Below are 57,671 nucleotides of genomic sequence, written 5' to 3'. Positions count from 1 at the left end.
TAGCGACCCCTCGATAATAAAAGTCTTAGGAATGATGGATGATTGTATTAAATATGTGCTTAACGCTGAATATCCTGCCCAGATAATTGATGTTAATGATTATGTGGCAACTCTAGCTGAACAAAACTATGATCGAAATGTAGTTGCAATTGAAAGTGCGTTAGGCGACTTGCCTGAAATTTACAAAAATGAGTTGGCCAATAGACTTTACTCATCATACATACACCCTCAATCTACAAGCATTTTACGTTCTAACATTGAATTTGTTGCTCCAATTCTTTGGCGTGTTCTTCCTAAGCCGATGAAAGTTCAGATAACTCGTAGAGTGGATCAAGAAGTGCAGAAAGGAAATGCTGATATAACAAAATCGGCTTTTGGTTTTATAGAGCTAGTAAAAAGTCAAAGTTACTTGTCAGTTGTAGCACGTCGTTATCAAATTACTCCTTTGGTTAATGCATTACAGCAATCCTTTGATGACTTCCCAAAAGAAAATGAGGCAGTAAAAGCTTTAGTACCTTATGCTAGCCTTATACCAGATGAACTATTATCAGAATATGTTCTATGCTTAACTCGTACGTATGTTGGCAGAATGGGATCTAGTGCTAGATGGAACCGAACTGATTTTTATGCTGACGGTGCTGCTGTATATATCCCTGATATGTTTAAGTCTTTTGATGACCATGCTGCTAGTTACTTCGTTGACAGCATAAAAGAAAACGAATTATTGAAACGTCGGATAGAAGCTCCGGCTAAACTGAGACGTTTAAGGATTTTAGGAAATATAGTTTTGGAGAAAATATCAGACACATTCCAAGAGAAGAAATTTATCGAGGCATTGTGTGATGAAAGTCGTGAAGATGAGTTTTTCTCTCTTTTGCGCCAATAGTCATCGTGATAGAAGCGCTGTTTAAACAAGAATATTTTACAGCGCCTGCATTTAAATGGGTGTTATATTACTTGGAAGCTATGATATGGTCACTTGTAAATTCTTAGCTACCATTCCTAAAGCTTCCCTTCTCTCATCCAAATAATCATATCTATCATAGATGCCTTCAACGCCTTTTAGCTTATGATTTAAGCATCGCTCGGCTATATGACCAGCTACACCATTGCTTGCAAGTAGGCTTCGACAGGTGCGGCGCAGGTCGTGAACGGTAAAGTGGGGCACGGGCATTTTGTCTTCACGGAATAGCTTTTGAATGGCGGCATTGAGTGTGTCGGGGCTGATATGCCCAAAACGTTTGCTGGCTCTGCGGTTTGGAAAAACATAGTCAGAGCCAAAGGCGCGTATTTGCAGCTCTTTGAGCCATTCAATGACGATGGGGCTTAATGGCACGGTTATGCCTCGGCCAGTTTTGCTGCGCTCCTGTGGGATATGCTTTTAATCAGATACATATTACATCACTTGTTAAAACCAGCAGAAGAAAACAATCTGAACAGCTTGGTTTAAGAATTACAGCATTTGAGTTTTTTATTTTGTACGCAACAACATATTTTGAAATACCGAGGCGTGGAGTATGTGTAGGATATACACACTGTCTTTTGACGTATCATATTGATAGTACAAGTTGTAGTCTCGGTAAACAAAGCGCCTGATGTTCTTTTCTTTGCTGTAGAGCGGGTGGGAACAGGGGAATGTAGCTAAGTTTTCAACTGCTCTGTGCAAGAACTCTTCACAAAAACTTCTGGCTCTGGTTGGGTTGTCTTCAGCTATAAACCATTCGATCGATTCAAGGTCGGTTTTGGCTTTGCGGGTTAATAGTACTTTTACCATTGAGAGGCAGGTTTAGACAGTACCTGTGAGATATTGCTAGCGTCAAGTTCAACCATATCACCATTCGCCACATCTTGAAGACCTTGTTCAATACCCGAATCAATGCGCTTTTTTACGTACTCTGAAACTGCCTCGAAGATAAGATCTTCAGGCGACTGGAACCCTGAGTTGTTAGCTTCAGTTTGTACAAGCTCGGCAACGTTACCGTGGAGAGTAATAGTCATACTGTCTACTCTTAAAAATAAGTCTACTTTTATTGTATCAGAAATTGGTCAAAGTCAAATGCTCAGAGAGTAAACAGCTCAAGATCAGATAGCGGTTGTTTACGGGCTCAGCATTTAGAAAAACATTGTTAGAACCAAAATTGTGTATTTGTAACGCGTTTAGTTATTTTGGTAATAAAACAAAACCCCGCTATAAAGCGAGGTTTTTTATGTGTTTATGTGAGCACTAGTGAGCTTTATTCAATATTTTGAATTTGCTCACGCATTTGCTCAATTAACACCTTTAACTCTACCGCTGCGTTGGTGATCTCGGTGTTGATTGATTTAGAAGCCAGGGTGTTCGACTCGCGGTTGAACTCTTGCATCATAAAGTCTAAACGACGGCCGCAGGCACCGCCTTTTTTCAATATTTTGTGGGTCTCTTTTACGTGCGATTTTAAACGGTCGAGTTCTTCAGCCACGTCTTGTTTTTGCGCAAGGTAAATCAGTTCTTGTTCAAGGCGCGTTTCGTCAATTTCCGCTTTTAACTCTTCTAGTTTCGCGGTGAGCTTTTCGCGCTGCCATTTGTTCACTTCTGGCATATGGCCTTCAACGATGGCCACTTGCTCTAAAATTGCATCTAGGCGGGTGGTGATCATGGTTTCTAGGTTTTCACCTTCGCTCGCACGTGCAGCTTTAAAGTCTTCAACAAGTTCGTCAAAACCTTTTAAAAGTTGGCTGTTAACGGTATCAAAGTCAACTTCTTGGGCTTCCATGACACCTGGCCAACGTAAAATATCAACAGGGTTGATGTCGCCTTGGCTGTGTTGCTGCACCCATTTGGCGCTTTTGATTAGTTGCTCTGCGAGTGTTTCGTTAATAGATAATTCGCCAACATGGGCTGGGTTGGCGGTAAACTTTAAATACACCTCTACTTTACCGCGCTGTAAATGCTTGCGCAGGCGCTCACGTACAACTGGCTCCATAGCACGAAATTGCTCAGGTGCGCGGATAAAGGTCTCAAGGTAACGCTGGTTAACCGAGCGAATTTCCCAAACCCCAGTGCCCCAATCACCTTTTACTTCTCGGCGTGCGTAGGCGGTCATACTATGGATCATGTAAAGTTCCTAATCTATTAACAAAATTTGCTGGCGCCATTATAGCTTATAAAGCGCGCAGGGCGACAGCCTAAATATTTATCAAATTTACAACGTGATACAGCAACTATTTATCGTGTAACACATGGCATCGTATCCATTGAGCCTTTATAATAGGCAAAACTTTGACTTTAGGGGAACGTGGATGCGTCCAAGCGAAAGAACAGCAAACCAAATTAGACCTGTAACATTTACTCGTAACTACACAATGCATGCCGAAGGTTCGGTGTTAGTGGAGTTTGGTAACACCAAAGTACTGTGTACTGCGACTGTTGAAGCGGGTGTACCGCGTTTTATGAAAGGTCAAGGTAAAGGCTGGATCACCGCTGAGTATGGCATGTTACCGCGTTCTACCCACACTCGTAATAACCGCGAGGCTGCAAAAGGCAAGCAAGGCGGTCGTACCATGGAAATTCAACGTTTGATCGCGCGCGCACTACGTGCAGCGGTTGATTTAAAAGCACTTGGCGAAAACACCATTACAATCGATTGTGATGTACTGCAAGCAGATGGTGGTACACGTACGGCGTCTATCAGTGGTGCTTGTGTGGCGTTGGTTGATGCACTTACGCACATGCGCGCTAAAGGGATGATCAACACGAACCCGCTTAAATTTATGATTGCTGCTATTTCTGTTGGTGTATACAACGGTGAAGCCATCACTGACCTTGAATACTTAGAAGACTCAGAAGCCGAAACCGACATGAACGTGATCATGACTGAAACGGGCAAATTGATTGAAGTGCAAGGTACCGCAGAAGGCGAACCGTTCTCATTTGACGAACTTGATGAGTTGTTAGCGCTCGCTAAACACTCAATTCGAGAGATTATCGACTTGCAAAAGAAAGCACTTGCATAAGATTAGCTCGTAAAAGTTTAAGTAGGTAACACATGAAAGCATATCAAAAAGAGTTTATTGAATTTGCCCTTGAAAAGCAGGTGCTTAAGTTTGGCGAATTTACTTTAAAATCAGGCCGTACAAGCCCTTACTTTTTCAATGCAGGTTTGTTTAATACCGGCCGCGATTTAGCGCGTTTAGGCCGTTTTTACGCCGCTGCGTTAGAAGATGCGGGCATTGAGTACGATGTACTGTTTGGCCCTGCATATAAAGGGATTCCAATTGCGACGACCACAGCCGTTGCGTTAGCTGACCACTATAATAAAGACGTGCCTTATTGCTTTAACCGTAAAGAGAAAAAGCAACACGGTGAAGGCGGCTCTTTGGTGGGCTCGGCACTGGAAGGTCGTATTATGCTGGTGGATGATGTGATCACCGCAGGTACTGCGATTCGCGAGTCAATGGAGATCATTGCTGAAGCGGGTGCTGACTTGTCGGGTGTATTGATTGCGCTTGATCGTCAAGAAAAAGGCAAAGCAGAGCTTTCAGCGATTCAAGAAGTTGAGCGTGACTTTAATACCCAAGTAGTGTCAATTGTGAAGTTAGCTGACTTAATTACTTACCTTGAGCAGCAAGGTGGTATGAGCGAGCACCTTGAAGCGGTGAAAGCATACCGTGACCAGTACGGTGTAGCGTAATAACAATTCATGAATGAAAAAATGCCAGTCTGAGACTGGCATTTTTTTTTAGGTAATGAGTTCGCTCAATGACTCATAATAAGTTCATTAAAACCTGGGCATTATTGCTAATTCAGCATGGCTGTTTTGCCTAGGTAAGGTTGGTTAATTGCCTATAAATTTGGCATAGTAGACAGCCTGCCACGGCAGTATTGATTTTTACAAGGCACATTAATTTCATGGTCAATCAGCAAAAAGAACAAAAACATATACATATTTTAGGGATCTGCGGCACTTTTATGGGTGGTATTGCTGCTATCGCTCAGTCTTTGGGTTACCGAGTAACCGGCTCTGATCAAAATGTGTATCCGCCAATGAGCACCCAGTTAGAATCTTTGGGTATTGAGCTTACCTCAGGGTATGATCCAAAGCAGTTAGATCCCGCGCCAGATATGGTGATTATCGGCAATGCCATGAGTCGTGGCAATTCTTGCGTTGAGTATGTGCTTGAAAAGGGGTTGCCTTACACCTCGGGGCCTGAGTGGTTAAAGCATAACCTGTTGCAAGATGCGTGGGTGCTAGCTGTGGCTGGTACCCACGGAAAAACCACCACGGCCAGTATGCTCGCTTGGGTGTTGGAATATGCAGGCTTGCGCCCTGGGTTTTTAATTGGCGGTATCGTACAAAACTTTGGGGTATCGGCTCGCGTGAGTGATACACCGTTTTTTGTGATTGAAGCGGATGAGTATGATACGGCGTTTTTTGATAAACGCAGTAAGTTTGTGCATTACTTACCACGTACCTTAGTAATGAATAACCTAGAGTTTGATCATGCGGACATTTTTAAAGATCTCGATGCTATTCAAACTCAGTTCAATCACTTGCTACGTACCTTACCAAGCCAAGGTAAAGCGATTTATCCAGCCGACGATACGGCATTGGTTGAGGTTGTTCAACGCGGCTTTTGGAGCCAGCAAGAAACCTTAAATGGCGATTGGACGTATAAGTTACTTGAGCGCGATGGCTCACAATTTGAGGTGTATTTAGCCGGTCAACTTGAAGGCATTGTGACCTGGTCAGCGATTGGCGAACACAACGTAAAAAATGCCGTGATGGCGATTGCTGCAGCGCGTCATGTGGGTATTCCTGTGTCTGTTAGCATTGATGCATTACGCGAATTTAAATCGCCAAAGCGTCGTATGGAATTACTCGGTGAAGCAAATGGCGTGTTTGTGTATGACGATTTTGCCCACCATCCTACGGCGATTAAAACCACCCTTGCGGGCTTAAAAGCCAAAGTGGGCGATGAACCCGTTATTGCGATTTTAGAGCCCCGTTCAAATACCATGAAAATGGGCGTGCATCAGCATACCTTGCTGGAGTCTTTGAGCGAAGCTGACGAAGTGTATTTGTTTGAACCACAAGGGCTTGATTGGTCATTAAAAGAGCAAGCAAACAAAGCGGGCAGACAGTGCTTTGATAGCACCGATGAGATCATTGCAACGGTCTGTGCAAAAGCGCAACCAGGGCAACACATCCTTATTATGAGCAATGGCGGTTTTGAAGGATTACACCAAAAATTGTTAAGTGCGCTTAAGGCTAACGCATAAATATTGAACTTAATTCAAAGGCAAACGAGTGAACAACTTTAAACCAGCAATTACTTTGGCATTCAGTGGCGCATCAGGCGCGCCATATGGGTTGCGCCTTTTAGAGGTTTTGGTAGCAATGAACTACCAAGTGTTTGTATTGATCTCAAGTGCTGCAAGAGTCGTACTTGATACCGAATCAAATATTAAGCTCTCGGGCAACGAGCAAAAAGCCACAGAGCAGCTCAGCGAGCTGTTTAATGCGCAGCCTAAACAAATCCAAGTATTTGGCAAAGACAATTGGTTTAGCCCTGTCGCGTCGGGCTCGGCTGCCCCTAAAAAAATGGTGGTATGCCCGTGTAGTGCAGGGAGCGTATCTGCCATTGCCACAGGTGCCTCAGATAACCTGCTTGAGCGTGCGGCTGATGTGGTGATCAAAGAACGTGGGCAACTTATTTTAGTACCCAGAGAAACCCCGTTTAGCTCGATCCACCTAGAAAATATGCTCAAACTGAGCCAACTCGGTGTCACCATTATGCCAGCGGCGCCGGGGTTTTATCATCAACCTCAATCAATTGAAGATTTGGTCGACTTTATGGTGGCCAGAATTTTAGATCATTTACATATCGAACATACCCTAACTAAGCGTTGGGGTTATGGAGAACAACACTAACATGACGATTGCATTGAATATTCAAGGCTTAAAAAAAGTCTACAAAAACGGTGTTGAAGCCGTAAAAGGAATTGACTTGCAAGTAGAGCAGGGCGATTTTTTTGCATTACTGGGCCCAAACGGTGCGGGTAAATCAACGACTATCGGTGTTATCGCCTCTTTGGTTAATAAAACACAAGGTACAGTTGAAGTATTTGGTCACAGCATAGATACCGCATTGGAAGATGCTAAATCTGAGTTGGGCTTGGTGCCACAAGAGTTTAACTTTGGTCAGTTTGAAACCTTAAATCAGATCCTGGTTAACCAAGCGGGTTACTACGGGGTACCCAGAAATGTGGCTCATGAGCGAGCAGAAAAATATCTTAAGCAGCTTGGTTTATTTGATAAAAAAGACAAACAAGCACGTACCCTGTCTGGTGGTATGAAGCGCCGCTTAATGATTGCCCGTGCGTTAATGCACGAGCCTAAATTACTTATTTTGGATGAGCCAACCGCTGGCGTTGATATTGAATTGCGCCGCTCTATGTGGGACTTCTTAAGAGAGATCAATCAGCAAGGCGTAACCATTATTTTGACCACGCACTACCTTGAAGAAGCTGAATTACTCTGTAAAAACATCGCCATTATCGATAAAGGCACCATCGTAGAAAACACCACCATCAAAGCGTTACTAGCTAAGTTGGATAAAGAAACCTTTGTACTGGATTTAAAAGCGCCCATTCAACCTGTGGCACTCAATGGCTATCAATTTAAGATGGTGGACGATCACACCGTTGAAGTGGAAGTAGCAAAATCGCAAGGACTCAATGAAGTGTTCACGCAATTAACAGAGCAAGGCAATACGGTGCTAAGTATGCGTAACAAAGCTAACCGTTTAGAGGAGCTGTTTGTGGGACTATTAAAGCAGGGGCGAGCATCATGAGTTTAAGTCGTTATAGCGTTGCGCTAAAAAGTATATGGATCAAAGAGTGTATTCGTTTTTTACGTATCTGGGTGCAAACACTGGTGCCGCCAGCGATCACCATGACCCTTTATTTTGTGATTTTTGGTAGTTTGATAGGCTCACGCATTGGCGATATGGGTGGCTTTAGTTACATGGAGTTTATTGTGCCGGGTCTGATTATGATGTCGGTGATCACCAACTCCTATGCTAACGTGGCATCGAGCTTCTATTCAACCAAATTTCAAAAGAGCATTGAAGAGTTGTTAGTCGCACCCGTGCCAAACTATATCATCGTATTGGGTTACATGGGCGGTGGTATGGCTAGAGGTATGTTGGTCGGACTTATTGTGACCTTGGTATCGTTGTTTTTTGTTGATATTCAAATTCATAACCTTGGCGTGATCATCGCAACGGTCATTTTAACCTCTGCGGTGTTCGCGTTGGGCGGTCTAATTAACGCGGTGTTTGCCAATAGTTTTGATGACATCAGTATTATTCCTACGTTTGTGTTGACCCCGCTGACTTATTTAGGCGGCGTATTTTACTCCATCACGTTACTGCCTGAGTTTTGGCAAGGGGTGTCACAAATCAATCCCATCATCTATATGGTGAATGCATTTAGATTTGGCTTTTTAGGTGTGTCAGATATCAACATTTATGTGGCATTTGCGGTATTATTGGCGTTTATTTTCGTGTTATTTGCCTTGGCGCTGAATTTGATCCGTCGAGGTGTAGGGTTACGTCATTAATGAGTGAAGCAAATTCAAGAAGCATTGTTTCAAACCAAACGAGCTTGCACGACAAGCTCGATGAGGTGGTGAATAAACATTTGCAAGCCGAGTTTAAAAAACCGATTGCCCAGCACACACAAGCCGCATTCGATGAAGTGAATGCTCGTGTGCAAGCGTTTAACGGACCAATTATTCTCGACTCCTGTTGTGGTGTGGGTGAAAGTACCGCGAACTTAGCGAAGTTGCATCCCGATGCGTTGATCATTGGGATTGATAAGTCGTCACATCGTTTAGATAAACACGATGTGGAGTATAAGCAAACAGAGGCAGGTCAATATATTTTGGTGCAGGCCGATTTAAACGACTTTTGGCGTTTGGCTGTTGAGGCCAAGTGGCAACCAACGCACCACTATCTGCTTTATCCAAATCCGTGGCCCAAGTCAAAGCATTTACAACGTCGTTGGCATGGCGCAGCGGTTTTTCCATTTATCGTTAAGTTAGGTGGTCAATTGGAAGTGCGCAGCAATTGGGATATTTACGTCAAAGAGTTTGCAAGAGCCTTACAACTAGCGGGTTTTCCAACCCCAGTATCACCGTACCATAGCGATACGGCGATAACACCTTTTGAGCGGAAATATTGGGCCAGCGGGCAATCAAGCACGCGTTTGGTCGTTCAATTGGGGTAAATGCGTACAAAGGTGTGGGGTGGCTTTTGCAATATAGTTGCCTTGCACCAAATCGACCCCAGCGTCGGCTAATTTGATAAACTGCTCTTGCGATTCAACCCCTTCAACCAGCAGCAATATACGCTTGTTAGCGCATAGTTTGGCTATGTGCTGTATAAACTCAAAAACTTGTTGATCTTCAGCGATATGATAGACAATGGTTTTGTCTAGCAAGATCATGTCAATGTTAAGTTTCATCACTCGGCTAACGGTTAGCAAACCACTACTCACTGCATTGATCAATACCTTCACGCCTTTACTCTTGAGTACATTGATACACACCGCCATCGCATTGAAGTTATCGAGTACATCTTTTTCGTCTAATTCAAAGGTGATCAGCTGCGGTTGCGGGTAGCGTCTGAGTTCTTGATCAATAAAGTCCAAAAGGTGTGGATCGGTTGCGTCTTGATAGCTCAGCTTAACACTCCACGGCGTGCTGCTTTTTCTAAACCGATTAATACATTGGGTGAGGATATTACGAGTCAATTGCCCTTGTAGGCGCGATTGCCTTACTACTTCACTAAAGCTTTCAGCTTTTAAAATAGCCCCGTGTTCGGTGATCACCCTAGGACTACAGGTATGTTGCATGACCTGCTTTGTTTTCGGGTTTACGCGCGGAGTGAAGTAGGTGAGCACACGATTACTGGCAAATGCATCTTGCAAAATATTGGCGATCGCGAGGTGATTTTTTTGTTTTAGCCTTGCATCTTGACTATCTACGTTGAACAAGCAAATCAGTTGTTGATTTTGCATTGCTTGTCGGCTGGCGATTGAAGCGTTCTCCAGTAGCAAAGACTTGTTGCCTGTAGCGATACCTGCGTGTAACTGAATGTACAAGTGTGGCTTAGTTAAAATTGGTGTAGTGGTCGGAAACTCTGAGATTATTTTACTTAAGTAAGCTTCACCTTCTTTTGCATCGCTCATGATCACCAGTTTTGAGGTGGCGAGGCGATATACCTGATAAGGGAAGGTAAGCTGTTTGAAGTGCGCCATGACTTTCTGTAAAACAAGATCGCCGACATGAGTGCCATAGAAGCTGATAATATCTTCCAGTTCATTCACCCAAATAATAGCAAGGCTTAGGTGTTGGTCTTGTTTTTCATTGAGATCACGTTCTAATGCTACTCGGTTGGCAAACCCCGTTCGCGAATCTGTACTCATCGACTTTCTGTAGAGTTGCAAATACAGTGCGGCAACCAACACGGCAATGAAAAAGAAAAAGCTCGCGGTCAGCGTTGCTCTGGTCACACTTTCTTGCAGGAGTGAATCCACTTTGTCGATGGTGATATCTGCACCGCTGATATAAACAGTACCATCAGAGGACATGTAGGGGACAAAGATGGTTTTGAATAGGCCCCATTTATCTTTAGAGATCTCAAATACGGGCTCTGTGGAGCTAAATGCGGCTTTATTAATCACCGTTGCTTCTAAATAAGGGTCAAACAGCTGAGTGATACGACCTTGCTTTAAATCGATTTTTGTATAACTGGAAGCGGTAAAGCGCACATAGGGGGGATCGTAAATCATGGTATAGACATATTCTACACCCAGCGCTTGTGCCAATGCCGTCAGTTGTTCGCTGTTTTTTAAATACGTTTCTTCACTGATGGTGGCGAGATCATCATGGTAGTGCTCACCTAAAATGAGTTGCGCACTTTTTGCTGCGTGTAGCAATTGTTTATCAATGTCTTCCATGATTGCATTACGCGTATACTTGTATGTATATGCGACGTAGCCTACTAAGCTTGCAAAAAAAAGGGCAAACCCAATTAAAGACCATGTTGTTGCTGAGGTCTTTCTATACATAACCATCCTTATATTCATTTGTTCCTGAATTTTAAACTTAGTTTAAGTCGTTGCAAAGCGCATACATGTACAAAAGTGTAACTGAGTTTAGCGACTTTTAAATACCTAGGTATATTTAAAGTAAATTTAGCAAGTTATACATTAAAGTGTCATACCTAAGTGGTGCAAATCTTTATTTTTCAGTGAACAATAGAAGACATTCCCGTGAACTTGCAGTAAAGTTAGCCATTTCGAAATAACAAGCTCGGGGCGGGTATTTAGCCGTCCGTTAAAACATTGGGTAATGTAATGGGTCCAAAGCGTTGTGCTGTCGCTTCTGAAGAAAGTTTAATGCGTATTTTTACGGTGCCAGAAGCGCCTGACTCGACTCTAAGTAAAATAGAGTTGGAGATTTCAAATAACCTAGCGGGGTTCTTGAATGAAAACATAGCCGCTGTTGAAAAGCCTTTACATGAAATTGAGAAGGACTTTCAATCGGCTGTGATCCCAGAAGAGCCGATGTTTGTGTCTGATTATGCCCAAGATATTATGGAGCAGTTGGTTGCGCACTCTGTGCATACGGCTGCGCCGAGTTTTATTGGTCACATGACTTCAGCGCTACCACATTTCGTGCTACCGCTTTCTAAGCTTATGGTGGGGTTAAACCAGAACCTCGTAAAAATAGAGACTTCTAAAGCATTTACCCCCTTAGAAAGACAAGTATTGGGGATGATGCATCATCTCGCTTATGGCGCGTCAGAACCGTTTTATGATAAATGGATGCATAGTGCGAGTACGTCACTGGGTGCGTTCTGCTCGGGTGGCACGATAGCCAATATTACGGCGCTGTGGATTGCGCGAAATCGCCTTTTAAAAGCCGATGGTCAATTTAAAGGCATTGCTGCACAAGGGGTTGTGGCTGCGATGTTGCACTACGGTTATAAAGGGTTAGCAGTGTTGGTGTCAGAGCGTGGTCACTATTCATTGGGCAAAGCCGCCGATGTATTGGGGCTGGGTCGCGATAATTTTGTGGCTGTAGAAACCGACGAAAACAACAAAGTGAATGTACAAAAAATGCGTGAACAAGCCAAAGAGCTTGAATCACAAGGCATAAAAGTCATGGCTTTGGTTGGTGTAGCAGGCACGACAGAAACCGGTAATATCGACCCACTACACGAAATGGCAGATCTCAGCGAAGAATTGGGTTGTCACTTCCATGTTGATGCTGCTTGGGGCGGGGCAACGTTACTGTCAGGTAATCACAGACATTTACTTGATGGCATTGAACGTGCTGACTCCATCACCATAGATGCACATAAACAAATGTATGTGCCCATGGGCGCGGGACTGGTTCTGTTTAAAGACCCTGCTGCTTCAGACGCCATTGAACATCACGCTGAGTATATTTTACGTAAAGGGTCGAAAGATTTAGGGAGTCACACGTTAGAGGGCAGCCGCCCAGGTATGGCCATGTTGGTTCACGCTTGTTTGCAAGTGATCGGTCGCAAAGGCTATGAGATGCTGATTGATAAAGGCATCGAAAAGGCGAGATATTTTGCGCAACTGATTGAGCAAGACGCTGATTTTGAGCTTATCTCAAAACCTGAATTGTGTTTGCTTACCTATCGCTATGTGCCCGCACAAATTAAGCAGGCCATTGCGCAAGCGGATGAACAGGAACGTATTGATATTTATGCGGCGCTGAATCGTTTTACGGCGAGCATGCAAAAGCGTCAACGTGAAGCGGGTATTTCTTTTGTGTCTCGTACGCGTTTAACGCCTGCTCAATATGATAATCAACCAACCGTTGTTTTTAGAGTTGTACTGGCGAACCCACTTACTTCGGAACATATTCTGAAAAGTATTCTGGAAGAGCAAAAAGCGCTCGCTAAGACTGATCCGGTATTCAAAAAGTACCTCGCCAAATATATGAACTAAGTTAATTTCATCAAGGTTTTGAATTTTTTGTATATAAACCATTAGCTAATTGTACCCTCTTTTAGGTAGTATAATGATATAGAGCATAGGCTCAGCAGTGGCAATTAGTTGGAATACAGCGGCATTATATGTTTATTGACCTTGGTGAAGTAACTCAGCGCTTAAGAAGGATGAGCTCTGAAGAGTTAGACGTATCGGGACATTATCAAAGCTTTCTATTCGATCTTATTACCGAGGGTAAAAGAACCCTTGGTGTTGACCAAGTATCCGTCTGGTTATTTGATGATCTTGACCGTCCGACTAAGCTGATTAACGTTGCACACACTGAATGGCGAGACAACGAACATTTAGACGAGCCACCAGAACTATTTTGTGACGACTTCCCTAATTACTTCAAAGCCATTACTTCAGGCATATCGATAGACGCGTCTAACGCTTTTTCTGATCCGCGTACCTCAGAGTTTACCACTGATTACCTAGAGCCAAATAACATTACCGAAATGTTGGATACCGTTATTTTTAAAAATGGCATACCGCACGGTGTGGTTTGTTTTGAAGGGTCAAGCCAAGCGCGTAAGTGGCAAGGCGCAGAAATAGCCTATGCAGAGATGATGGCAGACTGCTGTAGCCGTCGTATTTTGGTCAATGAACTATCTGAACTCCAAGCGCAATTAACAACTCTTGCCTTTCAAGATGCGTTAACCGGTCTTAAAAACCGCCGTTATTTGATGGACACCGCACATCGAGAGATCAGTCGCCATATTCGTTATGGCACTCAGTTAAGCATTGTCATGCTCGACCTTGACCATTTTAAGCGTATCAATGACAGTTACGGGCATGATATTGGCGATGTGGTGTTGAAATCCTTTGCAGATACGTGCCAAGAAGTGCTGCGTAATGAGGATTGCTTATGTCGTTTGGGTGGCGAAGAGTTTATTGTTCTTTTACCTAACACATCGCCAGTCGGCGCATATGAAGTGGCAGAGCGCCTACGCATTCATGTTGAAAAATCGCTGATCGAAACCAGCAAAGATTACATTAAAGTCACTGTTAGCTGCGGTGTAGCACAGGTAGATTTAGGCAAGCCGTTTAGCTATTCATTGAAAATGGTTGACCACGCGGTTTATGATGCCAAAGCGAATGGCAGAAACTGTGTGGTGATGAGCACGCCAAAATAAAACCCCGCAGGAGCGGGGTCCTATTGGACTATGAACTATTTAAAGCTTACTTATATCCACAGTTAACTCAGCTAATCGTTCAGATAGCTTGCGCTCTACCGATGTAGACTTTGCGCCCCCTAAGTGCTTAGCGAAAAAGTTTTCCATAGCAATAATGCTTGCCAGTTTATTGTTGTGCTGCGTAAACCCATGACCTTCATCTTTTGCTAAAAGGTACTCTACCTCTCTGTCGGTACTAAATAGCTTTTTGGCGATCATATCTGATTGTGCTTGTGGCACACGTGGGTCATTAGCACCTTGGATAAGTAAAACGGGTACTTTTACATTATCAACAAAATTAATGGGTGAGCGCGCTTCCATATCGGCTCTATCCGCTTCGATTTGCGGGTCGCCCACGGCCGCAAAAAACTGGCCAAGATAAGGTCTGTATCTTGCTGGAAACGACTCAACCATGGCGCTAATACTCGACGGTCCACAATAAGAAACTACCGCACTGTAAATGTCAGGTGTAAAGGTGGCGCCCGCTAAGGCGGCATATCCGCCGTATGAGCCACCCATAATGGCGACTCGATTTTTATCTGCAATGCCTTGCTCTACCAAGTACTCAACTGCGTCGGTTAAGTCTTGTTGCATGGTGCCCGTGCCCCAGTTTTTGTTGCCCAGTGACGTAAAGCGCTTCCCAAACCCCTCAGAGCCTCTAAAGTTAGGCTGTAAAACGGCATAACCCCTAGTGGCAAAATAGTGGGCGATTGGTGCCCAGTAGCTGCTACTGAACTCCCATTGATCTCTATACCAAGGACCACCGTGCGGTAATATAATGGTGGGTAAGTTTTTCTGTGCATCTTGTGGCAGCGTTAAATAACCTTGGATCTCCACTCCATCCTTGGCGGTATAGGTAATCGATTTTCTATCACCCAGTTGTGTAGGATCGAAAGAAGGAGTTTGATTAAGCAGCGCTACCATCTGTTGCTCTTTGCTATCATAAACGAATTGTTCATCCGGTTTGTTGGCATAGGTCACTCGCAAATGCCAATATCCTGTTCTGTGATCAATTTTTTTAACGTGTAGATCTGAATCAGCGCCAAAGTACTGCTCTATCTCATCCAGTGTTTTTTTGGTGGCATCGTTGAGAGGGTAGTTTTTAAGCCTTGCGCCATAGTATGAGGCAAGTATAGGCTGCCCGTCTTCTGTCAAAATGACATCAGATAAATCTGATTGGTTGAGTGGATCTTTATGGATGGTTGTTAGTTTTTTCGAATTCAGATCTAACTCGATAAGCTCTTGCTTATCTCTACCCTGAATACTTGCAGATAACAACGCGGTTTGTTGTTGCTCGTTGTACCCGAGTACGCTTACTTTTTCATTTGGTAATGTTGTTAATAGATTTTCCCAATCTTGTGCGCCGAGCTTATAGAGGGACATGGAGCTGTCACCATTTAAGTTCGTACCTATTGCCATTCGTCCCGCTTTGTTTAACTTAAAACTATTAAAATGCAGATCATTTGCATCAATTAGAGTGAGTGCCTGCGTATTGATATCCAAGTGGTACAAGCTGTTTTTAGCTCGCTCATCATGATTGGCAAACAGTGCGACCTTGTTCGTTGACTGACTGAATTGTTTAACAAAGATATAGTTAACATCTGGTTTGTGGGTCAGCTGTGTTACGTAGGCGCTCGTTTGGATATTTTCAGGCTTAAAGTTCAGTTTAAACAGTTGAGAGTTTTCATTTCCTTCAAAATCTTTTTTAAAGAAGATTTCGTTGTGATTGTCAGCCGGGTGATATTTTAGAATTTCGCCGCACTGAGTAATCGTATACCGATTACTCAGTGGCAACATCTAACAAGTCATTGCTTAGGCTATAAAATCGACTTGTCTTGCTGGTAGTTGTGCAGCGCTTTAAGTGCATTATAAAAGCCCACAGCCATGGTAAAGTCGTGTGCCTCGTCATTGAATGTGTCAAGGTGAAGCGCTAATTCGGTCGAGCGGTTTCTTAAGATGGTCTGTGAAAGGTCATCATAGACTTGTCTCATTTCACCCCCTTCGCTGCCAATATTCATATACAAAAAGCTCCCCACCTCTTTATCAGAAAGTACATATTGTTTGGTCGCTTGAGCGGTTTCTCTTGCCCCCCACCAAACAGCTGGGCTAAATGCCATATGGGCTTGAAACAGATTTGGGCGCGCATGAAAAGTATGCATTACAAACAATCCCGCAATTGAATGGCCCGCAATGACATTAAAGTCGCTGGTGCGGTAGCTTTTGTTAATTGCAGGCATTAACTCTGATTGCATAAAATCTAATAGCTTATCTGCTCCACCACCGGCACCAACAGGGCCCCTAGGGTCCTTGTTTACCGTTGGCGCAAAGTCTTGTAAGCGATCATTGCTGCTAATGCCGACGATGATATGTTCGCTTGCACCTTTTGAAGCATGCAAGCGGTGTATTAGTCCATACACTAGCTCACCATTAAGTTCGCCATCTAATACATATAAAACAGGGTAGTGCTTTGTTTTGTTGCTTTTATATGAGGCTGGCAAAGCAATGGTCACTTTGGGTGTGACTGCCATTATTTTCGAGGCGGGGATATCAAAAACTTGAAAATTGGCTGCATTAACAGCCGTTGATAACAGCCATAAAATGGCAAAATACATGGTCTTCAAAATGACAATTCCTTGGTATTTCATACAGGTGGTTAAGTTTGTATCATTTTTAACAACATTTAAGCAATTGTTTTTATGAGCAATTGAGTTGAGGTAGTGCAATATGTTGGCATAAAGGGGGACGCCATCTGGCGCCCTAATCCACCTCGTTAAATGTCAAACAACGGAGTAAAAGCGCCAGACGTTTTTATGGCGGTTAAGGTGCCTTTAAGCGAGCGCAGCATTGCTTGGTGAGCGAAGTTACCCATACTGATACGTTTTACGCCTAGGTTTTTTAACGTATCAAAGTCAGTCAACTCAGGTACACACATAACATTAATTGGAAGCGTTGTTGCACTTGTTATTGTTTGAATATCAGTAGCTAAATGTAGACAAGGAAAAAACAACCCATCAGCCCCAGCTTGTTGATAAAGCGCAGCCCTGTGCAAACTGGCTTCAAGTGGTTTTTCAACACCCAGCAAATAAGTGTCACTGCGCACATTTATAAATAGGTCGATTTGCGCCTGTGTTAGGTGCGCTTTGATTGCCGTAAGCTTGTGTGCAAACTCCGTAGCATCAGCCAACGTTCGCTGGCCGTTTACTACTATGCTGTCTTCAATATTAATGCCCACCACACCCAGCTTAGCCAACTTAATGATGTTATTAGCAATGTCCGTAGGCGAGTCAGCATAACCCGCCTCAATATCAACGCTCAGTGGCAAACTTGAATGCAGAGCAATGGCGGCCACGACGTTTATTAGCTCTGCAAAGCTCACCTCTTCACCATCTTGTTTACCCAATACGTTTGCGATCGCCGCACTGGATGTGCCAATCGCTGCAAACCCCAGTTTTTGCGCAATCTGCGCACTGGGTACATCCCACACGTTACAAAGTAGTAATGGCAGTGATTGGGTGTGTAACTCTTTAAAAGTCATAAATATTTCCTATTATTTATCAAAAACAGTTTGGTGAGATAAATAATAAAGGCAGACAGTCACGTCTACGCGCCATTTGTGGAACTGAACGTGAAAAGGTGTGGGGCTGGTGATAAAAGTAGCGCGGTAGGTCGGTATAATCGAAGCGCCATCCGACGCAGTGCCGCAAGTATTAATGGGCGAAATAGCGCATATATTGCCTTGTTGCTCACTTTCACTTTTAAGACGCGGGGCATTGAGGAATGTTTTGACTCGCGGTGGTGTTTAGGTATGTCGGATGGCGTGGCTCCGTAACTTATCCAACTTACTTCCTACAAGTAAACAAGCATAAAAAAAACGCGAGTGTGTTGCTACTCGCGCTTAATTTAAATTAATTAAATATCAATTGGTTATCGCATAGTAACAAACTCTTCTGACCCAGTCGGGTGTATAGCCACAACCGAATCAAAGTCGGCTTTGGTTGCGCCCATTTTCATGGCGACGGCAAAACCTTGGATCATTTCATCAACGGCAAAGCCGATGCCGTGTAGACCAACTATTTTTTCATCTGGACCGGCGCATACCAGTTTCATTTTACATGGTTGGCGATGTTGCGTTACGGCGGTGTACATAGCGGCAAAGGCTGAGGTATATACCTTAATGTTGTCTTCACCATATTGTTCAATGGCTTGAGGTTCAGTGAGGCCAATGGTGCCGATAGGGGGGTGGCTGAATACCACGGTAGGGACTAGGTTGTAGTCCATTTTGGCATCTGGCAATTCTGGGTTAAACAAGCGCTCTGCGAGCATACGGCCCGCTTTAACGGCAACAGGTGTTAATTCAATGCCGCCTTCCATAATATCACCCAGCGCATAAATGCCTTTCACCGAGGTGTTTTGATACTCATCCACTTTAATAAAGCCACGTTCGTTGGTTGCAACGTCGGTCGCTTCTAGATTAATTAAATCCGTGACTGGCTCGCGGCCAATCGCCCAAATAACTTGATCAACGGTATGTGATTGGCCGTTTTCTAAGTGTAGCGTCACCGAGCCATCGGCTTCTTTGCTTAACGCTTTTGGTACTGCGTTGGTATGTAGTGTTGGGCCTTCTTTTTCCATCACCTCGACCAAGGTTTCTACCACAAGTGGGTCGAAGCTACGCAAGGGGGCATGTTTACGCACAAATAAATGGGTTTCGGTACCAAGGCTATTGAGTACACCAGCAAGTTCAACGGCAATGTAACCCGCGCCAATCACAGCCACTCGGCGAGGTTGTTGTTTCAGCTCAAAAAAGTCATTTGAGTCAATGCCATATTCAGCACCTGGAATGCTTGGAATTGAAGGGCGACCACCCACGGCAATGCTGATATGGTCAGCGGTGTAATGTTCACCGTTGACTTCTATGGTGCGGTTGTCTACAAACTTGGCAAAGCCATTGATAACAGTCACCCCATTTTTGGCGAGGTATCCTTCGTAGCCTTGGTGAATTCGACCAATATACGCTTCGCGACTTTCAACCAGTTTTGCCCAATCAAAGTTTTTTAATTCAACATCAAAACCATAATCTGGCGCATAGAGTTTGATTGCTTCGGCTACCTGCGCGCCATGCCACATTACTTTTTTCGGTACGCAACCCACGTTGACGCAGGTACCACCCATATGCTTGGCTTCAATCAGTGCGACTTTAGCGCCACGCATCGCTGCGCGGTTAGCCGATGCAATACCGCCACTGCCACCACCAATTGCGATATAGTCAAAATGTTGAGTCATAACTTGCCCTTAGTTTATTTCAATTTATTCTACGCTTAGAGAGTACAGACCGAGCTAAACGGTAAAAGTTAACAGTCTAACTTGTAATTGAGGCATTTGCCCCAATTTCAACACAATACAGCAAAATAACGATAAGAGATCACACTATGAGCAACCCGTTGATAGGGCTTGAGGGCCTACCGCCATTTTCAAAAATTAAACCTGAACATATTGTGCCTGCTTTGAAAGAAGCGCTAGCTCATTGTCGCCAAACGATTGAAGATGTATTAAAAAACCAAACGTTTACATGGGATAACCTCGTGTTACCCATCGAAGAAGCCGACGACAAATTAACGCGCATGTTTTCTCCGGTATCTCACATGCATTCGGTGGTAAACAGTGAAGCACTGCGTAACGCGTATAATGAGTGCTTGCCTATGTTGTCAGAGTACTCAACGTTTGTTGGTCAACACCAAGGTCTATACGAAGCGTATAAATCAATTAAAGATTCAGCAGAATTTGCTAATTTGTCTATCGCACAGCAAAAGACCATTGATAATCAACTACGTGATTTTACTTTATCGGGTATTGCGCTGAGTAAAGATAAACAAAAGCGTTTTGGTGAGATAAGTGCGCGTTTATCAGAGCTTGCTTCTAAGTTTGGTAATAATGTGATGGATGCCACACAAGCGTGGCAAAAGCACATCACTGATGAATCGTTATTAACTGGTTTACCTGAATCCGCATTGGCACTGGCGCAGCACACAGCTCAAGCAAAAGAACTCGATGGCTGGGTATTTACGTTAGATTTCCCATCTTACTTACCTGTTATGACTTACGCCGATAACCGTGAACTGCGTGAAGAAGCCTATCGTGCCTTTGTGACTCGTGCATCTGATCAGGGTCCAAATGCTAACGAATTTGATAACTCCGCTATCATGAATGAAGAGTTAGCGCTGCGTCATGAAGCGGCACAATTACTGGGCTTTGATAGTTACGCACACAATTCATTGGCCACCAAAATGGCTGAGTCGCCAGCTCAAGTATTTGAATTTTTGAATGATCTTGCCAGCAAGTCTAAGTCGCAAGCCGAAACGGAGCTGGCACAGCTTATTGCCTTTGCTAAACAAGAACATGGCATCGAAAAATTAGAAGCTTGGGATTACGGCTACTATGGAGAAAAGCTTAAGCAAGCAAAGTACGCCATTTCGGATGAACAATTACGTCCTTATTTCCCTGCCGATACGGTCCTTAAGGGATTGTTCACAACCGTGAATCGCTTATTTGGCATTAAAGTCAGCGAAGTTAAAGAGTTTGATAGTTATCATCCTGATGTACGCTTTTTTGCCATTCATGATAAAAACGACGTGTTGCGTGGTCACTTTTATTTAGACCTGTATGCGCGTGAGCATAAACGTGGTGGTGCTTGGATGGATGACTGCATGGGCCGTAAACAACGTGCTAATGGTCAATTACAAACGCCGGTTGCCTACTTGGTTTGTAACTTTAATAAAGCGGTAGGTGATAAGCCGGCTTTGTTTACGCACAACGAAGTAACCACGTTGTTCCACGAGTTTGGCCATGGTATTCACCATATGTTGACACAAGTGGAAGCGGCGCCAGTGGCTGGTATTAATGGCGTTGCGTGGGATGCGGTTGAGTTACCAAGTCAATTTTTAGAAAACTGGTGTTATGAAGAAGAAGCCTTGAGCTTTATTTCTGGTCATTACGAAACGGGCGAGCCGCTGCCGAAAGAGTTGTTAGACAAGCTGCTTGCCGCGAAAAACTATCAATCAGCGATGCAAATGCTGCGTCAAATTGAGTTCAGTTTGTTTGATTTTCATATTCATGCCGACTATCAAGGTGATGACAAAGACTATATTCAGTCAAAGCTTAACGCCGTGCGTGAAAAAACAGCGGTAATTAAAGCGCCTGAATTTAACCGTTTCCAACATAGCTTTAGCCACATTTTTGCGGGTGGTTATAGCGCTGGTTATTACTCATACAAATGGGCTGAAGTGCTGTCTGCGGATGCATTCTCTAAGTTTGAGGAAGAGGGCATTTTCAACGAGCAAACGGGCCGAGCCTTTATGGAAAATATTTTAGAAAAAGGTGGTTCGGAAGAGCCAATGGTGCTGTTTACGAGATTTAGAGGTCGTGAACCACAAGTTGACGCATTACTCAGACACAGTGGTATCAATAGCGCAGCTTAGACACATTGAGTTAAGTATGATTGGAAAAGCACCCTAGGGTGCTTTTCTTGTTTTGACTGTTCGCAAATTTATTTTCTAGGTCTATGCTTTTTAAAGAATAGAATGGCTTGAGGCTAGATGATGAGCAAACTGGTATTGGCAATTGATGACGATAAGCTGGCACATTGTATTATTGAAGAAGCACTTTCTTCGAGTTGTCAGCTGCTGCATGCTCGTAATGGTGAAGATGGCATACGTTTAGCGCAAAAGCATCAACCCGATATTATCTTGCTTGATGTTGAAATGCCGGGCATGAATGGCTTTGAAACCTGCCAAAAACTCAAACGTTTAGAAGAAACAGCCAATACCCCTGTGATGTTTTTATCGCAAAAAAGCGACATTTCCGAGCGCATGCGTGGTTACAATGCGGGTGCCGCCGATTACATTGTTAAGCCGTTTGAGTGTCCTGAATTATTAGCCCGTATCGAGGTGCTAGATAACTACCGTCAACAATCTAAGCAGCTAGTCAAAGATGTACAGCGCGCACAGATCACCGCAGAAATTGCCATGACTGACTCGGGCGATATGGGGCGGATAATGCGCTATGTGGGTCAATCTTATCACGCACACGATCTTGATTCGCTCAGTAGCTATTTTTTGGAGTTCTTTGTACCGCTGCAATTGGAAGTGGCACTGGTATTTTGGTATCGCGGCACAGCGGTGTTTTTTTCGAACGAGGGAACTATCCAACCGATAGAGCAAGAGCTACTTGAAAAGCACCGAGATGGCAGCCGATTTGTTGATTTTGGACGACGCACCATCATCAATTACCCGAAGGTATCCTTGTTGGTAAAAAATATGCCCGTAGATGATGCGGCGCTTTATGGGCGTTACAAAGACTTGTTACCACATTTACTCGAGGCCACCAATGCCAAAATCAAAGACATGGAAAGCAGCGAAGATGCACTCAATAAAGTGGAACAAATTGGTTTGATATTTGAGGCGCTGAGTGCGCAATTGCACGGCATAGACTCACAGCATAGTGACAAAGTCAGCGCCTTTTCTGATCTTATTAAAGCGCTTAAAAGCAAGCTATCGAATGAACATAGCGAGCAGCTCGATAAACTCCACCATCACTTTGAATTTTTAAACGATGAATTAACCGTGATTAAGTCAACTTTAGATGAAATTACCCAAGTGCGACATGAGTTGATTGATAGCATCAACAAAATGGCTAAACCTTGGAGCGAAGCGGATGTGGCATCGCAGGTCGATATTGAGCTTTTCTAGTTAGATGGCGCACATTTAACACGCGCAAACATGATTTATCAGTGTCCCGACTGAGCCGCTTTAGGTATACTGAGCAGGCTTTAAGTTAGGAGTCTGCCGTGCTAATTCATACCCCCTTTGTTGAAAACCGCCCTTATTTATCAGAGCTAGAAAAGCGTTTTACACTCATTGAGTGGGCACAGCAATCTGGCAACTTAACTGAGCAACCAACCTTTAAACTTCATTATGACGAATCTGGCCTGCAACTTGTTAAAGCTGATGAGCCTAAATTGGGGGCGGTGTTAGTCGATTTTGTGACGGGCGCAGCGGCACACCGACGCAAGTTTGGCGGCGGTAAAGGACAAGCGATTGCTAAAGCGGTTGGGTTAAATAAAGGAGCAACACCACATGTGCTTGATGCAACGGCTGGCCTTGGGCGAGATGCGTTTGTACTGGCGGCACTGGGTTGTAAAGTGACTTTGCACGAGCGCCATCCCGTTGTTGCAGCACTGTTATATGACGGCTTACAGCGCGCTTACCAAGATGCAGAAATTGGTGCTTGGATGCAACAAAATATGCAAATGCAATTTGGCTCAAGTCACACCTTATTGCCGAGTACCGATGAACAACCGGATGTGGTTTATCTTGACCCTATGTTCCCACACCGCGAGAAATCCGCATTAGTTAAAAAAGAAATGCGCGTGTTCCAAGAGTTGGTTGGTGGCGATGATGATGCCGATAATTTGCTTGAAAGCGCCTATGAACTCGCCAGTAAACGGGTTGTGGTAAAAAGACCAGATTATGCGCCTTTTTTAAATAATAAGGCGCCATCTATGCAAATAAAAACCAAAAAGAACCGCTTTGATGTTTATGTTAAAGCCGCTATGAAATAAAGCGCCCCAGTCTGTTGCATGTAAAATGTACGATGAAAGTATGATTTTAAAACCGTCTGTACGTTTTTTAGGTAAATTACATTAAATTGTCATAAAAGGGTAATACTCTACGCGCGCTTACTCTTATATAGGTGTTGTGGTTATGCGTGTTTCGTCGTTTACTCGGCTATTAGCGATTCTATTGGCGTCCGCCAGTGTGTTTTTAGCAGCCGTGCTTGTCTGGGCTTCTCAGGTACTCAGTGACCTAGATAGCCAAAATATGGCATATACCCAGCTCAAGAATACCATTTTGATTGATCTTGAAGGCACCATTGAAGATTACCTAGGCAGCGGTGATGGCCAGTATCTTAATCGCTCTTCTGAGTTGATTGATAGAATTAAAACACAGAACTTAAACGTGTTGCCCGCATCGTTAAGTGAAAAAATGCGACTGCAACTTGAGCAGTTGGACTCCGATATTAAGGGCAAATACCGCGCATTGGGTAAATTGTCGGGCAACGAAATGGCGCTGTTGGATAATGCCCTACGACAAATGGCTGGATCGGCGTCATCTTTGGTCAATTACACACTCAAAGCACAAGGTCATGAGTTGGCACCCCAGTATCATGAGCTGGCAGCTGATTATTATTCTCAAGTCAGTAACCTGAGCATTTACACCTACCAATTGGTTATGAGTTTTGATACCGATACCGAGAACAACTTGCAGCAAACGGTTGCTCGATTACAGCAGCTTGCAACGCAGATCTCGGCGTTACAAAATTTAGGTGTGATGTCTGAGATTGATGAAGATGAACTGTTTTTGGGTACCGAAGCGGAAGACTTAGCAGAAGAGATCAAGGCAGAATTAACCAGTTGGCCAAATCGCTTTGAACGCGATCTCAGTGCGACCATGACGCAAGCGAAAAACCGACAATCGGGTATACGCAGTTTACGTGACGATATTAAACGCATCTCAAGTGTGATGCTCAATGCCGAGCAGAAGCTAAAAGACCAACAAGGTGCCTTGTCTGAACGTGTTTTGATTATTTTTGGTGTCGCAATCGGTCTGCTTGTGTTGCTTGCGATGGGGGTATACCTAGTACAGCGTAATCAAGTGTTGATGCCATTACGTCATCTTCGTGATGGATTCAAAGACTTATTGGAAAGTAATGAGCTTAAAGTAATAGAAAGCAACAACCCTAATACCGAGTTGGGAGAAATTGCTACTTACTTTAACCAGTTGATTGAAAGGCAGCGTATCGAGGCACAAGAGCGTGAGGAAATGCTCAATGTGATCAACCAATTTATGCAGCAAATGAGCGAAAATTTATCGAAGATCAGCAAGCAGTCAGACATGACTTACCACCGTGTTGAGCAAACTCAAAGTATGCTTGACCAAGTCAAAGATTTGGGTGTGGAAGCCAGTGATATCAATAGCCAAGTATCTGATAACGCCAATCAAACATTCAATGCAATGACACAAAGTGTGACGTTTGCGGAGGCGATGCTAACGGCCAGTTCTAAAACGCAAAATCGTGTTGAAGAGGGATTAGCAAGCTTGAATGAGCTACTCAATGGCGTGGCTGATGTAGGTAAAGTCATTGAGATAATCAGAAATATCGCAGAACAAACGAACTTACTTGCATTAAACGCTGCTATCGAATCGGCGCGTGCTGGTGAGCATGGTCGTGGATTTGCCGTGGTTGCGGACGAAGTGAGAAAGCTGGCTCAACAAACGCAAGACTCATTAAAGGATATTAATGCGCAGCTCAATATTTTAGGCGAAAACTCCTCGCGTGTATCAACCCAGATCTCCGCATTAGCGGAAGATGCCGAGCTACAAACCAATCATGCTCAGGAGTTGAAAAAGAACTCTGAGGGTGTCGCGCAAAGCGCGCAAACTGCGGATCAGGTGGCAACCCATGCCATGGAGTTATCTCAACAGCAAAGTGGCCTGCTAGATAATTTCAGTGATGAAATGAAGCAAATGAAAGAGCAGGTAAATAGCTCAAGCCAACAAGTCAGCGACATTCAAGGGCGCCTACAAGAGCAAATGCATCAGATCCGCCAAAGCTTAGGCCTTAGCTCGAACTAATAAGCAAGCATCACTGCATAAATGAAGCAGGCGTTTTGCCTGCTTTTTTTATTGTTTTATTTGGCCCACATCAAGCAACTTCTCGAGCCTGACTGGCAGAATGATGTCTTGGTGTTATTTCCCTACATATTCCCATACAATGATTTTTCCACAAAAGGAACTGTGGTGACTAACTCTGTGGCCTGTCTATTGCAATTTTTAGTTGTAATGCTTTGTAATGGACATCGTACCCAATTTAATATTATGGTCTTTGATATCTGTGGATAGTTTACACAAAACACCCATGAAGATAGTTACAAAGTATTACTGTTGGTTAATGGTTGGTTTTGTTTTTGTGATTTTTTTATTCACATAATATTCAGTTCTGCGTCATCGCTTCGTAAATTCAATTTAAAGCGGAGAGATGATGTTAGTATCAAGGAATTCTTATTTAAGTGCGCAAGCTGCGACAAAACCCAATTTAGAATTTTGGCGTCTTTGGTCTGAGTATAATGAACGCGTATTATCTTGTTGTTACAAATGGCTTCATAACGACAGTGATAAAATCGAAGATGCGATGGCGCAAACGCGTGAAAAAGCATTTTACGCTTACGCTCAAGATGCCAGCAATATTGAAAATATTTTTGCCTGGTTATGTCGAATTGCACACAATGTATGCATGGACATCCATCGATTAAATAGCAAAGAAAATGATCTAGTAAGCCTTGTTAGTGGCAACCCAAGCCAATTCTATTTCACTGAAAACCAATCTCGCTCTTTAGAAAGTGAACATGAACGCGGTCATTTATACAACCAATTAACTCAGGCGATAAATCGTCTACCTCCTGAGCTTAAGCAGGCTATTCAATATAAATTTATTTATGAAATGGATTATTCTGAAATCGCCAATCAGCTGCAAATAACACAAGAAAATGCTCGCAAACGGGTGCAGTTAGCGAGAAAAAGACTCAGTGTTTTGCAATCCAATCGTTAATAAAAAATCTTTTCACACATTCAGTTTTATTCCGTTATCCATGTAACTGGAGCGTATTGCGCTCCTTAAATTACAAAACTCTGCTACATCACTCGTATGGGACTGATGTGGCGGAGCTTGGCAGGAGCACACACATTATGAACAAAAGACAATGGTTTGTGGTTTATACCAAGGCCAATTGCGAGAAAAAATTGGCAGAGCAGGTAAATAAATTACAAAGCGACTGTGAAGCATTTTTGCCGGTTATACAGCAACAAAAACAGTGGAGTGACAGAGTTAAAACGACTGACACACCTTTGTTTAAATCGTATGTATTTGTCTATATCGACGGTAATGAATTTCAACATTTAAAACGTTTTTCTGGTTTTGTGTCCTACGTTAAATTTAATAATCAGCCAGCCATTATTTCGCCAAGTGAAATCGAAAAAATTAAACAGTTTGTTTTAAATGGTAATATCGTTGATGTGTTGGCAAACCGTTTGGTTAAAGGCATGCACATTGAAATTACAAGCGGCAGCTTAAAAGGCTACCGAGGCAAACTCATTGAGCGACGCAATAAAAAACTCGTTGCTGTTGAGGTAGAAGGATTAGAGCAAAGTATGTTGCTAACACTACCTATAGAATTACTCAAACCAGTGAAAGAGGCTTAATCATGGCAGTATTAACAGAGCAGGGATTACAAACACTTAAAGAACAGCTATTGCGTTATGAAGGATTATCGTTAACACCATATGCATGTTCAGAAGGCAAGGTGACGATAGGTATTGGCCGCAATTTAACGGATCGCGGAATTACACTTGAAGAAGCGCATTATTTACTCACTAACGATATTAAAGATGTGTTGGTTCAAGTGAGTAGCAATATCAGTATTTTTAATACGCTTAATGAATCACGTAAACTGATTTTGCTTGATATGGCATTTAACTTGGGCGTGGCAGGGTTAAGTAAATTTAAAAAGATGATAGCGGCGCTTGAGCGGCAAGACTACGAAGATGCCGCCCGTGAAATGCTGGACTCAAGATGGGCAAACCAAGTTGGGCGTCGTGCGCAAGAGCTTGCTGAAAAAATGATTGAGGGTTAATACATGCCACGCCATGCCTTTAATCTTGATAGCGAACAAAGTGCGCTAGAGCGAGAAACTGCGCATCGGCTGTATGTATTTGCTGATGCGATAAAATCACAAGACGAGAAAATTGGTGACGCTTTTACACAGCTACACCAAGTACTCGATAAACTCATTTCTACGCCTCGATTTATGCATGTTATGCGTTTATTCTCCCTCTCTTCACAGGAAGTGAGAATGTTAGCGCTGGTGTATTTGCAAGAGCAAGATCCTGACGTAATAGCCCCATTTTTAGGCCTCAGTTGGTTTGAACAAGGCCCGATGTTGAGTTTAGATAAGCTGTTGACGTTGGTCGACAGCGCTTTAAACAAACAACAGAGCATGGTGCATATTAATCAAAGCTCCCCCGTGTTTACATGGGGCTTGCTACGACTGCAAAACGACGCATTCGGTCTACAGCGCTGTGTTTATCTTGCTTCTTTTTTACAGTCGTTTTTGTGTTTTGGTGAACATGACAGTGCGCAACTTAGCTATTTTGCATTGTCACGGTCACACGTTGATCCTGTATTCACAGCCTGTGGCTATGCGCAGCAGAAATTGACGAGCTTTGACTTGGTGCAACTACATAGCGGCGATCAGCAACTCAATCAGTGGTTTGTCGCACAAAGTGCCATACACCATCATGTTAAAGCCGCGCAATATATCGGTGAGCAAGCAGAGCAGATTAACTTTTCTGATGTAGTGGGGGAGCTGGCTTGTTTGTTGTTGCAGGCAAGTGGTGAGTCCATGCTGTTGTACTGGCCTAACTTAGCTTCTTTGCCAAAAGCATATCTTAGAAAGTTAAGCACCTTACTTTGTGCAAACAATGCAAACAAAACACTTACCTTGGTCACACAAGGTGAAGACCTAACACTTGGCGATATTTTTGCGAATACGCACAGTGAGTCTATTCAAGAGCCTAACTTAGCACAACGCGCCCAAGCATGGTTGGCTTTGCGCGCAAATGAAGTGGTTACTGAGCAAGATAAAACGTATGCCAATCAGCTGGCTGCCAAATATCCGGTGGCGCTTGCCAATATGCAGCGCTTGGCAGAGAAAGCCAAGCAGTATAATCCAAGTGATTATTGGCAAACTTTGCAGGGGCTGTGTTTTGAGGCGCAAAGTCAGCATTGCGACGAATTAGCTAAACTGTGCCAAGCGCGCTACACCCTAAAAGATATGATGCTGCAAGATAAAGTGGCCATGCAACTGCATGAGCTGGTGGCGCGGGTGAATATGCAAACCACTTTGCAAGCACGACTAACTAGGTTCAACCAAGGTTGTAAGGCGCTGTTTTGGGGCAAACCTGGGACCGGTAAATCCATGGCTGCCGAGGCTATCGCGGGTGAGCTGCAACTGCCTTTGTACATTGTGAATTTGGCTAATATCGCCAGTAAATGGATAGGGGAAACAGAAAAGCACTTGGCTAAGTTGTTTGACTCCGCCGAACGTAATAACGCGGTACTGATGTTTGATGAAGCCGACGCTATTTTCGCTAAACGCAGTGAAGTGGAGTCAAGCCATGATAAAAACGCCAATATGGGCGTGAGTTATTTGCTGCAGCGCATGGAACATTACTCGGGGCTACTGTTACTGAGCACCAACTTTAAAAACAATTTGGATGAGGCGTTTTTAAGGCGTTTTCATGGGGTGATTGAATTTACCTTACCTACCGCGCAAGAGCGAGTTGCTGTTTGGAGTCATCACTTAGAAGGCAACGCCGACAGTCACTTACAGCAAGGCATACACAAACTGGCTGAGTTGTTTGAACTGAGCGCCGCACAAATTATCAATATTTGTGAAGTGGCACTGCTACAAAGCTTAATGGCCAATAAACCCCTTATTAGCCGCAACGAAGTCGCCATAGCCATTCACCGTGAAATGGCTAAACAACACGGTGGTTTTATGGCCCAGCAATCTCTGACCAATTGGTTAAATGGAGACAAACATGGATCCAACGCTTATCTATAAAGTGCAACAAGCACTTAAAGCCTTACTTGAACAAACCGTATTACCCTATAGCAACAACGCCTTACTTGGCCTAGGTGGTTCTCAAACCAAATTGAGTTTTCAAGCGCCCGACAAGGCATTCTTTGACAAAATGGTGAGCGACATTCCGGTGATTAATTGCTACTTAATTGGCATTAGCGAGGATATTCAGCGCCGTCAAAGCGAGCCGCCGCGCACGCAAATGAACTTCACACAAACCCACCGTACTCGGTTTATTGAGCCAAGATTTGTATCGCTTAGTTACATGATGACGGTGTGGAGCAAAGACGAAGAGCAAGGGGCTGAAATTGAGCATTTGTTTTTAAGTCATTTAATTGCCGGCTTAGGCAAGTTTGATTTTATCCCAGAAGACATTATGCAAATGCAGCAAATTGATATTTCGCCATACGGGGTGCGCAGTCAGTTATTTGGTAACGAACACAGCGAAAAAATCACCGGGCAAGTGTGGCAAGCGCTGGGGAGCACACCCAAGCCAACCGTTATCTATTCGCTATCACTGCCTATGCCTGTCTTTGACCCAGTCCAGTTGCCTATCATCAAGGAAATGAACAACAAACTAGATAACAAGCCCAGCTAATTTTCTCTTTCTTTATCACAACCCACTCTTTATTCGGCTCGTGTTGAGCGCTCGCTCTGCGGCTGACATTTATATTTAAAGATCACAAAGGATTATTATGACTACTTCAGAACTCAACGCGCTGCTGAAAAGCTATTTTCAGCGTGGTGATATTCCTACTCAAGAGGAATTTGCTGAGCTTATTGATGCGGTAAATTATAGTGCTATTGATAACACTCGTTTACCAGAGCAGATCGATCTTACCGTCATTGGACAAAGTTCATCATTAACGGCTAAAGCGCTACTTGGCGATGGTTCGCAAGTAACGAATCTTGCCAACGATAACTTGCCTAAGCAAATTGATTTAACAACGGCAATGGGCGCTGGTACGGCAAGCTTAACAGCGGAAGAAGTGAATGCGACCTATTTAAGTGGTGACGGCGCGCAAGTCACTAACCTTGCCAATGACAACCTGCCAAAGCAAATTGATTTAACCACAGCAACGGGTGCGGGCACGGCAAGCTTAACAACAGAGCAACTTACCGCGACAACGGTCAATGCTTCAACTTTGATTGGCGACGGCGCGCAAGTCACTAATCTTGCCAACGACAACCTGCCAAAGCAAATTGATTTAACGACAGCAACCGGTGCGGGCACGGCAAGCTTAACAACAGAGCAACTTACCGCGACAACGGTCAATGCTTCAACTTTGATTGGCGATGGGGCGCAAGTCACTAACCTTGCCAACGACAATCTGCCAAAGCAAATTGATTTAACGACAGCAACCGGTGCAGGCACGGCAAGTTTAACAACAGAACAACTTACCGCGACAACAGTCAATGCTTCTGCTTTGATTGGTGACGGTGCACAAGTGACTAACCTTGCCAACGACAACCTACCAAAGCAAATTGATTTAACCGCAGCAACGGGTGCGGGCACGGCAAGTTTAACAACAGAACAACTTACCGCGACAACAGTCAATGCTTCTGCTTTGATTGGTGACGGTGCACAAGTGACTAACCTTGCCAATGACAACCTGCCAAAGCAAATTGATTTAACCACGGCTACTGGTGCAGGCACGGCAAGCTTAACAACAGAGCAACTTACCGCGACAACGGTCAATGCTTCAACTTTGATTGGCGATGGGGCACAAGTCACTAACCTTGCCAACCACAATCTGCCAAAACAAATTGATTTAACGACAGCAACGGGCGATGGCACGGCAAGTTTAATCGCGGATAAAGTATACGCCACGTTAATCGGTGATGGTTCGGCGGTTTCGAATCTAGCGAACGTGCATTTACCTAAGCAAATTGATTTAACTATTGTTGACGGCCCAGACACTGCAACACTCACCGCAGAAGAAATCTACGGCAAATTCATTGGTGATGGGAGTGATTTAGCCAATATCAGCATAGGTAACTTACCAACCGCGACACTAGAGGACGTTTTAGCCGGCGATCAGAATAAACTGTCTACAGCAGAGCATGGTGCGTGGTTAAACCAAAAAATCGATGCGTTAAGTTGCCCAAAGCTTAAAGAATTAACGATAGCTTGTATTGAAACCTCGAAAAACATTGATATCGATAATGTACCTAGTGAAATTGATGGGTATGCACTTAAAAATGGCGATTTAGTGCTTTTTAACGCACAAATAAACCAAAGTGAAAACCATATTTGGCAAGTAAACAAACTCACTGAAGGGTTTAGCGTACAACCGACAGATATGTATCTACCCGCAGATATGAGACAAGGCGATGCGGTAATTATTAGCCAAGGTGCAAACTATCAAAATCAAGCGTTTTTACTCAAAACACATCATAAAACAGAAAGTGGTGATGTATATAAATGGCAGGCAACAGAGACGTTATCAATAGCTGGTGCTGGTTTAGTGCAAGATAACAGCCGCTTTAATGTAGACTTTGCAAGCAATGATGATGTTACCAATGGCGTGTCAGGTAAAGTGGTTGATAGTGCCGCTTTACAGCAAAGCCTGACTGCCTACCAGCAGCAAATCCACGCTCAGCTTTTTAATATTGAGCCTCAGGCTTATTCTAATGATTTTAGTATTCCCATTAACTCCATCGTATTTTTAAACATAAGCTCAGAGGCAATAATTCAAGTGTCTGTGAGTGCACAAGTAACCCACTTCAGGTTGCAGGACTTTCAGGGAACTTGGGGAACTAACACTCAGGCTGTTATTCAGTTTGCAGATGAGTCTAGTCTTACTATCGCTCTAAAAAGTGAGCATGCTTACTATGATGTGTACAAATTAAATGATGGGTATTACGCATATGACTCAACGGGCAGATTCCTGCTTTAATTCACTCGACATTTGATCCAGCCTTTTTTATTTCTCCCTCCTACCAAAGGAAACTTCTATGAATAACTTCGTTAACGTGATCCAAAAACTCGAAGAGCTGAGCGCTCGTGATAGCAACAAAGCCAAAAGCTTAAACCTACTCAACAGCGCCATTTACCAAGTGCGCGCCGATATGAACCAATACCTTGATATGCAAGTTACAGACTTACACCGTGTAGAAGACATTGCAGATGTACTGGGTTATGCCGGCCGTGTTGTAGCTGCTAGCGATGATTTGCCCTCTGGCTCAATTGAACCAACGAGTTTTGGCGCAACTGAGTTTTACGCAGGTGACTATTTTCTGGTGAAAAACGGCTCTGAAAGAGGTATTTATCCAATTACCGTTTTTGATGACGGGATCAACCCTAAAACTTACAACTTAGATCCTGCCTTGAAACGCTATTTAGGTGATGTTGCCGTTGTTGTGCTTAAACTCGTTGAAAACGATTTAGTACAAAAACACAGTATCCTCAGCCTGTCGAACGACACATGGCAAGAACGCGTTATTGTATCTAACCCTTAATTTTCTATAACTCATGTTTACCACACTGCGTGAACGACTGAAGCGCTACTTTATTACTGGGGCTAAACCCACTCAGGCGCAGTTTGCCGAGTTTTTAGATGCAGCGCTCATTCAAAGCGATGATGGCATTACCAAGCAGTCGTCGGCAGCGGGGCAGGTACTGACCTTTTCACTGCCAGAACACCATCAAGCCAACACGGTTTTTCAACAAAGTGTGTGTATTCAAGGGGACTTAATTGTTGAGGGGCAGCTACTCGGTGTCCCTTCATCAAGCACTACAACACCAACAAGCCAAGCGTATACCGCACCCACAAGCCAAAATACTGCTTATGCAAATACCCAGTCAGTGAGCTTGCCTATCGGGTGTATTTTACTTTACTGCGGCGCACAAGTCCCCGACGGCTTTTTAGCCTGCGATGGCCTAAACGGTACTCCTAATTTGGCATCGTTGGTGGATAACCCCATTCAACCTATTCGTTACATTATTAAAATGCGTTGATTGCGCATCGAACACCTTAACTTTTAACGCTTAAAGCATTGAACAGGAATCATCATGCTTGAAATAGCCACGCTTTCGCCAACCCCACAAGCAACGCCAATACCAGAAAATGCCCTGTTAGCGGGGGAGTTCAAAACGACACTCGATGCTGATATTTGGCCTACAACCCCCATTGCGAGTGTGCAAGCGAGTTGGTTTAATCAAGCATGGCTAGAAGCCTATGCGCAAACCATCCTAGCTTGGCTGTGTGACGGTGTTAATAACCAGTTATTTAACTTAAATAAGCCCATTTATCTTTTGCAAGCACAAGCAGGTGCAGGCCAATTTGGTTTGGCCTTGCTAGACAAACTCACTCCAGTGCTTGAACAACCAGAGTTTAAAGATATAAAACTGTGTTATCTCTTTGCCGACGCAGAGCAATCTGTGTTAGCCAAGCTTACTGAGCACCCTTATTTTGCGCATTACAAGCGGCATCATCAGGCGGCAACCTTGTTCTGGCAGCTAGATAAAAATATGCAGCTACCTGAGTATGATAACAATGAAAATTGGCTAGATTTTACTGCCAATCCCACGGTATTTATTGCCAATGGCGTATTGTCGCAATTGCCACAAATGGTGCTCCAAGTACATTATCAAGACTTGTACATAGCGCAAGTTGCCAAGTTGCTTTTAGAAAGCAAATCACCGTTAGCGTTGCCTCTGGCATGGGAAAAAGCAGGGGCTCGAAAAAATGAGAAAACCACACCTAATAATCACTCGCAATTAGCTTATCGTTGGCAAAACACGAGCATAGAGCAGGTGATGTCACAACTCCCTGAACAAGTTAAGGCGCATTTTTCTCGGGTATTACGCACCTATTCACAACAAGGCGCTTGTCAAACGTTCGCCTTACCAGTTTCAGCATACAGCTTACTCTTTGGACTTGAGCAATCATTGTGCGAGGGAAGTTTAATGCTAGTGAGCGATTTTTCGACAGATTCGGATGGCGATATCACACTTCCCAAAAACGACAACGAAGTAGGTATAAGGATTCCGATCAATTTCTCGGCATTATTGGCAGAAAATACGCCATTTTCACAGTTGATAGGCAGCAGTCATCAATGTAAAAAATCTACTTTGATGCATGTTAAATCGAGTCAAACACCGCAACGATACAGGCATACACAGCAGACGTTTTATCGTTACTTCGCTAAGCAATCGCCAGAAGATAGTGAACGCATCATACAAAGCCTAGCTGGGGCGACTAAGGCGCTGGATGACACGCAAATATTAGCGTTTATGCGCCAATATGAGTATGAACCTAAGCTTCTAGCTCTTTTTTTACCACGCTTGCTAGAGCAGGGAGTGCCAAGTGATTTAAGGCTGACTTGGCATCAAGTATTAGCACAAGTTTGGCAGGTTTATGTACCCTCGCTCAAGCGTGATGAATTTGTATTCCAGTTGGGGCTATTTGCTATTGATTTAAGCTATTGGCAATTGGCGAAACGGTGCTTTTTGGCTTTAATGGAATTGGATGAACCTAACACAGCTTGCCTACACAACTTAGCGCTGGTGGCACATGCTACTGGACAAGAAAAATTCACCATGCAGTGCATCGAACTTGCGCTGGAGTTAAGCCCTGATGATAAACAAGCGCGACAGTTACATAACGATATTGCCGCTTATCAGGCGCGTCTTACACAACTTACTTGGTTTGACCATGCAATCAAACACTGTGTTGAACTGGATGATAATCAGCAGTTGCACTTGTTGCCGTTAGGTCAGCAGCATTTGGGTGAGTTTTATTTGCAGTACCGACGTAAGGATATTGCTCAGCGTCTTCGCGGTGTAAAACTCGACAGCTTTGCGCAACTTGAGCGCCAGTGGCCCCATTGGCAGCAAGAAGGTGATAATGGGCAAAAAGCACACTTAGCCTTAATACACAGCGCATTGGGTTTTGTAGGTGGTGTTGTGATTGATTTAGAGTCTCAACTTGAGCCTACACAAGGTGAGCAAGCAGAACCATGCTCTACCGCTTCAGCAGCCAGTGCTCACTTATCATTTTGGATTGGTAGTGATTATCAAGGTCAAGGGTTTGGCAAAATGGGTGTTGAACTAGCGGTTGAGCATATTCGCATGCTTGCTCCGAGTTTAAATATCGCGCAAATAACCACTTCTGCGTGGGTGCACAATACTTCGTCGAGACGAATTCTAAAGCAAGTTGGCTTTTTTGAGTATGAAAAAATAAGGGGCGAAGGTATAGAGCAAGAACTGTTTTATTCCTTGAATATCGACGTAGTAGGTTAGTAAAAAACAAAGGTAAATTTTATGTAATGTGGCTATGGTTTTTATTTTCGGTTGCATATAGCAAGAAATAATTTAATTAATGATAAGGATAAGAAAATGCAAAAGGGCATCGATAAACTTAAAAATTTGCAAAATGATGTTAAGAGCGATAACGAAGCTAGCTTCTCTTACAATTTTGCCACTACATGAAAACCTCTCTATATATCAAGTTGTGGGTAAGATATTTTATTTGTCGGCAGCTAATTCACTTATATACATCTACGCTTTTGAGCAATCATCACTTAAATAGTAGTCAGTTTTGAGTTGAGAACTAGCTTGTGTTTGGTTTTTATTTATAACATGCAGAGAACAATTATGTTCAAATTTAATAATATTGAAGAGTTTAAGTTAAAAGTACTAGAAAGCGGGCCCACTGTCTGGCGGCCATTAAAAGAAAAAGGGTCGACTTATCATCATATTATCCCTGATAGCAAATTGGGCGAATTTACAAATAGAGTCAGAGTGGACATCAAAAAAAGTATTGCTGATTACAACACAATTGAAGAAGAGTTTTTTAACCCTGATGCTGGCGGTGAGTTTGATCCATTACCGATAAATGACAACACAGTTGAACAAGGATTAAAAAGTGTTTATTCCGATATATTATCCTCTGGAAGAGCGAAAAACCTAGTGAATGAAGTGGCAAAAAAACCATCAATCGGTGATGCAAGCCATAGCCTTGAGTGGATCCGAGTGAATGTTATTAAAGGTCCCGACCCAAAAGATAGAGACGATGATCCAGGCGATAGTTTTGATCCTGGGTTAGATGTAACAGGCTCCATGGATAAGCGAAGTGCAAAGCTTAGAAATATAAGCGACAAAATATCAGAACCAATTCCCCGTGGGGAAATCACAGAATTAAATGGACGAGTGCAGTATAAAAATAAGAAGATCCATGATGACATCATAACGCCCTTTAAAAATTTAGACAGTGCAATGGGTCGATTAACCGATGATAATGAAACTCAGTTGTGGGCCTTAAGTTCAGATATTGATAGAAGTAAACCGACCAAAGCGCAGCAAAAAGACGCGAAGAAATCCAACCTAGAGAAAACAGGTGCAACCGCCCGTTTGCAAAGAATAGTAAATCTAAGTCAAACAATCGCCATGGATAGCCCTCAAACAAATCTAGCTAGAATAGGGCAAGTTTATCCAACTCATAAGGAAGAGGCACTTGGAAGAATTAAAACTAGTAAACAAGGTATTGCGCTTCCAGAGCAAAATAAAAAGTCGGTAATAGACTCGTTGCCAGAGTAAAATTTGATAGTTCAATTGAGATTAGAGATTAGAGATTAGAGATTAGATAACCTCAGGTGATCTTCTAGCAGGGGCCTCAAGCTCACTTTTCTCCAGTTAAAATGTACTGGGTATATTCTTAGGAGGGAGCATGCAACATTTTTCCAACTATTATGACAGCTTAGAAAAGCAGGCAAAAGTTGATGAACAAGGGAGAATTCATATCCCGAGTCCACAATTTCCAAATGCAACTAAGCTAAACACACCACATAAAGTTCACACGGGAGTCGCAATTCTTAATGCGGTTGATAGAACCGATTTTTCAACAACAGCTAATACATTGCTTGATAGGGCGATTGAACGCCTCGATGAAATTGATGCAACACCGGAAATCGTTGCCGAAGAAATGGCTGGATTTAAAAGAACGGACGGTATGAGTTTAGTTGTTGATCAAGAAGAAGATTATGAGCCAACTCTAAGAGCTGCGAAAATATCTTCTTTTGTATCTACAGCAACTGTATGGGCGCTTGCAGAAAAAACTAAAGTTTTAAATGCGTTACTTGAAAACGATGAATTATGGAATGCGCTTAATACAAGCTTACCTACAGCTTCCGACAATACGTCAAAATTACCAAAAAGAAAGCAACCTTTCGTATCTCCAAATAATTTAGGAACTGTTCAATACAGTGCTGGAAGGCCAATAACAGGGGCTGCGACGAATGTCAGTGTAGATTTTAGAAAAATGACAGCAGGTAGTGACCCTGTTTTATTGGGTAATGAAGATGCTTATAAACAGGTTGGTATTATAAATGACCCATCCAGCGCAGGACGAAACCAAAAGCTAACTTCGATGCATGCAGTAAGAGGTAAATTTGGCGGTGGTAGTTATATCAATAACATGTTTTTAGGTACATCTAAGAGCAATAACTTTCACGCCGATTCTCATTACTTTAAAGTTGAATCCCAAATCGAATATCGTATTAATGAATTTTCTAAATTGGGAAGCCAAAATGTCATTCAAAATGACTGGTACGTTCATTATCAAGTTATTCCTGACTACGCCCACACAGCTCAGAGTGTGATTCATGCTATTGATAATACGCATTGGAGCACACTTCAGGACAAAAACGATGCAATTCAATGGGCATCAAATGCTGCACCATCAAAATATCAGACGTTTTGGGAGCTCAGGTATAAGTTGTCTAATGGCGAGGAATATGCACTTGGCCCTGGTGTTGAGACGCATAGTGCTGAAGTTGGTAGTTAAAGCTGAGCTTTTAATAAATTGGAGTATCAGGGCTATCAATACAATTGTTCTGATTTAAAGTTGAATTTTAAAAAATCAATGCCTTGCAAGCCATGATAAAGGAGAAATAGATGAGTATCGGATTCGAATTTGAAACACCTATCCCTCTAGTTTATAAAGAGGATGCAAAACAAAGAGCTGCTGAGGCAACGAGTAGTTTTGGTAAAAACATGGGAGGCAAGTGGGCTGGTTCTTTGAAAACAAAAAAGCGAGAAAAAGTCGAAAATGAGATCTGGAAGTTAGTTGCGCTAAGTCGAGGTTTTGGATATCAAAGAAACATAAGTAACTTGGATATATTAACAACGCCTTATTACAATGTTGATCATTCAAATAATATGGTTGGTATATCTAAAAGGGCAAGTTGGATATTAGAGAATGCACAATTATTCAATAGCGCTCTATTGGAAAAAAATAAACCTGATGGTAAATCAAGGGGGGCGATTGTAGAGTTTGTAACCCCTCCTTATCCTATCCATAAAGCCTTAAATGTTGATGATAAATTGAACGCAGTGCAAACCACAATCCAAAATAACAACGCTAAATATTCGGATGAAGATGCTAATTTTAGTGATTTGAACGAGTTAAAAATTTCGGCAGAAGCTATAAATCAAACAAAAGTTACAGGTACAGATAAAGTAAGCCAAGAAGCCGCAGCTAAGGCTATGGCAGATTATAATACGGCATTAACTAATTACAGTGATGGGTTTAACTCCATTTATCCTCAAGCAACAGTTGGTTTAACTGGTAAAGGAGTTATGGAAACAGTACAAGCAGCTGCTGATGGTCCAATAACAAAACATGCAAAAGTGGACAATGTTGATAGTGGAAGGCGTAAAATAACTCAATTCGCGATTGATGGTGCAAAGAAAATTGTAGATAGCCTGTCCTCAGCTCCAGGCCTAACTGAAAAAGACGCTGACTATGTTAAAGAGATTTCAACCATGGGAGCATTGAATTTTATGGGAACAGTGTTTATTAGTAGTAATTCTTGGCAAGGGGGAACAACTATAAAAAATGCTATCCCTTTACTGGTACAAACAAGCGAGCAAGTATTACGCGACCAAAGACAATACGATGGCGTTAATTTCCATGAAATTGCCAAACATTTAACCACTGAAAAAATAAAAGGTGTGTTAAACACAAGCTCCTTTAACCTTTCCGCTAAAGAAATTGCAGATACAGAACTTGGGGGAATTAAAGACCCTTCTAAGAAGCTATTGACCGGAGACCCATTAGAAATATTAGGGAAAGATTGGTTGTCTGAACATTTAAGTTCAGGGGTTTCTACAGGCGATTGGCAAAACATCATTCTAAGAGGTGGAGGGAGTGCAGGGTTGAGCGATCTTACAGATAGTTCAAGTAGGCAAGTCGGGCGTTATGAAATTAGAACGCTTAATAATTGGACGATAGCTGATATAGCGCAAAATGCCGAAGACATTAGGCAGGAGCTTGACGGCCGGAACTAGTTTCAATTTTTGGTCGAGTTGACCCGCTTTTGGAATGTCGTAGCGTGCTTACCTATAATAACTCCAAATAATCTGACTATCCGGGATGGCTTGCTTTAAGTCACCAGTTAGCTGGGTAATCACACCACTTGGTATCTTTTCTTGAGCATGGATCCCGACAGCAGAAAAAGGGTATTCATAAAACTCATTTTGAATATGTGCGACTAAGCCTGCCAAATCAAAAGTTTGTCTGTGGTATTTAAACTGAGTCTCAGATAAAACAGTGATCCAAGGTGTCCAACTCTTACATATCATGACATGCGGAGAGGGGGCTTTGTGTTTAGCGAGTGCCAGAGCGCGATGATCATTGTCTATGAACACAAAAATCGCACACAAAGTGAGTAAGATGGAGATCAGCCCATAAGAGAGTGTATTGATATTTGGCATCTATTCTCTCCAGTATTTGAATAAGATAAAGCTAGAACAGAAATACATATGCTATGCGCTAGAGGTTAGTTGTACCTAATATCTTAAGGCAGCGTCAAGTGTTGTTTATGTCTGGTTTTATGAAGTAAGAAGGAGCGATGCTCATCCTTCAAACGTCATCCTATCCAAACGCATGCATCCAAAGCAAGCATTAAAAAATCACTTCAATTTACCGCAATTAAGCCTACTACGAAAAGGAAACTTATGCTTAAACAACGTCTAAAATCACAATCTTCCCTCGGCAGAGCCACTATGCTTGCACAACAAGTACAACCGATACAACCTAATAGCAAAGGGTTAAAAAAGAATGGTGCGCCAGTTAGCCTAGCTGAGTTTTTAAGGGACCTTGAAACGACTCGTGGAGCTGGCGGTATTAATCCACATAATCTTGCTATTAATAGGAGCTTGGCAAACTACGTATATACTTACTTTAACGTTGTACTGTCTCAAGTAGACACTACAATTGGCACGGCATTACGGGCATATTGGAATGCATTAACGCAAGGGCGTGAGTATTTGAACAAAAGTGCTCAAAAGCTCACTGAGCTTGAGCAAGTGTATCAAAGCATGCCCAATCAAAGTAAAGTGCAGCAAATTCTATCGGGCGCAAACACGAGTCAAGTAGTTGTTTTTCGAGGTACTAATCCAATTCAAGCGAAAAAGATCTTAGACAATATGTCATTAGGTGGTGAAGTTGCTGCAGATTCAAATTTACCCAGTCCAGGAGAAGCTGCTGCACAGGCGCAAACGGGGCTTAATATTAAAGAAACTGAGCATGGGCGAATTGAAGAATGGTCTACTCAAGATGGAGGTTTAACCGGGTTTGCTACCGATGGGGTGATGTTAGTCGCGCTGGTTAATCGAGATTCAGTTGCGACAACGAGCATTACCTTTGGCGAGCAAGGGGCAACAGGGTATGCCAGACAACCGTTAGCAGAAGTCGCGATATATGAAATGGGTCGTCAGTCACTGTCTAGTGAAGACGAGAAATTATTCGACTCAGCCAAAAAGTCATTTAACTTAGCGCATGGCATACAAGATAAAACCCATGCAAAACCACAAACCCCATCTGATATTGATCCATCTAATCCTTACATGGATTAAGGGGGGGGTTAGTGACGCATGTTTATCTGAATTTTAAAATTCCACAAATCAGGCACACTCAGTTCCTTATGCACGTACCTATTATAGCTTTAGGTACTAGCCCTTTCTTTTCGAGTATTGAACTGAGTTGTTGTCTAACCTGATGGTGTTTTTTGGGGTCAGGTAATACTTATTAGAAGTGGCCCCAAAGATAAGCTAAAGTAACACAAAGTATTCGCTAACAAGGAAAATGCTGTGAAACTGCCCCTAGCTTGTAACGCTCACTATTATTCAAATTTTATGTCGGATGAATTGAGCACGTCATTGCTTAATTGGCTCATGAGTGCGTTTGATTTGTCAGAACCTGAAGAGATAGAGTTTCCAGATGGTAGGCGGAGTAGTATCTTACCTTGGCGTATGATGTTTTTAGCGCCGAGTTTGGCCTGCTCGGATCAGTTTCCTTTGCACCATGGTCGCCGCGCGGATACGTGTGTTGAGCTTGAGCAACTTAGGCTGCACATTGCGCAATGTACAGGTGTCAATTTAGCGGTTGCGGTGTGTTTGTATTACCCAAATGGCGAGGAAAGCCTCGGCTTTCATAGTGACTTACCCGCTTTTGGCTCCACCGATGTCATCGCCTCAATCAGCTTAGGTGCACAGCGAGAGTTTTTAATTCGTTCTCAAAATGAGCCGAGTGAACAGCAAAGTGTGACCTTAGAACATGGCTCATTACTTGTGATGGGCAAAGGTTTTCAAGATATGTACGAGCATGCAGTTGCGCGTGGCACTACCGATATGGGGCCTCGATTTAATATCTCATTTCGGCAGTTTGGTCACGCTACATCAGAGGCCGGAGCGCTTGAATCATAGGTTAGGCCCGTTACTTTAAATGAATTTAAAATTAACTGATCACAGTACGTTATGTCGTTAGTGAGCCTCGATATTTTTAGAAAGGAGAAAGCGCCTGCTTTTAAAAGCTAATTGGCGCTTCTCCATTTGTGATGAGTCGTTCCAGGTGCTGAAGCTGTTATAACGTCTTTTTCTTAGCGTAAATCAACAACTACGTTGTCTACAGAAGGATTAACGGCCACTGCCAGTTGTGTAAAGCGAGGCGGCCCCATTAATCTTGGGTTATTGCTAAACCCGTATGGCTCATTGGGAATGCCCATGAAGTTACGGCCTAATTTTCCGTCATTATTCACATCTTGGTACACCATAAAGCCATATTCGCCATCGGATACATCTTTGAGTGTAAAGCTTACCGTATCTGCTGAGGCTGGCTTGTTGGTTGTATGCCACGCTTTGTATTGCTTTAATCCTTCGGCTGAGTCGTAAACGGCCACATTGATAACACCCCGATGAGTTTCAACACCGGTCACATGTAAAGTCACATCTTGTGCGAATAAATGTGTGCTGAAAAGTGTTGCCGATAGAAGTAAAGTTTTGATGCTGTTATTCATTGTTTTCATTGTTTTCATTGTTTTCATTGTTTTCATTGTTTTCATTGTAAGTAATCCTGTTTCGTTTAATGTAGGGCTACTATATAAAATGGTTTTCACGGTGACGTGTGTGAGATGTCATGACATGGTGTTACAAATGTCATCAATGGCGAGTTTTTCCCAAGAAAAGGACGTGCATCTTGCTAATGTTTAAGTTATTAATTCTTATAAAATCAATTGCTTAGGCTGTTTTTTTTGTTGCCTTGCATTGTAAGTTGTGTACCTGTTTTTCATGGTTATTTAACTTGTTGATTAAGGAAGTAGATGCTTATTCGTTGTATTGCGCTCGTGCTGTTTGCGCTGATAACTCACCCTATTGATGCTTAGCCAATCAAGGCACTGAATTTAAAATCCCAAACACCCATACTTTACAAATTAAGTCACAAACCAGTGGCTTAGAATATGAATTGTATGTACGCCTGCCGAAAAGCTATGCAAAAGGTAAGCGCCAATACCCTTTAGTTTTACTGAACGACACCAGCTACTCCATCGCCACAGCCAGTGGTATTGTTCATTTAATGGAGCGACGCGACATTGAAGATGTGATCTTAGTGGGGGTATCTTACTCAAAAGGAGAAAACCCACTTATAAGTCGCACCCGAGATTACACACCGACCTATGCGCCAAAAGAAACCAACGGTCACTCTTTGGCTGCACAACAACATTCAGGTAAAGCCAAGCAGTATATTCGCTTTATTGCCGATGAGGTTTTGCCGCTTATCAATAAAAACTACCGAATCAACCAGAATAAAACCGTATTTGTTGGTCATTCTTTTGGGGGTTTATTGGGGGCGAATATTTTGTTGAGTGAACCTGAGCTATTCGATCATTACATCATTGGCAGCCCTTCACTTTACTACGACAACAAAGTCATTTTTCGTATGGAATAGGCCTATGCCAAAAAGCATGACTCGATGAAGGCGCATGTTTATATGTTCGTTGGTGGCGAAGAGAAGTGGATGGTTGATCATATGCAGGAGTTTGGTGCACGGCTAAAATCTCGTAACTACAAAGGGCGTCATATTCAATCTCACGTGCTTGATGGGATGACTCATTTTAGTGCCTTTGCGGTGTTATTGACCCGAGGGCTTCAAAAAGCATTGCCTAGAAAATAACTGTGAAGCGCAAATAGAAGTGCTCGAATAGATGACACTAGTTCATCATGATCGAGCACTGTCTTTTAATATATCGGCAGGCTACTTGCCTTTGCCGTTTGATTTTTTACCACACTCACTTTCGCCAGCGGCTTCGGTTAGGGCGTCACCTTCTTCTTCGATGAGCAAGCCATTTGCAACTTCAATATTTTTGGCATGGGCTACACAACTGACATACTGGCCATGGTTTTTCCAAGGTAAATCAATAGTTGGGCCTGCACAATTACACGCATTAGCAACGTTTTGGGCACCAGAGCAGCCATTTTCATCAATGAGTGCGCCAGCAGGTGTATCGTTACACATGTCGTCGTCATCTAACACGCCGTCACCATCGCTATCAACAACAGGCGCATCGCTAGGGTCGTTAGGATTAGAGCCAGCATCCACTTCTTCGCCATCACTAAAACCATCGCCATCGCTGTCAGGATTGTTTGGATCGGTTTGTGTGAGTATTTCTTCAGGGTCTGTCAGGCCATCACCATCTGAGTCAGGGAATGATGTGCCTGTGTTTGTTTCTAAACGGAACATACCGCCAGCTAAACCGCCGCCATCAAAAATTAAAAATTCGAGTGTGTGATTGCCATTGAGCGATACAGGGTAGGTTATGTTGTTAGCATTCCAATAGGCTGATTGATAGCCAACGAGCTTGCCGTCTATGTATACCCATGAGCAGTTATCAGCCAGTAGCTTTCAAACAAACTCACCCTGACCTGAAACATCAACGGCATATTTAGTCCAGTTTTGGCCAGAAGGACCTTGTGAACTGATATTCGACCACGCATTTATCCAACTTGCAAAATAGCCGACAGATCCTTGCCATGGATGCGCAAAGTATCCAAATGAATAGGCTGGATGTGGATTTTGCCAATTCGCATCAAGCCCAACATCTGGCACAACACTACACGCACTCACCCAATTACTATAGGCTGGGTTAGGAAACATCACGTCCCATGCGGTTACGCTTGAATCACTGGTATAAACGGTGTTAGCAAAAGCGGTAGAGGAAATACAAGCAGCCAAGGCAGTGGCTGTGCAGATTTTTTTGGTCAGGTTTTTCGTAGTGTCACCTACACTAAATTGTCTATAACTAGCTACATCTCCTTGATTGTTGTGTAAGGTGATTTACTCAACTGGCAATGGTCTCTTTGAATGTCAAATCTTACGTACCCCCGAGAAGTTTAAAGTTAGTTTTATTGTGCCGATATTTCAAATTATCAAATGCAAAACCACGCCTTATAACTAATAAAAAATCACTACATAATAACAAGGGATGGGGACAGGGTTCTTAATATCAAAAATGGTTTTAAGTTTATAAAAATCAAATTCTTATGATTTTTATTGCTTGTTTTGGTGTTATAAATTGCCTTTCAAGACATGAGGTTATTCGTTTATAAATACCAAGGCAGACAAAAAATAGCGATAGGCGTGCTTCAAATGGGTTGTGCTTGTTGCTTTTTAACACGAGCCTGATTAGATCAGACTCGCTTGCTATAGTGATTAAAACACTTCCACAGCATATTCGCGACGCTGTTCTTGTTCATTAATATGCCAAATCTCAACGGCGCGCGTGGTGCCACCCGTACTTTTACAAATTAACTCACTCACAAGTACCTTGGCACGCGCATCATATTTAGCTTCGCCAGTCACAGAGAAAGCATCGCTCTGCAATCCAAATTTATGGCGCTCACTTAACAGCTCAGGTGCTTGACCCACTAACGTCGCTGAACGGCAATAGCCATTTGGCTCATTGGTCGTAAGGTTGAGCTGTGCGTTATAGGTTACATCTTGAAAGTAACCTGGATTGCGTCCGTCGGAGTCAATCCAATTTGCGACATCAAGTTGACTGTTAAAAATCACTTTTGGTGCTGCAGCAAGTTTATGTCTTAAGGTTTGACGATTGCCCAGCTCATCGGTGCATGTCGCTTCAACATATTTCTCTTTATGTTCGTGCCCTTCGGGAATAGTGCCCGACAAGATCTGAAAATTAGCCGAGAGCAACGTGATCAGTGCATCGGTGTTTTGGTCGTAAACTGCGGCGCTTTGGCAAGGCGCTCGGTTTGTATAATGTGGCGTGTAAATGCGCACGTCATAAGCTGAACTTGATTGCGTCACCATCGCTTCCACTGGTGCGTTATAAAAGGTCGTTACACGACCTGCGTTAGTGTCAGTATCATAAACGATGTGTGACGCGGCTGCGTTGTAACTTACAAATCCTAATGCAAGCACAAGTGCGAGTTTTTTCATTGTCATTTCCTTGTTTTATAAAGTAATTGAGTGTAAATCTCGTGCCTACATTAAGACGAAAATTGTTCCGTTTAAAGTGAATTATTTGAGATGAAAATTAATATACTGGCGCTTGTTTTTCACATTTTTAGGCATTAAGCGTCTAACCAATAACAGCTCGATTTTTACAAATTAAGGATAAACATGCCGCTTGTATGTGTTGATGGTGCGGCCATTAAAATTACCGTTAATGGCGCACAGCAGTTGGTAAAAACCAGTGACAAAATTGCTTCGGCAACAAAAAATAAGTTGTCTCAAGGGAGTAAAGCTGTGCTGGTGGAAGATGATGTCAAACAGTGGTTACAAACATTTCAATCTAACTATGATAATGCCGCGTTTAAAGGGGGGATCGCTATGGGCAAAGCGATTTCAGGCAAACCTAACTTAACGGTTAAGGGCAAGTCTAAGACGGGGTTAGTAACAAAAGATACCAAAATAATGGCGTTGTTACAGGTATCTAAGCCCGCGCAAAATCCGCAAGGCGTGCCAGATCCCGCGCCCATGATCAATGTCAGCATTGAGTTCACTGATGCGGGGCAAACAAAGTTAACCGTTGCTTAAGTGTGGTGAGTTAAGGAGCCGTGCTAAAGGCCTCTTTGAAGCGATTCTCTTCAATGTAAGTTGACAAAATTTCATTGTATTCGCCGCTTTCTTGAATTTTAGCAAGGCCAAGGTTAAAGCGCGTGATGATCTACTGCGCATTGGGGTGCTCTTTACTCACCCCTATGTGTAGTGGCCATCGAATAATGGCAGGAAAGTACGCTTTTAATTGATTCAATTCAGGGTGTTTTGAGCGTTCATACTCAAAGGCGAGATAGTCGGCAATGGCCAGTTCAGCCCTGCCTTTGATCACTAATTCTAAGCAGGTATGCAGGTTGAGTACATCGGTAATGGTTAACTCATCAATACCATCAAGTAATGTGTGGTAGCCGTATCCTCGTACGGTTGCAACACTTCTATAGCGCAAGCTTTCAATGCCTTGATAATCGATGGGGTTAGTATTTTTACTAATTAGTACTAGCTCATTATGAAAGTAAGGGGCGCTGTAAAACATGCTTGCACGTCTTTGTTTGGTTGTCCAAAGTGCCGCGACTAAATCGATTTGGTTATTTTCAGCCATCATCATTATGCGACTGAAGGGCGCCGTTTTTAATTCAAACTCAATGTCTTGGGCACGAAAAGCCGCCGATACAAGGTCGTTGATTAGACCATGGCCGTTTTCTTTGATGTAGGGGGCCCAAGCATTGTGCCCACCAGTCAGCTTGGTTATTTCAGGCTGCGCTTGAATAGAAGTAAAAAAGAGTAAAAGAACAAGGTAGATGAGCCGTATTGTCATAAATACACCTGCCAACAGCCGCTTATTACTGAGTTTAGACCAAACACGTAAATTTACTGTACTGACGGTGTGTGGCTTAAGTTTACCGTCGCTATTCACAATCATAGATAGGAGATGCTCATGGGATTATTGTCAGCGTTATTTACATCAAACGCACAAGCCCCTGTTGCTGCAATAGGTTCTTTGCTTGACGAGTTATTTACCAGTGATGAAGAAGCATTGAATTTGGAAATACTCAAGCAGCGGGTGGCACAACAACCCAATCTTGTGCAAAGCAAAATCAATCAAGTACAAGCGTCTCATCGTAGTTTATGGGTGGCAGGTGCACGGCCATTTTTAATGTGGGTATGTGGGCTGGGGTTTTTATTTGCTTTTGTGGCAAACCCGATTTTGCAGTGGTTGTGGCCTGGAGTTGGGACACCTCAACTGCCCCTTGATGCCATGATGGAATTGACACTAGCCATGTTAGGGCTAGCCGGTTTGCGCACGGTAGAAAAGCTTCAAGGTGTTGCGCGATAAGCGCATGAATATCATTCATCTCAGGTAGTTTTAAATTTTATTTTCACACATCTCACATTCCATCGTCTTCTTTGCACAAATTAAAAAATTCAACATCAGTTGTGACTGATGAGGCGGAGCCGTGGGGCGACCCACACAGTCTTTTGAGTGCCAAGCAAGGCCCGCCAAACGTTTATCCATTTTTATTGGTGGGTAGGCCTTTATAAAAGACTTGCTTGGCACTCACTCCCAAATTCTTGCCGTTTCGGCTTTTAAGAATGCGTTCTATTAACTAAAGGAAATACTATGTCTCAATATAAAACCCCTGACGTCTACGTAAGAGAAAAATCAATTCTACCGCCGTCAGTTGCTGAAGTGGCTACGGCTATCCCAGCGTTTATTGGTCACACCACAAAGCTGAACGAAGCCGGTGATGCAGCCAACTTCTTAAACATGCCGGTACGTATCACTAGCATGGTTGAGTTTGAAGCAAACTTTGGTGGCCCTTACCAAGAAAGCTTTACTGTGCTTGTTAAAGACACAACCAACACTAGCTTCAAACTGGCGGACTCGACGCCTAATGCTCAATTCTTCTTGCATCAAGCTGTGAGCCACTTTTTTGCCAATGGCGGTGGTGCATGTTACGTGGTTTCTATTGGTACTGCAGGCACGAAGGCTGCAAAAGAAGCTTACACGGCTGCAATTGACCTATTAAATAAGGTTGATGAGGTGACACTTATTTCATCACCTGAAGCCATTGGCTTAGATGAAACGGGCCACTATGAAGTGCAAAACAAAGCACTTAAACACGCAGAAAAACGCATGGACCGCTTTGCGTTGGTGGATGTGCAAATGCAAGCAACGCCAGCTGGCACAACTGCAATTGCCCATGATTCAGCGCGTTTACGTGACAAAGTGACACAAGGCCTTAAGTATGGTGCATCTTATTATCCTTACTTAAAAACAACGATGGCGCGTAGTTACGATGAAGCGGCTGTCATGGTCACTTTGGTTGATTCAATTGATGAAGCAAGCAAAGAAGTGACTTACAAAGAAGTTGCACTGGCGACACTTGGAAGTGATACAGCGGACAACATGGACTACAACGCGCAAGTGTATAACGCGGTAAAAGCACAGCTTGCGAAAAACTACCTTGTGCTGCCACCATCACCAGCAATTGCCGGTGTAATGGCTAAAACGGACAAAGACCGTGGTGTTTGGAAAGCACCTGCGAACGTGGCGTTATCACAAGTGTTAGCACCAGTGTTGGCGATTGATAGCACAGAGCAAGAAAACCTCAACGTAGACGCTATTTCAGGTAAATCTATCAATGCGATCCGTACGTTCGTGGGTAAAGGCACGTTGGTATGGGGCGCACGTACGCTCGCTGGTAACGACAATGAATGGCGTTATGTATCTGTTCGTCGTTTATTCAACATGGTTGAAGAGTCCATCCAAAAAGCAACTCAGTTTGCGGTGTTTGAGCCAAACACTCCATTTACTTGGTTAAAGCTTAAAACCATGATTGAAAGCTACCTTGAAAACTTATGGCGTCAAGGTGCCTTCTTTGGTGAATCACCCGCGCAAGCGTTTTTCGTCAATGTGGGTCTTGGTCAAACTATGACTGAAGACGACATCAACAACGGCATTATGAATATTGAAATCGGTCTTGCGGCAGTGCGCCCGGCTGAGTTTATTGTGCTGACTTTCTCGCATAAGAGCCTAGAAGGCTAATGAACCCAACCAAGATTGGTTGAGGTACTGATTTATACGTTTCTCGGTTCTCTCAGCCAATCTTTCCTCTTGTTATTTTGACCTGAGTTGCCAAGCAACTTTGGTGTTAGAAATTTTTATTTTTTGGAGTTTTTATGGCTACTACAGCAGCAGACATCGCAGCAGAATATCCGATCCCGGTCTATCGTTTTGTCGTGAGCTTTGGTGAAGAGAGCATTCCGTTCTCAGAAGTATCAGGCTTAGATATCGGCGTTGAAACCATTACCTACAAAGATGGTTACGGCAAAAAGCACATGCCTGGACAACCAACGGATGTGAACATCACACTTAAGCGTGGTTTAGTGCGTCAAAAGAGTCAGTTCTACGATTGGATCTCATCTATCAGCCTTAACTTAGTTGATAAAAAAGACATCACGATTTCACTGACCAACGAAGACCGTTCGCAACCGTTAGTCACTTGGAAAGTGATCAATGCATTCCCTAAAAAGCTGACTGCACCAAGTATCAATGGTGGTTCAAATGAGGCAAGTGTTGAGTCATTAGAAATGATGGCAGACGACATTAAGATCGAATTCCATTAATTTTCTTTCTCCTTGTCTTGGGCACGTTTGTGCCCTTTTTTGGACATTATTATGATTCAAGAACTTACCACACCTATGGTGGGATATCGCTTTGCCGCTTTGATCACGTCGGCGGCGATACCTAACCCAATTGATATTTTCTTTAAAGAGATCAGTGGCCTAAAAGTTAATCGAACCATTGAATATGATGGTAATCGAGCAACGGTGGGCAGTAATAAACAAACACGCACCTTAACGTTTAAGCGTGGCGTGCTGCGCACTGGCAGCACATTAGAAATCACCAATTTCATTAGCTTGCCACAATGGAATCAGTTTGCCGTTCGTAACGACATTCTGATCACCTTATTGAATGACAACAATTTGCCAACCAAAGCTTGGCTCGTGACGCGTGCATTTATGGAGAGTTGGGAGTGGGATAGCTTAGACGCAACCCGCAATGATGTACTGATTGAATCCATCACGTTTAGTTATCAAAACCTAGTCACGGTGCCAATTCCTTTCACTTAATAACAACAGAACAAGGAGTGCCCATGGAAATTCAATGTGATGCCATTCGTATCAAAGCCAGTTTATCCGAGCAAGATGAGCCACAGGGTAACGATGCACAAGCGCAGCAGGCGGGTAATACAAGCGCCTCAGTGATTAATAACCAAGTTGCACAATTAGAAAAGTCACTCAAGCGCTACGTTGATAAACAGTTTCAGCAATTTACTAGACAAAAAAGGCCATAAAGATGATAGGTATTGGCGCAAATGCGGCTGGGTCTCCGCTATGTAAAGTGACCTTTTACAGCAAAGTTGAGCGTGGCTCAGGTAATCAACTTGCACAGCTGACTTTGCCGTATGACGCAAAGTCTTTGCAAACCAGTTATGCCAACGATATTCAAAAATCGCAAACCATTGGTGCCGAGAGTGGGGCAAGCCAATACCAAAAGTCTTCTCCCTCTAAACTCAATATCACTTTTTTGTTAGATGACACCATCATTGATTTGCCAACGGAGTTGATTGCCAAACTCAGTGGAGATATTGATACCGAAAAGCATATTCAAACGTTACTCAAGTATGGTACTGCGGTGCAAAGTGCAACGCACGAGCCTACCTATGTGACCATCCAGCCGCTTAATATGACACTCAACCATGGTCCAAGTGGCACTTTTGACGGCATGTTGTGCACCACCAAAGTAGAAACCGAGTTAGTGGATAACAAAGGTCGCCGCTTAAAAGCCAAAGTGCATTGTTGCGTGGTGGAATGTTTATCAGAAAAAGAGATCAAACTGAAGTCGGGTAAAAGCTCACCGGATTTGACCCATGTGATCCAGCATCAAGCGGGCGACTCCGTATTAATCCAAAGTGCCAAGATTTATGGCAATCAACAGTTTGTTCATCAAGTGGCTAAGGCCAATCGCTTAGCGTCTATTCGCAGTGCCGAAGTGGGGGCGTCGATCCTCTATCCACCGTTGGAGCGTTAACATGGACTTGCGATATACCATTACTGTTGACGGTACCAAGGTTAGCGACAAAATCGCGGTGCGCGAAGTGCGGGTAAAAAATGGCGTTAACCAAATTTCACAACTGTGTTTGCTGATTGAAGATGGCGACATGGCCAAAGAAACCTTCACCAAAGCAGATGAAGACTTATTCAAAATGGGCAAAGCCATTGAGGTCAAAGCGGGCTTTGGCGATGGCGAACAAACGCTCATTTATAGCGGCATTATTACCGCGCAAGGTATTGGCTACGAACGTCAGCCTTTTTTGCGTATTGAAGCCAGAGCCGATGCTATCAAGCTTTGTCAAAATGCCATGAGCAAGCTGTATGACGAAAAGACCAAAGATGGCGACATACTCAGTGATCTATTGAAAACCTACGGTGCGGCGGCGGGGACCATTGCTGCGAGTAACATTGAGCATCAGCAATTTTTGGTGGTGGATGAACAGCCTTGGTCAGTGTTTATGCGCCGCTTACTGTGTAATGGTTTTGCGTTTTTTAATGATGGTAAAAATCAGGTGGTGGATTTAGCTAAGCATACCCCTACCGCCCACGAATTTAATGTGGCAATGGATGGTTGCGTTGAGTTTGAATTACACTGTGATGTCACCGCTCATCTTAAAAAATTGCAATACAGTAGTTGGGACATCAAAGAGCAAAAACTCAATGATAATGCAGATCCTGTCGCGCCAGCGGCCAAATTTAAAAGTCATGCAGATGCCGATACAGCGCTTGCGATCCCCGACACCTTACGCTTAGCACAAGCACCGATAGATAAATTAGAACTCGCAGCCAAAGCCAGCGCCGAGCAATATTATCGTATGCTCGATATGTACCAAGGATCTGTGCGTGTTGACATGTCAGCGACGAAAGCCCCCACTAAAGTTAAGCTTTTGGATGCGTTAACTTTGTCTGGCGTTGGCAAGCAATATGCGGGCGATTATGTGGTGGGGGAAGTGCATCATCACTTATCCAGTGATGGTTGGTTTTGTGACTTTATATTTGGTGTACCGCTGACGTTAAGCCTCTACTCACAATACGCTAACACACCCAACACGCCTATGTTGGTTGGCAAAGTCGCCGCGTTTAAAGCCGACGCGCAAGCTTTGCATCGTATTCCCGTTTTGCTACCCAGTGCCAGTGGTGATAAACCGCTTTGGGCTCGACTTGCCAGCCCATTTGCGGGCACGGAAGAGGGGTTATTTTTACCTCCAGACCTCGATACGGAAGTGTTGGTGGGCTTTATGGGTGGTGATAGTCGACATCCCGTTATTTTAGGCGCTTGCCACAATCCCAAAGCCAAGCCGCCATTTGAATATGACGATAAAAATGAGCAGCGCGGCTTGTTCTTTAAAGAGCAAGCATTGGCGTTGCAATTTACCCTCAAAGAGCCGCTACTCACGCTACAAGCCAGTGCCGATCACACGGTGAAGTTTGACGCAAAAGAAGGCTTCAAACTGACGCAAAAAGACATGACTTCTATCGTAGCAGGGGCCGCTTTAGCTATTGAAAGTAAAGACAAACTCACTATTGATGCCGCTGCTGCGGTGAGTGTCACAACGTCAGACAGCATTACCCTTGAAGGTAAAGGCGTCGATGTGAAATAGCCTCCATTGAGGCCAAAACAAGGAGCAACTATGTTAGAACAAGCATTTTTAGGCACCGGCTGGGGCTTCCCTGTACGCTTTCGAAGTGCCAGTAGTGGGCCTGTAATGGATAGCGGTGAAACGTTGTTAAAGCAGGCTATTCACTTAACCTTAAATACCTTGGTGGGGGAGCGACCGCTTTGGCCCGAGATGGGTTCTGGCCTTTCCAGTTACTCGTTTGCCGATGCTAATGAACAAAGTTTGGCGCAGCTTAGACAGGAAATTGCCACGGTGCTGCTCAATCATGAGCCGCGTATCATTTTGGAGTCTATCGACTTTGATAGCAGTGAACTGTATGACGGTGTGTTGTTGATCCAACTTAATTATTTGATTCGACAAACCAACAGCCGTAGCAACATGGTTTTCCCATTCTATTTAACCGAGCAATCGCTTTAACGCACGCACAACAATCTATTCGCACTTTGTGAGCAGCTAACAGCTTGGTTTGCTCAATTTAAACCTTTTTATTGATCAAGGTATTCTCATGACTGTGAAGTCTAACAACACAACCACCTTGGCGGCGCTCAATGCCGTCAATCCAAGTGAAGTGGGGCGTAGTCAGCTTGGACGACAGATAAAAGCGCTGTCGCGCTCATTTTTTAATATCGAACCGCGTACGGTAGAGGCTTGGCTTAGGTATTTATCAACATTGGCTAAGCAGACTAACTACATTGATGACCGCACATTGAGCGTCAATGGTTCTTGGGAAAACGCATTGCCGGAGCCAGAAAAACTGGCTGGGCTTGCCAAGTTGCTTGAGCAAGGCGAGGCTGATGCGCAGATCAAAACGTTAGCTGCTCGCCCTGATATGGCGATGTTGCTCACCTTTATTGATTTGCTACAGCACAGTAATACGCAGTTCAATCAATTTGTGTCTCGCCATTTAGAGCACTTTTATGCTCAAGTGCTGCGTTTTGAGCCGCTACCAGCCACGCCAGATAGCGCCCATTTGGTTGTGTCTTTAAACGATGCCAATGCTGTTACTTTACCCGCAGGCACTGAGTTTGATGGTGGTAAAGACAGCGATGGTACACCGCTTATTTATAGCACCAATGAAGTAGTGACCATCAACAAAGCACAAGTTGATTACGTAGCCACGGTCAATAAAGTTAAAACGGTGAATAACGCTGAACTTCCTGACGCGATTACGTTGCAGCATCAAGTGCTATTAGATTCAGTGCAGGGCGTGCTACTTGAGCAAAGTGAGCCGACCTTTGGACAGAATGTGTTAGGAAACAGTGCCAATGTCGACGTGGGATTTAAAATAGCCTCGCAAGATCTGTTTTTAAGTGGCGGCACGCGCAGCATTACGCTTAATTTTGGCGACCAAGCAGAGCTGTCAAACTGGTTATCTTGGTTTGATTTTTACATTACCACCAGTGAAGGGCTTATTGCCATAGATAGCGCCAACTTGAGTGTGATAGGGCAACAGCTGTCACTCAGTTTTGATGGGCTATTTCCGGCTATCACTGCATTGCCAACCGCCCCAATAGGTGCCGATAAGGCCTTACCGTTTATTGCCTTGGTACTCAAAAGTGACTATTACCAGTTGCTATACAGTGATGACTCGAGTGTTTATGAGCGCATGAATAAGTTTATGGTGACGCAGGTAAGTATCACCACGCATGTCGCTGGATTGAGCGGACTGGTCGCCAACAATGGCGAAGTAGATTTAGATACCAGTAAACCGTTTGAGCCATTTGGGTTGTCACCTAGACTGGCTGCAAAGGTGCACTTTACGCACCCAGAATTGGTGACTAAAAACATCGTCAATGCCAGTATTGAGTTTATTTGGCTCGATAGGCCACAGAGCTTTGATACTTATTATCGCGCGTATAGTTACTACTTCAGTGAGCAAAATGGCACAGAGGCCGGTTATTTTGATAAAAGCGCCGTGTGTGCAAATGAGGAATCATGTGATGGCATTGTATTGAGCACAGACAAGCTATTTAGCAATGATTGCAACTGCTTAGTGTGGCCAGACAGCACCATTAATATCTCCCGCTCAGACGCGGTTGGTAACCTGCAAAGCGATGTCGCGCTATTTTACAATGACAATGATGATACGTTGCCTGCGCCACATAACAACGTAGCGACCAACACCTTGACCTTCTTGCAAAATGACAACAACGCATTAAGAGATTTTCAACTGCTGCCGTTTGATGAACCGAGTGCGACTAAGTGGCCCAAATGGTACTCGCTTGAGTTATCACAGCAAGATTTTGCTCATAAAGATTACACTAAAGTCATCGAATACTTTGCCTATAAAAATGCAACCTCAGACACTCCAGTGTTGGTGAATCAGCCTTATACACCCACTTTGGATGCACTGCGCGTGCACTACCAAAGTGAAAGTATTACTTCACCTGCACTGATGGTCGGTAACCCAATTTTCATTGAGCATATTGCCCCAGTAGGCCGCCCGACTGAACAGTTTACCCAGCAAAGTTTATTGTCTTTATTGCCACGTATGGAGGAGTTTGGTTACCTCTATGTGGCGATTAATCAAGTCACCACCCCGGGCCAAGTACGCATGTATTATCAGGTTGATCCGGTAGATGGCTATAACATGGGTAACAATCCCGTGTTTGTGTGGGAGTACTACAACGCCGGACAGTGGCACCGTTTTAAACGAGAAGAGTCACAAGGCCAAGCAGGTGAGGGGCGTATTCTCAGTGATAGCACCTATGACTTGCTGGATTCCGGGTTGGTGGTGTTTTACTTGCCAGAACTGACACAAAGCAATTCGTTCAATCACGATGGTAAATTGTGGTTACGCGCTAAGGTCAATCATGCTCGTCTAGAAACGCCAACAAGCATGACCAGCATGGCCCCCGTGTACTCCAAACTCAAAGGTATTTTCACGCAAGGCCTTAAAGTGACTCTGAGTAGTCAAGGCAATGCCCCTTCTCACTTTGCGCAACCACTGCCTAGTGAGTCTATTGCCAAGTTGGTATTACCGAATCCAAAAGTTGATAAAGTGATTCAGCCGTTTGCCTCATTCGGCGCCAAAGTGGCGGAAACCACCGAGCAATTTGATCGTCGTATTAGCGAGCGCTTGAACCATCGTCAACGTTTACTCAGTGCATGGGACTATGAGCATTTTATATTGCAAACTTTCCCGCAGTTACATTCGGTGCGCCCCGTGGTCACCGAGTTGGGTTTAAGCATGGTTGTGGTGCCGCTCAATCATGATGCGTCGGTACTGCAACCTAAAGTGCCCCGTTATTTGAAGCGACAAATTCGAGAGCAGGTGAATGCGCTGTCTGTGCCGAACCTCACTGTAGAGGTTGACGACCCCAATTATGTGGAAGTGCAGCTTGAGCTAATTGTGAAAATTGACCCGCTCTACGATATTCAAAGCACCGTGATTGAGCTCAATGATATGGTGGTGGATGCGCTCACGCCATGGAATAAATTGGATAAACCACTCGAACGCACGATTTATTTGGCATCCATTGCGCAGGTATTAGAAACCCACCCAGCGGTGGATATGATCCAAGTGATCAGAGCGGTGAAAGCAGGCCAAACGCAAAAGCACTACAGCGTGATCAGTGCCGATAACCCGCATGATATTTTGGTACCCGCTCGTAACCACAAAATCGCACT

54 protein-coding genes and 1 pseudogene (2 of these 55 cut by a window edge) are annotated in these 57,671 nt (G+C 43.5%); 40 read left to right on the top strand and 15 right to left on the bottom strand.

Annotated features, from left to right (window positions below; translation table 11 throughout):
* A protein-coding gene (locus AC5FX4_RS17765; RefSeq protein WP_493607642.1) for a hypothetical protein crosses the window boundary here: on the top strand, positions 1 to 886 show its 3' portion. Its footprint begins 407 nt before the window's first position; the window shows 886 of its 1,293 coding nt (coding positions 408-1,293); its start codon lies beyond the left edge, outside the window; its stop codon occupies positions 884 to 886.
* A gap of 78 nt (positions 887 to 964) precedes the next feature.
* Here AC5FX4_RS17765 and AC5FX4_RS17760 read toward each other — a convergent pair.
* From AC5FX4_RS17760 to AC5FX4_RS17745, 4 genes and pseudogenes are all read right to left on the bottom strand, one after another.
* Positions 965 to 1,375 (bottom strand): annotated as a pseudogene (locus AC5FX4_RS17760) (site-specific integrase); the annotation flags it as partial.
* A 96-nt stretch (positions 1,376 to 1,471) separates the two neighbouring features.
* Positions 1,472 to 1,774 carry a type II toxin-antitoxin system RelE/ParE family toxin gene (locus AC5FX4_RS17755; RefSeq protein ID WP_493607641.1) on the bottom strand — a complete coding sequence of 101 codons (303 nt, stop codon included), beginning with the start codon at positions 1,772 to 1,774 and terminating at the stop codon, positions 1,472 to 1,474.
* On the bottom strand, positions 1,768 to 1,998 hold the full coding sequence (locus tag AC5FX4_RS17750) for a hypothetical protein (protein WP_493607640.1): 231 nt from the start codon (positions 1,996 to 1,998) through the stop codon (positions 1,768 to 1,770). The genes AC5FX4_RS17755 and AC5FX4_RS17750 overlap by 7 nt, the downstream gene beginning before the upstream one ends.
* Positions 1,999 to 2,234: 236 nt before the next feature.
* Entirely contained in the window at positions 2,235 to 3,095 is an 861-nt protein-coding gene (locus AC5FX4_RS17745) for a YicC/YloC family endoribonuclease (RefSeq protein WP_493607639.1), read from the bottom strand.
* A 184-nt stretch (positions 3,096 to 3,279) separates the two neighbouring features.
* Here AC5FX4_RS17745 and rph point away from each other — a divergent pair, with 184 nt between their 5' ends.
* The 7 genes from rph (at position 3,280) to trmB (ending at position 9,271) form a co-directional block, all read left to right on the top strand.
* On the top strand, positions 3,280 to 3,993 hold the full coding sequence (gene rph, locus AC5FX4_RS17740; protein ID WP_493607638.1) for a ribonuclease PH: 714 nt from the start codon (positions 3,280 to 3,282) through the stop codon (positions 3,991 to 3,993).
* A gap of 32 nt (positions 3,994 to 4,025) precedes the next feature.
* Entirely contained in the window at positions 4,026 to 4,670 is a 645-nt protein-coding gene (gene pyrE, locus AC5FX4_RS17735; RefSeq protein ID WP_493607637.1) for an orotate phosphoribosyltransferase, read from the top strand.
* 218 nt (positions 4,671 to 4,888) lie between these two features.
* A complete protein-coding gene (mpl, locus tag AC5FX4_RS17730; protein WP_493607636.1) occupies positions 4,889 to 6,259 on the top strand; it encodes a UDP-N-acetylmuramate:L-alanyl-gamma-D-glutamyl-meso-diaminopimelate ligase in 1,371 nt (456 codons plus the stop codon).
* A gap of 28 nt (positions 6,260 to 6,287) precedes the next feature.
* Positions 6,288 to 6,911, top strand: coding sequence for a flavin prenyltransferase UbiX (locus AC5FX4_RS17725; protein ID WP_493607635.1), 624 nt, complete (start codon positions 6,288 to 6,290; stop codon positions 6,909 to 6,911).
* 1 nt (position 6,912) lies between these two features.
* Positions 6,913 to 7,833 carry an ABC transporter ATP-binding protein gene (locus AC5FX4_RS17720; protein ID WP_493607634.1) on the top strand — a complete coding sequence of 307 codons (921 nt, stop codon included), beginning with the start codon at positions 6,913 to 6,915 and terminating at the stop codon, positions 7,831 to 7,833.
* A complete protein-coding gene (locus tag AC5FX4_RS17715; protein WP_493607633.1) occupies positions 7,830 to 8,603 on the top strand; it encodes an ABC transporter permease in 774 nt (257 codons plus the stop codon). The genes AC5FX4_RS17720 and AC5FX4_RS17715 overlap by 4 nt, the downstream gene beginning before the upstream one ends.
* Positions 8,603 to 9,271, top strand: a complete 669-nt coding sequence (gene trmB / locus AC5FX4_RS17710; RefSeq protein WP_493607632.1) for a tRNA (guanine(46)-N(7))-methyltransferase TrmB — start codon at positions 8,603 to 8,605, stop codon at positions 9,269 to 9,271. The genes AC5FX4_RS17715 and trmB overlap by 1 nt, the downstream gene beginning before the upstream one ends.
* On the opposite strand, the gene AC5FX4_RS17705 is transcribed toward trmB, so the two are convergent.
* Complete coding sequence (locus AC5FX4_RS17705; protein WP_493607631.1) at positions 9,239 to 11,116, bottom strand: GGDEF domain-containing protein; 1,878 nt, start codon at positions 11,114 to 11,116, stop codon at positions 9,239 to 9,241. The two genes, trmB and AC5FX4_RS17705, sit on opposite strands and share 33 nt — an antisense overlap.
* A gap of 288 nt (positions 11,117 to 11,404) precedes the next feature.
* Between AC5FX4_RS17705 and panP the strand changes: the two genes are divergently transcribed.
* Positions 11,405 to 13,033 carry a pyridoxal-dependent aspartate 1-decarboxylase PanP gene (gene panP / locus AC5FX4_RS17700; RefSeq protein ID WP_493607630.1) on the top strand — a complete coding sequence of 543 codons (1,629 nt, stop codon included), beginning with the start codon at positions 11,405 to 11,407 and terminating at the stop codon, positions 13,031 to 13,033.
* A gap of 128 nt (positions 13,034 to 13,161) precedes the next feature.
* Positions 13,162 to 14,211, top strand: coding sequence for a sensor domain-containing diguanylate cyclase (locus tag AC5FX4_RS17695; protein WP_493607629.1), 1,050 nt, complete (start codon positions 13,162 to 13,164; stop codon positions 14,209 to 14,211).
* Positions 14,212 to 14,250: 39 nt separating this feature from the next.
* Here AC5FX4_RS17695 and AC5FX4_RS17690 read toward each other — a convergent pair whose 3' ends face one another.
* The 4 genes from AC5FX4_RS17690 to gorA form a co-directional block, all read right to left on the bottom strand.
* On the bottom strand, positions 14,251 to 16,047 hold the full coding sequence (locus tag AC5FX4_RS17690; protein ID WP_493607628.1) for an alpha/beta hydrolase family protein: 1,797 nt from the start codon (positions 16,045 to 16,047) through the stop codon (positions 14,251 to 14,253).
* A 20-nt stretch (positions 16,048 to 16,067) separates the two neighbouring features.
* Positions 16,068 to 16,895 carry an alpha/beta hydrolase gene (locus AC5FX4_RS17685; protein WP_493607627.1) on the bottom strand — a complete coding sequence of 276 codons (828 nt, stop codon included), beginning with the start codon at positions 16,893 to 16,895 and terminating at the stop codon, positions 16,068 to 16,070.
* Between the two features lie 125 nt (positions 16,896 to 17,020).
* Positions 17,021 to 17,785, bottom strand: coding sequence for an isocitrate lyase/PEP mutase family protein (locus AC5FX4_RS17680; RefSeq protein WP_493607626.1), 765 nt, complete (start codon positions 17,783 to 17,785; stop codon positions 17,021 to 17,023).
* A gap of 389 nt (positions 17,786 to 18,174) precedes the next feature.
* Positions 18,175 to 19,533: a glutathione-disulfide reductase gene (gene gorA / locus AC5FX4_RS17675; RefSeq protein WP_493607625.1), complete on the bottom strand. Its 1,359-nt coding sequence runs from the start codon at positions 19,531 to 19,533 to the stop codon at positions 18,175 to 18,177.
* A gap of 146 nt (positions 19,534 to 19,679) precedes the next feature.
* Between gorA and prlC the strand changes: the two genes are divergently transcribed.
* From prlC to AC5FX4_RS17595, 16 genes are all read left to right on the top strand, one after another.
* Positions 19,680 to 21,725, top strand: a complete 2,046-nt coding sequence (prlC, locus tag AC5FX4_RS17670) for an oligopeptidase A (protein WP_493607624.1) — start codon at positions 19,680 to 19,682, stop codon at positions 21,723 to 21,725.
* A gap of 120 nt (positions 21,726 to 21,845) precedes the next feature.
* The gene (locus AC5FX4_RS17665) at positions 21,846 to 22,994 is read left to right on the top strand and encodes a response regulator (protein ID WP_493607849.1); all 1,149 of its coding nucleotides are present in this window, start codon (positions 21,846 to 21,848) and stop codon (positions 22,992 to 22,994) included.
* A gap of 98 nt (positions 22,995 to 23,092) precedes the next feature.
* Complete coding sequence (locus tag AC5FX4_RS17660) at positions 23,093 to 23,866, top strand: class I SAM-dependent methyltransferase (protein WP_493607623.1); 774 nt, start codon at positions 23,093 to 23,095, stop codon at positions 23,864 to 23,866.
* A 142-nt stretch (positions 23,867 to 24,008) separates the two neighbouring features.
* Positions 24,009 to 25,940 carry a methyl-accepting chemotaxis protein gene (locus tag AC5FX4_RS17655; RefSeq protein WP_493607622.1) on the top strand — a complete coding sequence of 644 codons (1,932 nt, stop codon included), beginning with the start codon at positions 24,009 to 24,011 and terminating at the stop codon, positions 25,938 to 25,940.
* Positions 25,941 to 26,343: 403 nt separating this feature from the next.
* Positions 26,344 to 26,913, top strand: a complete 570-nt coding sequence (locus AC5FX4_RS17650; protein WP_493607621.1) for an RNA polymerase sigma factor — start codon at positions 26,344 to 26,346, stop codon at positions 26,911 to 26,913.
* 137 nt (positions 26,914 to 27,050) lie between these two features.
* Positions 27,051 to 27,563: a UpxY family transcription antiterminator gene (locus tag AC5FX4_RS17645; RefSeq protein WP_493607620.1), complete on the top strand. Its 513-nt coding sequence runs from the start codon at positions 27,051 to 27,053 to the stop codon at positions 27,561 to 27,563.
* Positions 27,564 to 27,565: 2 nt separating this feature from the next.
* Positions 27,566 to 27,994: a glycoside hydrolase family protein gene (locus tag AC5FX4_RS17640; RefSeq protein WP_493607619.1), complete on the top strand. Its 429-nt coding sequence runs from the start codon at positions 27,566 to 27,568 to the stop codon at positions 27,992 to 27,994.
* A gap of 3 nt (positions 27,995 to 27,997) precedes the next feature.
* Positions 27,998 to 29,986, top strand: a complete 1,989-nt coding sequence (locus AC5FX4_RS17635) for an ATP-binding protein (protein WP_493607618.1) — start codon at positions 27,998 to 28,000, stop codon at positions 29,984 to 29,986.
* Complete coding sequence (locus tag AC5FX4_RS17630) at positions 29,964 to 30,602, top strand: Pvc16 family protein (protein WP_493607617.1); 639 nt, start codon at positions 29,964 to 29,966, stop codon at positions 30,600 to 30,602. Before AC5FX4_RS17635 ends, AC5FX4_RS17630 begins: the two co-directional genes overlap by 23 nt.
* Before the next feature lie 97 nt (positions 30,603 to 30,699).
* Complete coding sequence (locus AC5FX4_RS17625) at positions 30,700 to 32,904, top strand: autotransporter outer membrane beta-barrel domain-containing protein (protein WP_493607616.1); 2,205 nt, start codon at positions 30,700 to 30,702, stop codon at positions 32,902 to 32,904.
* A 58-nt stretch (positions 32,905 to 32,962) separates the two neighbouring features.
* On the top strand, positions 32,963 to 33,466 hold the full coding sequence (locus tag AC5FX4_RS17620) for a hypothetical protein (RefSeq protein WP_493607615.1): 504 nt from the start codon (positions 32,963 to 32,965) through the stop codon (positions 33,464 to 33,466).
* Positions 33,467 to 33,479: 13 nt separating this feature from the next.
* Positions 33,480 to 33,965: a hypothetical protein gene (locus AC5FX4_RS17615; RefSeq protein ID WP_493607614.1), complete on the top strand. Its 486-nt coding sequence runs from the start codon at positions 33,480 to 33,482 to the stop codon at positions 33,963 to 33,965.
* Positions 33,966 to 34,019: 54 nt separating this feature from the next.
* A complete protein-coding gene (locus AC5FX4_RS17610) occupies positions 34,020 to 36,251 on the top strand; it encodes a GNAT family N-acetyltransferase (RefSeq protein ID WP_493607613.1) in 2,232 nt (743 codons plus the stop codon).
* A 354-nt stretch (positions 36,252 to 36,605) separates the two neighbouring features.
* On the top strand, positions 36,606 to 37,547 hold the full coding sequence (locus AC5FX4_RS17605) for a hypothetical protein (RefSeq protein ID WP_493607612.1): 942 nt from the start codon (positions 36,606 to 36,608) through the stop codon (positions 37,545 to 37,547).
* A gap of 130 nt (positions 37,548 to 37,677) precedes the next feature.
* The gene (locus AC5FX4_RS17600) at positions 37,678 to 38,793 is read left to right on the top strand and encodes a hypothetical protein (protein WP_493607611.1); all 1,116 of its coding nucleotides are present in this window, start codon (positions 37,678 to 37,680) and stop codon (positions 38,791 to 38,793) included.
* Between the two features lie 110 nt (positions 38,794 to 38,903).
* Entirely contained in the window at positions 38,904 to 40,298 is a 1,395-nt protein-coding gene (locus tag AC5FX4_RS17595) for a hypothetical protein (RefSeq protein ID WP_493607610.1), read from the top strand.
* Positions 40,299 to 40,346: 48 nt separating this feature from the next.
* Here AC5FX4_RS17595 and AC5FX4_RS17590 read toward each other — a convergent pair whose 3' ends face one another.
* Positions 40,347 to 40,724 (bottom strand): hypothetical protein, encoded by a 378-nt coding sequence (locus AC5FX4_RS17590; RefSeq protein ID WP_493607609.1) that lies wholly within the window; start codon positions 40,722 to 40,724, stop codon positions 40,347 to 40,349.
* A 243-nt stretch (positions 40,725 to 40,967) separates the two neighbouring features.
* Between AC5FX4_RS17590 and AC5FX4_RS17585 the strand changes: the two genes are divergently transcribed.
* Both AC5FX4_RS17585 and AC5FX4_RS17580 read left to right on the top strand, forming a co-directional pair.
* Positions 40,968 to 41,867: a hypothetical protein gene (locus AC5FX4_RS17585; protein ID WP_493607608.1), complete on the top strand. Its 900-nt coding sequence runs from the start codon at positions 40,968 to 40,970 to the stop codon at positions 41,865 to 41,867.
* Between the two features lie 234 nt (positions 41,868 to 42,101).
* Complete coding sequence (locus AC5FX4_RS17580) at positions 42,102 to 42,716, top strand: alpha-ketoglutarate-dependent dioxygenase AlkB (RefSeq protein ID WP_493607607.1); 615 nt, start codon at positions 42,102 to 42,104, stop codon at positions 42,714 to 42,716.
* 173 nt (positions 42,717 to 42,889) lie between these two features.
* Here the strand turns inward: AC5FX4_RS17580 and AC5FX4_RS17575 are convergent, their stop codons facing one another.
* Complete coding sequence (locus tag AC5FX4_RS17575; protein WP_493607606.1) at positions 42,890 to 43,324, bottom strand: DUF2141 domain-containing protein; 435 nt, start codon at positions 43,322 to 43,324, stop codon at positions 42,890 to 42,892.
* Between the two features lie 371 nt (positions 43,325 to 43,695).
* On the opposite strand from AC5FX4_RS17575, the gene AC5FX4_RS17570 reads away from it, so the two are divergent.
* Together AC5FX4_RS17570 and AC5FX4_RS17565 are read left to right on the top strand one after the other, a co-directional pair.
* On the top strand, positions 43,696 to 44,235 hold the full coding sequence (locus AC5FX4_RS17570; RefSeq protein ID WP_493607848.1) for an alpha/beta hydrolase: 540 nt from the start codon (positions 43,696 to 43,698) through the stop codon (positions 44,233 to 44,235).
* A 24-nt stretch (positions 44,236 to 44,259) separates the two neighbouring features.
* Entirely contained in the window at positions 44,260 to 44,460 is a 201-nt protein-coding gene (locus AC5FX4_RS17565) for an esterase (protein ID WP_493607605.1), read from the top strand.
* An 81-nt stretch (positions 44,461 to 44,541) separates the two neighbouring features.
* On the opposite strand, the gene AC5FX4_RS17560 is transcribed toward AC5FX4_RS17565, so the two are convergent.
* The 3 genes from AC5FX4_RS17560 to AC5FX4_RS17550 all read right to left on the bottom strand — a co-directional run bounded on the left by AC5FX4_RS17560 (position 44,542) and on the right by AC5FX4_RS17550 (position 46,743).
* Positions 44,542 to 45,027 (bottom strand): hypothetical protein, encoded by a 486-nt coding sequence (locus tag AC5FX4_RS17560; RefSeq protein WP_493607604.1) that lies wholly within the window; start codon positions 45,025 to 45,027, stop codon positions 44,542 to 44,544.
* 162 nt (positions 45,028 to 45,189) lie between these two features.
* Positions 45,190 to 45,519, bottom strand: a complete 330-nt coding sequence (locus tag AC5FX4_RS17555; protein ID WP_493607603.1) for a hypothetical protein — start codon at positions 45,517 to 45,519, stop codon at positions 45,190 to 45,192.
* Positions 45,520 to 45,996: 477 nt separating this feature from the next.
* Positions 45,997 to 46,743, bottom strand: coding sequence for a hypothetical protein (locus AC5FX4_RS17550; protein WP_493607602.1), 747 nt, complete (start codon positions 46,741 to 46,743; stop codon positions 45,997 to 45,999).
* Positions 46,744 to 46,926: 183 nt separating this feature from the next.
* Between AC5FX4_RS17550 and AC5FX4_RS17545 the strand changes: the two genes are divergently transcribed.
* On the top strand, positions 46,927 to 47,343 hold the full coding sequence (locus tag AC5FX4_RS17545) for a contractile injection system spike tip protein (protein ID WP_493607601.1): 417 nt from the start codon (positions 46,927 to 46,929) through the stop codon (positions 47,341 to 47,343).
* Positions 47,344 to 47,473: 130 nt separating this feature from the next.
* Here the strand turns inward: AC5FX4_RS17545 and AC5FX4_RS17540 are convergent, their stop codons facing one another.
* Positions 47,474 to 48,223: a substrate-binding periplasmic protein gene (locus AC5FX4_RS17540; RefSeq protein ID WP_493607600.1), complete on the bottom strand. Its 750-nt coding sequence runs from the start codon at positions 48,221 to 48,223 to the stop codon at positions 47,474 to 47,476.
* Between the two features lie 15 nt (positions 48,224 to 48,238).
* Here AC5FX4_RS17540 and AC5FX4_RS17535 point away from each other — a divergent pair, with 15 nt between their 5' ends.
* The 9 genes from AC5FX4_RS17535 to AC5FX4_RS17495 form a co-directional block, all read left to right on the top strand.
* The gene (locus AC5FX4_RS17535; RefSeq protein WP_493607599.1) at positions 48,239 to 48,637 is read left to right on the top strand and encodes a 3TM-type holin; all 399 of its coding nucleotides are present in this window, start codon (positions 48,239 to 48,241) and stop codon (positions 48,635 to 48,637) included.
* A 285-nt stretch (positions 48,638 to 48,922) separates the two neighbouring features.
* The gene (locus AC5FX4_RS17530) at positions 48,923 to 50,350 is read left to right on the top strand and encodes a phage tail sheath family protein (protein WP_493607598.1); all 1,428 of its coding nucleotides are present in this window, start codon (positions 48,923 to 48,925) and stop codon (positions 50,348 to 50,350) included.
* A gap of 134 nt (positions 50,351 to 50,484) precedes the next feature.
* Complete coding sequence (locus AC5FX4_RS17525; RefSeq protein ID WP_138597422.1) at positions 50,485 to 50,931, top strand: phage tail protein; 447 nt, start codon at positions 50,485 to 50,487, stop codon at positions 50,929 to 50,931.
* Between the two features lie 51 nt (positions 50,932 to 50,982).
* The gene (locus AC5FX4_RS17520; protein ID WP_476290621.1) at positions 50,983 to 51,438 is read left to right on the top strand and encodes a phage tail protein; all 456 of its coding nucleotides are present in this window, start codon (positions 50,983 to 50,985) and stop codon (positions 51,436 to 51,438) included.
* Positions 51,439 to 51,461: 23 nt separating this feature from the next.
* Entirely contained in the window at positions 51,462 to 51,662 is a 201-nt protein-coding gene (locus AC5FX4_RS17515) for a hypothetical protein (protein WP_493607597.1), read from the top strand.
* A gap of 2 nt (positions 51,663 to 51,664) precedes the next feature.
* Positions 51,665 to 52,399, top strand: coding sequence for a CIS tube protein (locus tag AC5FX4_RS17510; protein ID WP_493607596.1), 735 nt, complete (start codon positions 51,665 to 51,667; stop codon positions 52,397 to 52,399).
* A gap of 1 nt (position 52,400) precedes the next feature.
* Positions 52,401 to 54,023: a phage baseplate assembly protein V gene (locus AC5FX4_RS17505; protein WP_493607595.1), complete on the top strand. Its 1,623-nt coding sequence runs from the start codon at positions 52,401 to 52,403 to the stop codon at positions 54,021 to 54,023.
* A gap of 30 nt (positions 54,024 to 54,053) precedes the next feature.
* On the top strand, positions 54,054 to 54,458 hold the full coding sequence (locus AC5FX4_RS17500; RefSeq protein WP_493607594.1) for a GPW/gp25 family protein: 405 nt from the start codon (positions 54,054 to 54,056) through the stop codon (positions 54,456 to 54,458).
* An 88-nt stretch (positions 54,459 to 54,546) separates the two neighbouring features.
* Positions 54,547 to 57,671, top strand: partial view of a baseplate J/gp47 family protein gene (locus AC5FX4_RS17495; RefSeq protein ID WP_493607593.1) — the 5' portion only. The gene runs 73 nt beyond the window's last position; 3,125 of the gene's 3,198 nt are visible here — the first part of the coding sequence; its start codon is at positions 54,547 to 54,549; the stop codon falls past the right edge of the window.

Source organism: Pseudoalteromonas sp. ATL1 (assembly GCF_058933015.1).
The sequence above is the reverse complement of the archived record's forward strand: the minus strand, read 5'-3'. Positions and strand labels throughout refer to the sequence as shown.

Bases quoted from the DNA above. Each gene is read 5' to 3' on its own strand.
- AC5FX4_RS17755 (WP_493607641.1), bottom strand. From the start codon at position 1,774: ATGGTAAAAGTACTATTAACCCGCAAAGCCAAAACCGACCTTGAATCG.
- AC5FX4_RS17750 (WP_493607640.1), bottom strand. From the start codon at position 1,998: ATGACTATTACTCTCCACGGTAACGTTGCCGAGCTTGTACAAACTGAA.
- AC5FX4_RS17745 (WP_493607639.1), bottom strand. From the start codon at position 3,095: ATGATCCATAGTATGACCGCCTACGCACGCCGAGAAGTAAAAGGTGAT.
- rph (WP_493607638.1), top strand. From the start codon at position 3,280: ATGCGTCCAAGCGAAAGAACAGCAAACCAAATTAGACCTGTAACATTT.
- pyrE (WP_493607637.1), top strand. From the start codon at position 4,026: ATGAAAGCATATCAAAAAGAGTTTATTGAATTTGCCCTTGAAAAGCAG.
- mpl (WP_493607636.1), top strand. From the start codon at position 4,889: ATGGTCAATCAGCAAAAAGAACAAAAACATATACATATTTTAGGGATC.
- AC5FX4_RS17720 (WP_493607634.1), top strand. From the start codon at position 6,913: ATGACGATTGCATTGAATATTCAAGGCTTAAAAAAAGTCTACAAAAAC.
- AC5FX4_RS17715 (WP_493607633.1), top strand. From the start codon at position 7,830: ATGAGTTTAAGTCGTTATAGCGTTGCGCTAAAAAGTATATGGATCAAA.
- trmB (WP_493607632.1), top strand. From the start codon at position 8,603: ATGAGTGAAGCAAATTCAAGAAGCATTGTTTCAAACCAAACGAGCTTG.
- AC5FX4_RS17705 (WP_493607631.1), bottom strand. From the start codon at position 11,116: ATGTATAGAAAGACCTCAGCAACAACATGGTCTTTAATTGGGTTTGCC.
- panP (WP_493607630.1), top strand. From the start codon at position 11,405: ATGGGTCCAAAGCGTTGTGCTGTCGCTTCTGAAGAAAGTTTAATGCGT.
- AC5FX4_RS17695 (WP_493607629.1), top strand. From the start codon at position 13,162: ATGTTTATTGACCTTGGTGAAGTAACTCAGCGCTTAAGAAGGATGAGC.
- AC5FX4_RS17690 (WP_493607628.1), bottom strand. From the start codon at position 16,047: ATGTTGCCACTGAGTAATCGGTATACGATTACTCAGTGCGGCGAAATT.
- AC5FX4_RS17685 (WP_493607627.1), bottom strand. From the start codon at position 16,895: ATGAAATACCAAGGAATTGTCATTTTGAAGACCATGTATTTTGCCATT.
- AC5FX4_RS17680 (WP_493607626.1), bottom strand. From the start codon at position 17,785: ATGACTTTTAAAGAGTTACACACCCAATCACTGCCATTACTACTTTGT.
- gorA (WP_493607625.1), bottom strand. From the start codon at position 19,533: ATGACTCAACATTTTGACTATATCGCAATTGGTGGTGGCAGTGGCGGT.
- prlC (WP_493607624.1), top strand. From the start codon at position 19,680: ATGAGCAACCCGTTGATAGGGCTTGAGGGCCTACCGCCATTTTCAAAA.
- AC5FX4_RS17665 (WP_493607849.1), top strand. From the start codon at position 21,846: ATGAGCAAACTGGTATTGGCAATTGATGACGATAAGCTGGCACATTGT.
- AC5FX4_RS17655 (WP_493607622.1), top strand. From the start codon at position 24,009: ATGCGTGTTTCGTCGTTTACTCGGCTATTAGCGATTCTATTGGCGTCC.
- AC5FX4_RS17650 (WP_493607621.1), top strand. From the start codon at position 26,344: ATGATGTTAGTATCAAGGAATTCTTATTTAAGTGCGCAAGCTGCGACA.
- AC5FX4_RS17645 (WP_493607620.1), top strand. From the start codon at position 27,051: ATGAACAAAAGACAATGGTTTGTGGTTTATACCAAGGCCAATTGCGAG.
- AC5FX4_RS17640 (WP_493607619.1), top strand. From the start codon at position 27,566: ATGGCAGTATTAACAGAGCAGGGATTACAAACACTTAAAGAACAGCTA.
- AC5FX4_RS17635 (WP_493607618.1), top strand. From the start codon at position 27,998: ATGCCACGCCATGCCTTTAATCTTGATAGCGAACAAAGTGCGCTAGAG.
- AC5FX4_RS17630 (WP_493607617.1), top strand. From the start codon at position 29,964: ATGGATCCAACGCTTATCTATAAAGTGCAACAAGCACTTAAAGCCTTA.
- AC5FX4_RS17625 (WP_493607616.1), top strand. From the start codon at position 30,700: ATGACTACTTCAGAACTCAACGCGCTGCTGAAAAGCTATTTTCAGCGT.
- AC5FX4_RS17620 (WP_493607615.1), top strand. From the start codon at position 32,963: ATGAATAACTTCGTTAACGTGATCCAAAAACTCGAAGAGCTGAGCGCT.
- AC5FX4_RS17615 (WP_493607614.1), top strand. From the start codon at position 33,480: ATGTTTACCACACTGCGTGAACGACTGAAGCGCTACTTTATTACTGGG.
- AC5FX4_RS17610 (WP_493607613.1), top strand. From the start codon at position 34,020: ATGCTTGAAATAGCCACGCTTTCGCCAACCCCACAAGCAACGCCAATA.
- AC5FX4_RS17605 (WP_493607612.1), top strand. From the start codon at position 36,606: ATGTTCAAATTTAATAATATTGAAGAGTTTAAGTTAAAAGTACTAGAA.
- AC5FX4_RS17600 (WP_493607611.1), top strand. From the start codon at position 37,678: ATGCAACATTTTTCCAACTATTATGACAGCTTAGAAAAGCAGGCAAAA.
- AC5FX4_RS17595 (WP_493607610.1), top strand. From the start codon at position 38,904: ATGAGTATCGGATTCGAATTTGAAACACCTATCCCTCTAGTTTATAAA.
- AC5FX4_RS17590 (WP_493607609.1), bottom strand. From the start codon at position 40,724: ATGCCAAATATCAATACACTCTCTTATGGGCTGATCTCCATCTTACTC.
- AC5FX4_RS17585 (WP_493607608.1), top strand. From the start codon at position 40,968: ATGCTTAAACAACGTCTAAAATCACAATCTTCCCTCGGCAGAGCCACT.
- AC5FX4_RS17575 (WP_493607606.1), bottom strand. From the start codon at position 43,324: ATGAAAACAATGAAAACAATGAATAACAGCATCAAAACTTTACTTCTA.
- AC5FX4_RS17565 (WP_493607605.1), top strand. From the start codon at position 44,260: ATGAAGGCGCATGTTTATATGTTCGTTGGTGGCGAAGAGAAGTGGATG.
- AC5FX4_RS17560 (WP_493607604.1), bottom strand. From the start codon at position 45,027: ATGTTCCGTTTAGAAACAAACACAGGCACATCATTCCCTGACTCAGAT.
- AC5FX4_RS17550 (WP_493607602.1), bottom strand. From the start codon at position 46,743: ATGAAAAAACTCGCACTTGTGCTTGCATTAGGATTTGTAAGTTACAAC.
- AC5FX4_RS17545 (WP_493607601.1), top strand. From the start codon at position 46,927: ATGCCGCTTGTATGTGTTGATGGTGCGGCCATTAAAATTACCGTTAAT.
- AC5FX4_RS17540 (WP_493607600.1), bottom strand. From the start codon at position 48,223: ATGATTGTGAATAGCGACGGTAAACTTAAGCCACACACCGTCAGTACA.
- AC5FX4_RS17535 (WP_493607599.1), top strand. From the start codon at position 48,239: ATGGGATTATTGTCAGCGTTATTTACATCAAACGCACAAGCCCCTGTT.
- AC5FX4_RS17530 (WP_493607598.1), top strand. From the start codon at position 48,923: ATGTCTCAATATAAAACCCCTGACGTCTACGTAAGAGAAAAATCAATT.
- AC5FX4_RS17525 (WP_138597422.1), top strand. From the start codon at position 50,485: ATGGCTACTACAGCAGCAGACATCGCAGCAGAATATCCGATCCCGGTC.
- AC5FX4_RS17520 (WP_476290621.1), top strand. From the start codon at position 50,983: ATGATTCAAGAACTTACCACACCTATGGTGGGATATCGCTTTGCCGCT.
- AC5FX4_RS17515 (WP_493607597.1), top strand. From the start codon at position 51,462: ATGGAAATTCAATGTGATGCCATTCGTATCAAAGCCAGTTTATCCGAG.
- AC5FX4_RS17510 (WP_493607596.1), top strand. From the start codon at position 51,665: ATGATAGGTATTGGCGCAAATGCGGCTGGGTCTCCGCTATGTAAAGTG.
- AC5FX4_RS17505 (WP_493607595.1), top strand. From the start codon at position 52,401: ATGGACTTGCGATATACCATTACTGTTGACGGTACCAAGGTTAGCGAC.
- AC5FX4_RS17500 (WP_493607594.1), top strand. From the start codon at position 54,054: ATGTTAGAACAAGCATTTTTAGGCACCGGCTGGGGCTTCCCTGTACGC.